General features: G+C 35.0%; 57 protein-coding genes and 1 pseudogene. 2 read left to right on the top strand and 56 right to left on the bottom strand.

The window, feature by feature from the left end; translation table 11 throughout:
• Positions 1–44: 44 nt before the first annotated feature.
• A complete protein-coding gene (locus DF185_RS04225; protein ID WP_110359501.1) occupies positions 45–851 on the top strand; it encodes a restriction endonuclease in 807 nt (268 codons plus the stop codon).
• 167 nt (positions 852–1,018) lie between these two features.
• On the opposite strand, the pseudogene DF185_RS04220 reads toward DF185_RS04225, so the two are convergent.
• From DF185_RS04220 to DF185_RS04015, 42 genes and pseudogenes are all read right to left on the bottom strand, one after another.
• Positions 1,019–1,276, bottom strand: a pseudogene (locus DF185_RS04220) (HU family DNA-binding protein); the annotation flags it as partial.
• 98 nt (positions 1,277–1,374) lie between these two features.
• Positions 1,375–4,665 carry a DEAD/DEAH box helicase gene (locus DF185_RS04215; RefSeq protein ID WP_110359499.1) on the bottom strand — a complete coding sequence of 1,097 codons (3,291 nt, stop codon included), beginning with the start codon at positions 4,663–4,665 and terminating at the stop codon, positions 1,375–1,377.
• Between the two features lie 406 nt (positions 4,666–5,071).
• Complete coding sequence (locus DF185_RS04210) at positions 5,072–5,284, bottom strand: JAB domain-containing protein (RefSeq protein ID WP_110359498.1); 213 nt, start codon at positions 5,282–5,284, stop codon at positions 5,072–5,074.
• A 44-nt stretch (positions 5,285–5,328) separates the two neighbouring features.
• Complete coding sequence (locus tag DF185_RS04205; RefSeq protein WP_110359497.1) at positions 5,329–6,774, bottom strand: PDDEXK family nuclease; 1,446 nt, start codon at positions 6,772–6,774, stop codon at positions 5,329–5,331.
• 232 nt (positions 6,775–7,006) lie between these two features.
• Positions 7,007–8,593 (bottom strand): hypothetical protein, encoded by a 1,587-nt coding sequence (locus DF185_RS04200; protein ID WP_133249951.1) that lies wholly within the window; start codon positions 8,591–8,593, stop codon positions 7,007–7,009.
• A 36-nt stretch (positions 8,594–8,629) separates the two neighbouring features.
• A complete protein-coding gene (gene drmB / locus DF185_RS04195) occupies positions 8,630–10,702 on the bottom strand; it encodes a DUF1998 domain-containing protein (RefSeq protein ID WP_110359495.1) in 2,073 nt (690 codons plus the stop codon).
• Complete coding sequence (locus DF185_RS04190) at positions 10,695–14,384, bottom strand: helicase-related protein (RefSeq protein ID WP_110359494.1); 3,690 nt, start codon at positions 14,382–14,384, stop codon at positions 10,695–10,697. Before DF185_RS04190 ends, drmB begins: the two co-directional genes overlap by 8 nt.
• A gap of 2 nt (positions 14,385–14,386) precedes the next feature.
• Positions 14,387–15,328, bottom strand: coding sequence for a hypothetical protein (locus DF185_RS04185; protein WP_110359493.1), 942 nt, complete (start codon positions 15,326–15,328; stop codon positions 14,387–14,389).
• Positions 15,313–16,197: a hypothetical protein gene (locus DF185_RS04180; protein ID WP_110359492.1), complete on the bottom strand. Its 885-nt coding sequence runs from the start codon at positions 16,195–16,197 to the stop codon at positions 15,313–15,315. The genes DF185_RS04185 and DF185_RS04180 overlap by 16 nt, the downstream gene beginning before the upstream one ends.
• A gap of 2 nt (positions 16,198–16,199) precedes the next feature.
• Complete coding sequence (locus tag DF185_RS04175) at positions 16,200–18,725, bottom strand: DISARM anti-phage system protein DrmE domain-containing protein (protein ID WP_110359491.1); 2,526 nt, start codon at positions 18,723–18,725, stop codon at positions 16,200–16,202.
• Complete coding sequence (locus DF185_RS04170) at positions 18,716–20,350, bottom strand: DNA (cytosine-5-)-methyltransferase (RefSeq protein ID WP_110359490.1); 1,635 nt, start codon at positions 20,348–20,350, stop codon at positions 18,716–18,718. Before DF185_RS04170 ends, DF185_RS04175 begins: the two co-directional genes overlap by 10 nt.
• Complete coding sequence (locus tag DF185_RS04165) at positions 20,343–20,762, bottom strand: very short patch repair endonuclease (RefSeq protein ID WP_110359489.1); 420 nt, start codon at positions 20,760–20,762, stop codon at positions 20,343–20,345. The genes DF185_RS04170 and DF185_RS04165 overlap by 8 nt, the downstream gene beginning before the upstream one ends.
• A 299-nt stretch (positions 20,763–21,061) precedes the next feature.
• Complete coding sequence (locus DF185_RS04160) at positions 21,062–21,970, bottom strand: relaxase/mobilization nuclease domain-containing protein (protein ID WP_110359488.1); 909 nt, start codon at positions 21,968–21,970, stop codon at positions 21,062–21,064.
• An 18-nt stretch (positions 21,971–21,988) separates the two neighbouring features.
• The gene (locus tag DF185_RS04155) at positions 21,989–22,366 is read right to left on the bottom strand and encodes a plasmid mobilization protein (RefSeq protein WP_110359487.1); all 378 of its coding nucleotides are present in this window, start codon (positions 22,364–22,366) and stop codon (positions 21,989–21,991) included.
• 222 nt (positions 22,367–22,588) lie between these two features.
• On the bottom strand, positions 22,589–23,254 hold the full coding sequence (locus DF185_RS04150) for a DUF3945 domain-containing protein (protein ID WP_110359486.1): 666 nt from the start codon (positions 23,252–23,254) through the stop codon (positions 22,589–22,591).
• A 24-nt stretch (positions 23,255–23,278) separates the two neighbouring features.
• Complete coding sequence (locus DF185_RS04145) at positions 23,279–25,216, bottom strand: type IV secretory system conjugative DNA transfer family protein (protein WP_110359485.1); 1,938 nt, start codon at positions 25,214–25,216, stop codon at positions 23,279–23,281.
• Between the two features lie 14 nt (positions 25,217–25,230).
• A complete protein-coding gene (locus DF185_RS04140; RefSeq protein ID WP_110359484.1) occupies positions 25,231–26,040 on the bottom strand; it encodes a DUF4138 domain-containing protein in 810 nt (269 codons plus the stop codon).
• A 5-nt stretch (positions 26,041–26,045) separates the two neighbouring features.
• A complete protein-coding gene (traM, locus tag DF185_RS04135; RefSeq protein WP_110359483.1) occupies positions 26,046–27,206 on the bottom strand; it encodes a conjugative transposon protein TraM in 1,161 nt (386 codons plus the stop codon).
• The gene (locus DF185_RS04130; protein ID WP_110359482.1) at positions 27,181–27,510 is read right to left on the bottom strand and encodes a hypothetical protein; all 330 of its coding nucleotides are present in this window, start codon (positions 27,508–27,510) and stop codon (positions 27,181–27,183) included. The genes traM and DF185_RS04130 overlap by 26 nt, the downstream gene beginning before the upstream one ends.
• A gap of 14 nt (positions 27,511–27,524) precedes the next feature.
• A complete protein-coding gene (gene traK / locus DF185_RS04125; RefSeq protein WP_110359481.1) occupies positions 27,525–28,151 on the bottom strand; it encodes a conjugative transposon protein TraK in 627 nt (208 codons plus the stop codon).
• A gap of 15 nt (positions 28,152–28,166) precedes the next feature.
• Positions 28,167–29,117 (bottom strand): TraJ family protein, encoded by a 951-nt coding sequence (locus DF185_RS04120; protein WP_110359480.1) that lies wholly within the window; start codon positions 29,115–29,117, stop codon positions 28,167–28,169.
• 9 nt (positions 29,118–29,126) lie between these two features.
• Positions 29,127–29,843, bottom strand: coding sequence for a hypothetical protein (locus DF185_RS04115; RefSeq protein WP_110359479.1), 717 nt, complete (start codon positions 29,841–29,843; stop codon positions 29,127–29,129).
• Between the two features lie 10 nt (positions 29,844–29,853).
• A complete protein-coding gene (locus DF185_RS04110) occupies positions 29,854–30,504 on the bottom strand; it encodes a hypothetical protein (protein WP_110359478.1) in 651 nt (216 codons plus the stop codon).
• A gap of 22 nt (positions 30,505–30,526) precedes the next feature.
• The gene (locus DF185_RS04105; protein ID WP_110359477.1) at positions 30,527–32,929 is read right to left on the bottom strand and encodes a TraG family conjugative transposon ATPase; all 2,403 of its coding nucleotides are present in this window, start codon (positions 32,927–32,929) and stop codon (positions 30,527–30,529) included.
• Between the two features lie 3 nt (positions 32,930–32,932).
• Positions 32,933–33,229, bottom strand: coding sequence for a DUF4133 domain-containing protein (locus DF185_RS24160; RefSeq protein WP_165835940.1), 297 nt, complete (start codon positions 33,227–33,229; stop codon positions 32,933–32,935).
• Positions 33,229–33,543, bottom strand: a complete 315-nt coding sequence (locus DF185_RS04095; RefSeq protein WP_110359476.1) for a DUF4134 domain-containing protein — start codon at positions 33,541–33,543, stop codon at positions 33,229–33,231. The genes DF185_RS24160 and DF185_RS04095 overlap by 1 nt, the downstream gene beginning before the upstream one ends.
• Positions 33,544–33,566: 23 nt before the next feature.
• The gene (locus DF185_RS04090; RefSeq protein ID WP_110359475.1) at positions 33,567–33,926 is read right to left on the bottom strand and encodes a hypothetical protein; all 360 of its coding nucleotides are present in this window, start codon (positions 33,924–33,926) and stop codon (positions 33,567–33,569) included.
• An 834-nt stretch (positions 33,927–34,760) separates the two neighbouring features.
• Positions 34,761–35,447: a P-loop NTPase family protein gene (locus DF185_RS04085; protein WP_110359474.1), complete on the bottom strand. Its 687-nt coding sequence runs from the start codon at positions 35,445–35,447 to the stop codon at positions 34,761–34,763.
• A complete protein-coding gene (locus DF185_RS04080; protein ID WP_133249950.1) occupies positions 35,410–35,862 on the bottom strand; it encodes a hypothetical protein in 453 nt (150 codons plus the stop codon). The genes DF185_RS04085 and DF185_RS04080 overlap by 38 nt, the downstream gene beginning before the upstream one ends.
• A 10-nt stretch (positions 35,863–35,872) precedes the next feature.
• Entirely contained in the window at positions 35,873–36,148 is a 276-nt protein-coding gene (locus DF185_RS04075; RefSeq protein WP_110359472.1) for a helix-turn-helix domain-containing protein, read from the bottom strand.
• A 99-nt stretch (positions 36,149–36,247) separates the two neighbouring features.
• Complete coding sequence (locus DF185_RS04070) at positions 36,248–36,517, bottom strand: hypothetical protein (protein WP_133249949.1); 270 nt, start codon at positions 36,515–36,517, stop codon at positions 36,248–36,250.
• 219 nt (positions 36,518–36,736) lie between these two features.
• The gene (locus DF185_RS04065; protein WP_110359470.1) at positions 36,737–37,609 is read right to left on the bottom strand and encodes an RteC domain-containing protein; all 873 of its coding nucleotides are present in this window, start codon (positions 37,607–37,609) and stop codon (positions 36,737–36,739) included.
• 218 nt (positions 37,610–37,827) lie between these two features.
• Complete coding sequence (locus DF185_RS04060; RefSeq protein ID WP_110359469.1) at positions 37,828–38,226, bottom strand: putative quinol monooxygenase; 399 nt, start codon at positions 38,224–38,226, stop codon at positions 37,828–37,830.
• The gene (locus DF185_RS04055) at positions 38,223–39,257 is read right to left on the bottom strand and encodes a zinc-binding alcohol dehydrogenase family protein (RefSeq protein WP_110359468.1); all 1,035 of its coding nucleotides are present in this window, start codon (positions 39,255–39,257) and stop codon (positions 38,223–38,225) included. Before DF185_RS04055 ends, DF185_RS04060 begins: the two co-directional genes overlap by 4 nt.
• Before the next feature lie 2 nt (positions 39,258–39,259).
• The gene (locus tag DF185_RS04050; RefSeq protein ID WP_110359467.1) at positions 39,260–40,369 is read right to left on the bottom strand and encodes an alkene reductase; all 1,110 of its coding nucleotides are present in this window, start codon (positions 40,367–40,369) and stop codon (positions 39,260–39,262) included.
• Entirely contained in the window at positions 40,360–41,016 is a 657-nt protein-coding gene (locus tag DF185_RS04045; RefSeq protein WP_110359466.1) for an NAD(P)H-dependent oxidoreductase, read from the bottom strand. Before DF185_RS04045 ends, DF185_RS04050 begins: the two co-directional genes overlap by 10 nt.
• Positions 41,013–41,915 carry an SMP-30/gluconolactonase/LRE family protein gene (locus tag DF185_RS04040; RefSeq protein WP_110359465.1) on the bottom strand — a complete coding sequence of 301 codons (903 nt, stop codon included), beginning with the start codon at positions 41,913–41,915 and terminating at the stop codon, positions 41,013–41,015. Before DF185_RS04040 ends, DF185_RS04045 begins: the two co-directional genes overlap by 4 nt.
• A gap of 100 nt (positions 41,916–42,015) precedes the next feature.
• Positions 42,016–43,356, bottom strand: a complete 1,341-nt coding sequence (locus tag DF185_RS04035; RefSeq protein ID WP_110359464.1) for a ferredoxin reductase family protein — start codon at positions 43,354–43,356, stop codon at positions 42,016–42,018.
• A 133-nt stretch (positions 43,357–43,489) separates the two neighbouring features.
• The gene (locus DF185_RS04030; RefSeq protein WP_110359463.1) at positions 43,490–44,233 is read right to left on the bottom strand and encodes a nitroreductase family protein; all 744 of its coding nucleotides are present in this window, start codon (positions 44,231–44,233) and stop codon (positions 43,490–43,492) included.
• Between the two features lie 173 nt (positions 44,234–44,406).
• On the bottom strand, positions 44,407–44,886 hold the full coding sequence (locus DF185_RS04025; protein WP_110359462.1) for a Dps family protein: 480 nt from the start codon (positions 44,884–44,886) through the stop codon (positions 44,407–44,409).
• Positions 44,887–44,894: 8 nt separating this feature from the next.
• On the bottom strand, positions 44,895–45,836 hold the full coding sequence (locus tag DF185_RS04020; RefSeq protein ID WP_110359461.1) for a polysaccharide deacetylase family protein: 942 nt from the start codon (positions 45,834–45,836) through the stop codon (positions 44,895–44,897).
• Complete coding sequence (locus DF185_RS04015; protein ID WP_110359460.1) at positions 45,833–46,249, bottom strand: DoxX family membrane protein; 417 nt, start codon at positions 46,247–46,249, stop codon at positions 45,833–45,835. The genes DF185_RS04020 and DF185_RS04015 overlap by 4 nt, the downstream gene beginning before the upstream one ends.
• A 114-nt stretch (positions 46,250–46,363) precedes the next feature.
• On the opposite strand from DF185_RS04015, the gene DF185_RS04010 reads away from it, so the two are divergent.
• Positions 46,364–47,230 carry an AraC family transcriptional regulator gene (locus DF185_RS04010; RefSeq protein ID WP_110359459.1) on the top strand — a complete coding sequence of 289 codons (867 nt, stop codon included), beginning with the start codon at positions 46,364–46,366 and terminating at the stop codon, positions 47,228–47,230.
• A gap of 192 nt (positions 47,231–47,422) precedes the next feature.
• Here DF185_RS04010 and DF185_RS24155 read toward each other — a convergent pair whose 3' ends face one another.
• The 14 genes from DF185_RS24155 to DF185_RS23535 form a co-directional block, all read right to left on the bottom strand.
• Entirely contained in the window at positions 47,423–47,536 is a 114-nt protein-coding gene (locus DF185_RS24155; RefSeq protein WP_110359458.1) for an LUD domain-containing protein, read from the bottom strand.
• 45 nt (positions 47,537–47,581) lie between these two features.
• The gene (locus DF185_RS04000) at positions 47,582–47,929 is read right to left on the bottom strand and encodes a sensor histidine kinase (RefSeq protein WP_110359457.1); all 348 of its coding nucleotides are present in this window, start codon (positions 47,927–47,929) and stop codon (positions 47,582–47,584) included.
• Positions 47,929–48,510 (bottom strand): DUF6261 family protein, encoded by a 582-nt coding sequence (locus DF185_RS03995; RefSeq protein ID WP_133249948.1) that lies wholly within the window; start codon positions 48,508–48,510, stop codon positions 47,929–47,931. The genes DF185_RS04000 and DF185_RS03995 overlap by 1 nt, the downstream gene beginning before the upstream one ends.
• 967 nt (positions 48,511–49,477) lie before the next feature.
• Positions 49,478–50,905 (bottom strand): GspE/PulE family protein, encoded by a 1,428-nt coding sequence (locus tag DF185_RS03990; protein WP_110359455.1) that lies wholly within the window; start codon positions 50,903–50,905, stop codon positions 49,478–49,480.
• Complete coding sequence (locus DF185_RS03985; RefSeq protein WP_110359454.1) at positions 50,896–51,390, bottom strand: hypothetical protein; 495 nt, start codon at positions 51,388–51,390, stop codon at positions 50,896–50,898. The genes DF185_RS03990 and DF185_RS03985 overlap by 10 nt, the downstream gene beginning before the upstream one ends.
• 7 nt (positions 51,391–51,397) lie before the next feature.
• Positions 51,398–51,811, bottom strand: coding sequence for a type IV pilin protein (locus DF185_RS03980; protein ID WP_110359453.1), 414 nt, complete (start codon positions 51,809–51,811; stop codon positions 51,398–51,400).
• Between the two features lie 84 nt (positions 51,812–51,895).
• Positions 51,896–53,038: a type II secretion system F family protein gene (locus tag DF185_RS03975; RefSeq protein WP_110359452.1), complete on the bottom strand. Its 1,143-nt coding sequence runs from the start codon at positions 53,036–53,038 to the stop codon at positions 51,896–51,898.
• Positions 53,028–53,516 carry a PulJ/GspJ family protein gene (locus tag DF185_RS03970; RefSeq protein ID WP_110359451.1) on the bottom strand — a complete coding sequence of 163 codons (489 nt, stop codon included), beginning with the start codon at positions 53,514–53,516 and terminating at the stop codon, positions 53,028–53,030. The genes DF185_RS03975 and DF185_RS03970 overlap by 11 nt, the downstream gene beginning before the upstream one ends.
• The gene (locus DF185_RS03965) at positions 53,500–53,871 is read right to left on the bottom strand and encodes a hypothetical protein (RefSeq protein WP_110359450.1); all 372 of its coding nucleotides are present in this window, start codon (positions 53,869–53,871) and stop codon (positions 53,500–53,502) included. Before DF185_RS03965 ends, DF185_RS03970 begins: the two co-directional genes overlap by 17 nt.
• Positions 53,859–55,124, bottom strand: a complete 1,266-nt coding sequence (locus DF185_RS03960) for a bactofilin family protein (protein WP_133249947.1) — start codon at positions 55,122–55,124, stop codon at positions 53,859–53,861. The genes DF185_RS03965 and DF185_RS03960 overlap by 13 nt, the downstream gene beginning before the upstream one ends.
• The gene (locus tag DF185_RS23540; protein ID WP_110359448.1) at positions 55,093–55,755 is read right to left on the bottom strand and encodes a toxin-antitoxin system YwqK family antitoxin; all 663 of its coding nucleotides are present in this window, start codon (positions 55,753–55,755) and stop codon (positions 55,093–55,095) included. The genes DF185_RS03960 and DF185_RS23540 overlap by 32 nt, the downstream gene beginning before the upstream one ends.
• 6 nt (positions 55,756–55,761) lie before the next feature.
• Complete coding sequence (locus DF185_RS03950) at positions 55,762–56,694, bottom strand: FliH/SctL family protein (RefSeq protein ID WP_110359447.1); 933 nt, start codon at positions 56,692–56,694, stop codon at positions 55,762–55,764.
• Positions 56,691–57,326, bottom strand: a complete 636-nt coding sequence (locus DF185_RS03945; protein WP_133249946.1) for a hypothetical protein — start codon at positions 57,324–57,326, stop codon at positions 56,691–56,693. The genes DF185_RS03950 and DF185_RS03945 overlap by 4 nt, the downstream gene beginning before the upstream one ends.
• Before the next feature lie 112 nt (positions 57,327–57,438).
• A partial coding sequence (locus DF185_RS23535; protein ID WP_207784580.1) for a hypothetical protein occupies positions 57,439–57,671 on the bottom strand: 233 nt, incomplete at its 5' end.

Here is a 57,671-nt window from a genome sequence, read left to right as displayed (position 1 = left end):
GTTATTTCCCGATTCTAATTTTTATTGAATGACTAAACGATATCATGATAGCAGATTACACTAGTTATATTACAGAAAGAGGAGCTTATGGGATGAATTCCAGAAGTGATAACAAGGAATTGTTTTTTAATGAATGGACTAAATGCAAATACTGTCACAATGAACTAGAGAATATTCATAATAGAGGCCTAGTAGATTTTAAGACAATAGAAGGAGTTAATTGGCATAAATCTGAAGGGGTTATAAGGTGTACTAAATGTGGATGGTGGCAGCATACATTTCACAGTTATTTGGAAGGAGAACAGGAAGGCTTTAAGGATTGGCAATTAGATGTAAACAGTGCCACTTTGAGAAGATTTGATGTAAGTTCAAATGAAGTTCCCATCTTATCGCTTCGAGCATACCTTACACAACAAAATGACAAAGTTTTTGAGATTCACCACAGAAAAATGGAAGAACTTGTCGCATCGGTTTTTAAGGATCATTTCTCCTGTGAAGTGAAACTCGTTGGTAAAACAAATGACGGTGGAATTGACCTCATTTTGGTAAATTCTGATACGCCGACCCTTATTCAAGTAAAAAGGCGAAAAACAAAAAACAAAACTGAATCAGTTAAAGAGATTAGGGATTTGTTAGGTGCTACAGTCTTGAAAGGTGCCAAAAATTGTGCATTTGTCACAACTGCAGATCACTTTTCACCAAAAGCGATAGATGCTGCTAAGCGTGCAATAACCAATAACATCGTTGACACGTTTGAACTCTTTGACCATAACAGATTTTTTGACATTCTTAATTCACTTGGAACGCCTAATAGATTTGAATTTGAAAGATTAATTCAATTAAATGATTAACAATCTATCGAGAAGCAAAATTAATACTCGCTTATACCAGAGTACCTAATTTACACTTCAACACACCATAATAGCCCAACAAAACATCGCCACAATTTAACTGAATAATAACCAAAAACAAACGGCCACCAAATTCGGTGACCGTTCCTATCTGAATTAAAAAAAATCTAATTTACTGCTTCATCAATAGCTTTACCCGCTTTAAACTTCACTACTTTCTTAGCGGCAATCTGAATCTCTTTCCCGGTTTGTGGGTTTCTACCGGTTCTGGCAGCTCTTTCAGAAACTGAGAATGCACCAAATCCAATCAATTGGGTACTCTCTCCTTTTGCCAAAGACTCTTTAATTGCCTCTACCATTGCATTTACTGCATTCTCACTGTCTGCCTTTGTCAACTCTGCCTTTTCAGCAATTGCTGAAACTAATTCTTGTTCTGTATTTAATTAAAACCTGAAAGTACTAAAAAACCATATATAAATGGAGGACTATACCACTTTCATGCAGAAAGCCTAGGCCAATATTTTTAATAATCCGATATAACATAGAATTCATTACCTGTTTTCTTAAGTAGTAAGTCTGTGGCGCCAAGTAATTTTAAATGTTCCTCCTCTTTAATTATAGCAGATTTAGAAATACCAGGCTGAACAACATAAATATCAAAATCGATTTGACAATATCCAGAAGTAAGCATATTCAAAATCGTTAGCATTTCATTACTTCCGCCTTTCTCATAGCGAGAATGTCTCCCTTGGCTTATCCTTTTTTCTTCTCGTCTCAACATATGATTGAGCAATTCAACCGCATAGTGCTTCCAATGGAAACTTCGTTGAGCCTGACCGCAAACCTCATACAAATCCTTCAAGCGTCCACCACTTTCAGTTTTACTTGAATACTTACAATGATACAGTTCAAAGAGCACTCTTCTGTCAGCAAAGTCAAAAGTTTTTATTGCGATTATATCGCTTGCTTCGTTTGCATCATCATCATCGAAAACAATACTGCAGTCGCTATTCGACTTTAACTTCTGGAGCATTCTGTATTGTATAGAATCAGACCTCTTCTCTTTTTTTTGTGACTCCTTTCTAATATCCACCCCATCCCAGTTTAATGGTAATATTTTGCTACTGTCGAATATGCTAATTTTACCCTTAAAAGGGAAAAAGATGTTATTATGCATTTTCGAATTATCGTGAAACCAGATGACAGGAGGGAATTCTAAAAACAAATCCACCAAATCAATTTCAATTTTTGAGCGACGAATTTTTAATGGATAACCACTAATGCGCTTATATTCAAATCCTCGTGATTTATCATCGTCTTTTAAAACTAGCTGATATGTCGTAACAACCCCCTCCAAATCAACAGAAAACGTAATAGAACTACGATCATTATCAACAACATCAATCGGATAATCGGCAAGTGGAAAATCTCGATATTCAAATTTGGTTGGATGACGATAAAACTCTTCATCCCACTTAATTGAAATTGGCTGTTTATCTACAGGCATTTCCTTCTTACGTTCCGGTTTCTGAATAAACTTAAATATATCTTCAGCATTAATCGATTCATCCAAAAGTTTATCTCCCATTTCATCACACCAACCACAAAAGTCAGGGATTGATTTCACAAGCTTCGTCCAAATGCGGCCTTTGGAAGAGCAACCAATTGTTACCTTTTCTCCATTTTCATATCCGACTCCGAATAAATTGGAGCTGGTCTTATTGTTGTCAAGTTCATCTAAACCACTAACAATCCCATTTCCTGCATACATTGTAAAGCTAATTGGACCATCCAGTACGGGTTTTAATCCCAGGTTGAAGAGTTCTAATTGAAAAATTCCATCCAGACATCTATATATGTTCGCTTCACAAAAAAGGTCATTATTGGCTCCACATATCGCATCAGCAAGCTTATTATGGGTCGAACCGTTGTTTGAACTGTTGATGAAAAGGAGTTTCTTTTCCCTATTTAGATAGATAAGATAAAGATCGTATTCACAATTAACCAAATCATCTATTTTCCCCCAATCTACAGGCTTAGTTTTCTTGGCAATTATAATTTGCAGGTCTTGTTCTTCATGCTCAACCGTAACTGTCTCGTATGTAGTTTCTGGAAAATATTTTGAGTGATTATCAGGTGTCCATTTAATTTTTGAATCATACAATTTAAAAACAACCGTACTCATAGCTGGCGTAATATTCCTGAAAGGAATTTTGTTAGGAATCTCAATCTCTGAAAAGTTTTTGAAGAAACTTTCCTCCTCAACTATGCCTTGAATAACATTTTCATTCGCATGGCGAATAATATTATCCCAATCCGAATCTTTCTGATATAGCTTACGCAAAGTACCCTTAAGCTTCGTATCAGTAATATTTGCAACTATTTTTGCATTTCCCAGCTTCAAACTAGATTCTCTGGTAAAACGACCAAAGAATTGAAATGATGTAGTAATATTTTTATGCAGATCATGCATTGCACAAATTTTCAATTGAGGAAGATCGAATCCTTCTCCCAACATATCCACGCAAATAATTATTTTATGAGATCCATTTTTAATTCTCTCAAGTATAGCTTTCCTTTCAGGCGCCGATTTTATACCACTATGAATAAATACAGGGTTTAAATCGGTGTATTTGGAATATATATCATTGTAAATCCTTTCAGCTTCATCCTTTTTATCAACACGAGCCATGAGTAGGTGGTCGTAACCTTTTTTACGATCCTCAATCAAAAGATCAACTGCTGTTTGAGCTATTTTCTCATCAGCCACCTGATGGTTAAATTCCAGTATTGGATGGAAATCAATTTTTTTAAAATAATTATCTTTTTGTGCCAGCGATAACGGGTAATTATATATTATATCACCAACTATACGTTTCTTATCATTTCGAAATGGTGTTGCAGTAAATAAAAGAACCTTTTTCCCAACTGCTTCCAAGTTCTCCTTAATATATTTCCAGGTTGTTGCCTGGCTATGATGAGCCTCGTCCACTACTAAATAATTGCACCAATCCAGAAATGCTTCTCGTATCTTTTCTTCTCCATCTAGTATTTTTTTTATTAACTGCGGAGTTGATACAATTACATTGCTACAGAGTATTTCATTTAAATCATCGAGAGATTTTAGACCAGTATTAAGAGTACACACCTTTGGATTTAAACTCTTATAAGATGCAATCTGGAATTTAGGATCTTTGAGAATACCTAAGGTTTTGAATTTTTCTGAAATCTGAGTACGCAGCGAGTCAGATGGTACTATCACGAGTAAGCCTGAGCATTGCTCCGCCAAAGTAAGACAAAGCATTGTTTCTGTTTTGCCTGTACCCGTAGGCATTACTATCAATGCTGTTTTATTAGATGTACTCCAATGTGCCTGAATCGAATGCAACGCTCCAATCTGCGGTGGTCTCAGACCAAATCTTTCCACCTCCCCGTTCTTACCCTTTAACTCTTTCCTATACCTAAATGAATCCACCCAAGAACTTTTAATTTCGGACGAATCCGGCACATTTACATACAAAATCTCCTTTGCACATTTCGCTAGCGAATTCAGACTTTTATCCTCAATCTTACTAATATCAATGTAAAAAGCAGCATCGTAATCTTTGGGATAATTCGTTTTCTGAATAGAGAGAAAATAAACCTTGCCATTGGTAGATTTAAATATATATCCACTAAAATCAGATCCATTGTATTTTTCAATCATACCACTTTCAACACCTATGAAATATGAAACTTTATTCCCATTTAATGTCTCCGTAATAGACAAATTGAACTCAACGATTACATTTTCATTTGGAAACAGACTTTGCATATGTTTAGATTTTGTGTATTTAGTTTCTTTGTAAAGAAATGAGGTGAAATTCAAAGTTAACAAAAATGATTAATTGATAACCAACACATTTCCCAATCATTTAAAACTATCGCATATCACTCAATCCATCCATATCCCATCGAAATTATTCTCATTTTTTCCACTCTCCCAACCAGGTAAAATTTTCTCCTTTCCACCCCACTTTTCCAAAAACCTAACGTTTAAGCCTCTCCGTAGAGTGAAAAAAGTAGCACTTTTTTCACCATTTTTCAAGTCTTCAATCGAAGCGCGCTTGCAGAAAAGAGACGTAGAGATACTCTGGGCCACCCCTGTGCGGGATACTGAAACAACCTAATGAAGATAAAGATTGTAAGGAACTAGCAAACAGAATGAAATGATTGGAGGCTTATGAGGAAAAAATAAGATGATCAATCATTGGTAAATCCATTAATTCACCTTCCTGTGCAAGTTTACGTGTTATCTGAATATCAGCATCACTTGCCATTAGAATTCTTGATGTATGATTGTGCATTAGAATAATATTTGATGCATTGCACTTTAATGCAAACTGAAATACCAATTTGGGATCTACCGTTACGCTTGAAGTACCACCTTCGATTACTTGCGGATTTTAAGTGCAAACTCGTCCGAATTAAGACATAATCAATTAAAATACCTTTTAATTAAAACTTTATTTCTAATAACAAACCTTTCTATTTCAAATACAGACCAATTTTCTCTTGTTGATATATTATAATTAGCTGCAAAACCATCTAGCATATCATACAAAGTTGCATCTATCACGCCTGTGGTAAACACACCATATCCTTTAGCCCCATATTGCATAATTGTATTTCCTGCATCTCCAATTTTTGATGCACTTAAAGAAGATTTAGGCTTATAAAATTTACATTGAAATATAAATAACTCAGGATCTTTTCCAGAAACACTCCTTGTCCAAATGGTAATATCTCTACCTCCGTCACGAGACCTGGACTTTCCCATTTTTCTTATGGTACTATTATCGAATTTCGGATGAACATATAATATATCATAACATAGTTGTTCAAACTTTTCATCATCAAAAGTAGACCAATCCAATTTTATCTCTTCAGATAATCCCATAATGCAACTAACATTTTCGTATGTTGGATTTAACTCATCTCTAATGGCAGTTAGTTCTTTGAAATTGAGTTTCGCATTACTTAGGTAGAATACAAAATAGAAGAATGAATCTTTAACGATTAAAACATCTCCAAATTCTGAAAGCAGGTAGGTTGTGGTTTTTGGAGCATCAAACGCCATAAATCTACCTAAAGTATTTATAGCACAATTTCTCGCTTTGCTTAATTCTGATTTCACATTATGCCAAACTGCACAATATTGATTCGTAAATAGTGTTTTTCCTTTAAATTCAAACTTTTCAGCTTTTCCAATCTTATATTTCCGTTCAATTCCTGAGTATTCACTTAGTATTTTTATAACATTATAATTTATTGGAATAATCCATGAGTCTGTTGATACAAAAAAATTAGATTTGAGCTTTTTTGATGCAGCACTTTTCCAAAAGCCAAATTTACGTTCTGGATACTTTTTAAACTCCTCTTCTAAATATTTATCTTCGTCATCTGTAAAATCAGCTGCAATTTCAAAATAACCAGCATTCACTAAATTCGCATAATAACTATCAATTAAATCTGGAAAGTAAAATTCTACATTCTCCAATTGGGATTCATATTCAACAATATTCTCTCGATATTCAAACAGTTCACTTTCATCGAATTCATTTTTTTTGCTACAACTTTTAGAATTGCGATAAATAAAGTTTGCTAATTTTTGAATTTGTTTAGGTTTAAATGAAACAATAAAACTTAAATAATATTTGTCTCGGACTGCATTTCCATAGTTAATAATCTCAGAAAATTTAGCAATGCCTTCTGAAATAAATGAAACCTCTATATAATCCATCATTATATCAAGATTACTGTTGGTTACATTAATTGAGTCAAACGGAATTTCAAGCGCAATAGACTCATTGTTTCTAAAAATCTGAATAAGCTCTTCTTTGGAATCCAAACTATCATATATCTTATCATATCTAAGTTTCATTATGCAATGCTATTATGTCAGATTATTATTCTTAGTTTTCAGTCAAAAAAGTTCCTCATTTATAATAATCTTCCTGAATTTAATATCTCGAACATTAAAACCTCTTTTCTACAGCTTTTTATTGTTTTTTCGATTTCAGTTTGAATAATCTTACAGGCAAATGTGATCTTCCAGACATATTTTTTTTCATAGTATCTGTTTCTTCTGCATACGCAGGACAAGAGCTAAACACTTATGCTTCAATATTAACACCACAACGCATCAATACCTTTTCTTTTAAATCTTTAAAATATTGATAGTCTTCTCTTGTGATATTATTTCTATGAGGTATTTTATCAAATTTTTCCCAGGCCAATGCTAAATAACCATGATATGGATGATTATCATCCCAAGCCATTGAAGGACGGACTAAAATCTCTTCCAATTTTGTTTTTATTTCTTGAGTTTGGGATTTTGCTTCCATATTACAATAAAAACGCAATCCCTTATCTATAAGTTCAATTTTACTATCATCAGGATATTGTTTAGAACCTGTCAAGTAGTAAATAATTGTTCCAATACAATCAATTATATCATGGAATCGTCCATTGGGTTCATATCCATCTAATCGTTCTGTAGTTCTATCTAATTGACAGTAATATTCCAGCCACAAAAACGTATTATCTGTGATAATTTTAATGAGATGATGAATATTTCTATCTGTATTGTCTTCAACGATTTCTAAATTTTTTAAAAAGGCATCAATAAAGTAAGCATTATAATGTAAAAAGAAATGACAACCACCATAATTCTTCTTAATTGCTTCAAGAACCATTATCTTAAAAAATTGAATTGACAAGAAAACTCTAGATTCCCAGAACAGCTCCTCATTTCGGAATGGAGTTAAAAGGTAACTGTTCAGCCCCAAGTTTCTTTCTTCCTTAATTTCGTTTATTGCAGGATCACCAAAAGATTGCCAAATACTATTTACATCAGCTACAGATAAATCTAATAAAATTGATGCTAAAATTTTATTATTATCAAAAAACCAATCAGGTTGCCCATAATCATTATTTGTACTTTCTTTTAATTCATTAACCAACCAATAATTTTTTGAATTAAGTAATTCCTTAAAATAATTTGGACACAAAGAGTCTGGAAAATTTTGTCTATTTTCTTTATTACAGTGTGAAATTAAAGGTGAAAAAAAGTATGGGTTTTTATTACTAACAAAAGTGATAAAGCCTAAATCATTAATCACATTGTATAATATACGATTTGCATAGGAATGTCTATTGGGTTTTGATTTTGGGAATAACTTTCTTCGCCAAGAATTCAACTTTGTTTTAGTTTTTTGCCACCAGTTAGGTTCGTCTATTTCCCATTCATATTGATATACACCTCCATCACTCTTTTTTCTAATTATAGCAACAATATCTTTAGAATGATATTTTTCTATCAAATCAACTAGAAATGTTAACTCTCCTTTTTCAAGAAGGCTTTTATATAGTTTAACTACTTTATCAATATTTCTAAATGGAAAAAAAGAATAGTAAATCTTGTGAAAAATATAGAATAGAACTACAATTGAAATAACATACCCCCAATTGTTGGGATTATTCAATCCTAAATTTTTAAAGTAGAAAATTTTAAGAATCCAGTCCCTAGATTTGAATGATGAGTAATATGTGAAGTAATTAATTAGAATAAAACACACTCCAAATAAAAACACATCAAACTTACTATATTTTAATAATATGTGTTTTCTATCTTTTTCATTGATAATTGCAATGATTGCAATTACCAATGTAATCAACATTATTATATCGCTTACTGTCATTTAAAATACTTTTTAGAACTAATCATTTTTTGTCAACTAGAGTGTTTCAATATTAAAAAAATCCAAGACCAATTTCCTGTCCAAAAATTTATTAATATTCTCACAACAAGTTTCCGGAACCATAACACAAGAATAACAGGCTGCCATATTTGTAGTCATAAAACCTTGTCCTTTACTTGTTATACAAAGAGGATCAGATGAACACCACTTAGCCTTGTCAATACCTTTACTTATTATTGGTGATAAACGATTAGGGTCTCCTTTTTCAACTAATCCTCCTAAAGTTCCCTCTGTGTCTGAAGATGAAGTATATATCAGTATTCCATTCATCTCATTCTGCTCGTGAGGTTTGCTACAATAAATGATCTCTGTTAATGACGACAAACTATATCCGCTATCATTCGCCAATTGCTGCATTACTATATGTGATAATGTGTGAAGAAAAACATAGCGAGCACTAATGTTTGCTTCTCCTTCATCAATATCAAAAGTTGTAAAATAGTTTGACAAATTATTTTTCATTTGCTCAAACCTCGAGCAAACGGATTTTTTATTTTCCCATTCCTTAAATGCGTTGTTATTAAACTTCAAAAAGATACCTTCTCCCTTTACCTCTGCACATGGTAATTCATTTGTTTTTGCAGGAAATTTTCTTGCATCACAAATTCGATCATACTCCAACAATCGTTTTTCAGAAAGATTACTTTTATCTGTTTCAAAAATCAAATCATCATTTACCAAAGGTTTTATTCTAGTGAAACCTCTAAAAATTTTTAATTCATTGATTTTATCAAGCAATGTAATCTTTTCCAGTTTTAGTGTATTCTTTAAATAATCACCAATTGAACTAACATGCCTTGCTTTGTACCATATTTCATCTGATTTAACTATTTCCGAATTACTAAAACATTCAAATTCCTCAAGTCTAAGTTTTTGTTTTTTATCTTCCGTAATAGTACCGTTGTTTTCATCAAAAATACATTCAACTGCCTCATGAAATACACTCTTTTCATATTGCTGTAATTTCGGAATAAAAGTATACGAATTTACAAAATGACGCTTCCAATCATGGTTTGAAAAATTACTATATGTATCTGGCTGACTAGCCGATAATTGCTTTTTTAACTCTGTTAAACTATTAACTAATACTTGATTTATATTATTCGTTCCTTCTGGCAACCTAATTCCCTTAAACACTAAAGGAAAAAACAAATTATTAGCTCCTCTTTGTAATGTTCTTGGATATTTTCTTTTAATTATTTCTTCATTATCACCACTTATTACTCCATCTCCACTACGAGAAATTTGTTCCGGAACCGGAACATCATGTATTAAATCATCAACGTAACTATCCCCCCCTCTGCCTAGCCAAGGCTTTCGCATTCTATTTTTCACATATTGCAAATATTCATCTCCTTCTGCAATAAAGGTTTTATCCTGATTAAAAATCTCACCAAGATTTTCAATCGCAACTAATTTGTTACTATTATCTTTACTAATAATACTTATACTTCCAAGAGATGTTGAAGCATTCCCAAATTTCAAATAAAGTTTATGTCCTTTCCCTCTATGTTTTCTTAAGTCTGGTTTTCTATGAACATACCAATCCCATGGAAAATCATCAATAAATCCTTCCATATTAGCAATAATAAAACGAGTTGGAACAAGCTCAATTTTTCGTTTGCTTTTTTGAAAACAATCTGAACAAATAAATGCCCTAAATGACTCATCAAATTTTTGACCATTAGCACCAGGAACCAGACCACCTGAGAATGAATTTTCCAAATCATTTACGAAATGTATTCTTCCACAACCTGGACAATATAAAGACATAGGGAACCTAACGACATAGATTTTATTATTTGAAACACTATCCAAGGGAGGTAAAACGAAGTTTTCAATTCCAAAAGCATCACTTAATCTTTTATCATTAATTATCCTTCTCACGTTAGGCTGAATATCATCTTCCAGTTCATCCTTGGGTTTACCCCAATCAAATTCTTCATAATCATGCGATAAAAACATTGCAGAAACACCTGGAAAATCCCCAATACTTCCCACTGCATATGTATGAGCTATTTGTGATTGTCTAATATTTACTTTAGCCATTGTTTTTTATTTTAACATTACATGATGGTTCAACATCTCTCATTGTGCTAACTTTAGGAATTAAATGTGGAGCCAAAGAGCTATATTCTGCTGTTATATCAAGCACTTCATGTTCTGAAATTGTCTGCATAGGTCTTTTGAAAAAATAATCAGCAAAACCAGAAAATTTTCGACTTTTAGGTGCAAGCGATTCCCACTTCGTTGTAATCTCTTCAATTATATCATTAAAATAATCTTCGCTATTACTTCCAAATCTACAAGCAATTTCATCTCGTATCTCTTCAATGAAAGATGCAATATTATCATTGTATTCAAAACTTTCGTTAGAAGATTTTCTTTGAAGAATCCATGTTAAGGCAATTAGAATTGTTGGAAGTATCTTTTCCATTGCAGGCTGAGAGTGAGGTGTTACACTTGCAGGTTCCACGTACTTATAAAAAGCCTGATGAAATGATTTGTAGTTCTCGTAATGTGATCTATCTCTGTTTTTCGTTGCACTATAAAAACTAAAGATTAAACCTGCGTCCTCACGACCAACTCTCGAACTGGCTTGAATATATTCAGAAGATGACTTAGGATGACCATTTATTAACATTAAATTTAAACGTGGAATATCAACTCCTGTTGCAATCATATTGGTTGCAGTAGCAACTTTAACTGTATTACTATTTTCCTGGAGATAGTAATTATCTAGAAGATTATCAAACGCACTTTTATTTACTGAATATTCATCAGTATACTTTAAATCAAGTTTTTTAAAGAAAGCAGTAGACATTGTTTCCTTTTTATTGATCGTTTCCAGCCAATCCAATTTACTTCTGATACCTTTCTTTCTCAGGCATGAAATTAATTTATCATCAAGTAGTTCGTTTTGTAATTTTTCTTTTTTCAAATTCTCCAATGCATTTGTAATGTCATCAGCTGACATTGCACTGGAAAGTTCTATATCCCTACCCGAATAATTCTGATGTATTTTATGAAACACCTGAGATGATAGAAACCTTCTATTTGCAGAAATATCATCATCAATAAACGTTCTAAATTTCCCCAGCTCCTTCAAAGAGTTAAAGTAAACCAACAGGGTATAATATCTATCAAGCATACTATTCGAAACATCAAAAACATTCGGTGTTTCCATTAAAACTGATGCTAATCGTATAATTGAAGTTGATGAAGTAAAACCACTTGACATGAATCCTACATATTTTCTCGGGGTTTTATCCTCTTCATTTTTTTTCATGTAAAATGAATCATCTGCGTCAATTCCTGGCGGAGGGAATTGCATAAAATACTTCCGGTTATATAGTCTTTCACATTGCATTTTTGCATTTTTCACTGTTGCTGTTGCTCCAACTATTTTCGGCTTTACACCACATAACGAACATAGCTTATCAATAGCATATTCGAAAAGACCATAAATTGTACCAAGAGAAGAACCTATTAAATGCAACTCATCCTGGATAATTAATTCGGGACCGGGATTTAGCAGCTGATTATTATTATCAATATCCAAATTAAACAATCTGGCACTATCTCTTTTCCAAGCTATTTGAGCATATTTATCAACAGTTCCAAAAAGCAAACTTGGCCGTTGCCTATATATTTCTTCATCAACTGTAAAAAATGGAAAACATCGTTCTTTTACAGAGGTAATATTATTAGGAGTTACTTTTAATTTATCTGTAAAAAAGTGACAATTCTTATTTGTACAAGAAACAAGATAATCTCCTGTTGGATACTTTTTATCTCTTAGTTTAAATGGCCTGAAATATCCCCATTCTCCAACTATATTACCATCTTTTGTTTTTTCCTTTATCAGACGATTCCCACAACAAGGGCAATTAAAAAGAAAAGGAGAATACAACACATTTAAGGAATTATCCTTTTCTACATTTTCAATGTATGTTTCTAAATTTGAGTTATATCCATAATCAACATCGCCTTGCTTATCTTTGTATTTGTTAGGAGTTAAGCTTCTTCCTACCCAAATACCAGATGAAAAACGAATTTTACCATATTCATTTTCATTTTTACTTCGAATTATCTCACATGCAGAAATTAAGATATTAGCCCGCTGAAATTGGTCAAGGTTTAGCATTCTTAAAGTATAACGCATCATAACAGAAACTCCTGCTCCTTTATCTGGGTTATCCTCTCTTAATCTTCTATAAAACAAAGTAAATGCAATTAAACCCAAATAAGCCTCTGTTTTACCACCTCCCGTTGGAAACCATATTAAATCAGTTGTATTTCTATCTGCACTTTCCGGATTTACAATTCCTTCTATCTGTGATAACACAAAGGCCAACTGAAATGGTCTCCACTTAGCAAATACTTTACATTCATTTTCACTTTCATTTCTACCTTCAGAAGGCAATTCTGAAAAATCAGGCAAATGCAAATTCTCATAATTTTCAGTACCTGGAATTACACTTTTTTTATCTCTCCTCCATGATGCAAAAGAAGCCATTACCCTCTGCATGAACATAGCTTTATTTGCATCGTAAAATGCCCTTTTGATCTTCGAATCAGAAAAAATTAAATCAATTCCTTTAAGTAAACGTTCATGTAATCTTTCACATTGTTCCAGATTTTTTTGTCCTTGCTTTTTTAAATTTTCATCAATTTTCAGCAAAGCTAACTCACCATTCTTTTGCTTAATCCATTTATGGTATTGATTTACAAATTCCAATAAAGATTCCCGAAGTTGTTGTTCTGATAAATTCGAATTATAATCAGGCCCAGCCAGTCTTTTCATTTCAAGAACTTTAGAATCCCCAGGGACTTCAAACTTCACTCCCTTCACTAATTGCTCAGGCATTATTTCTGTAGTAATTTCAGTAGCCAAATTCTCATGTTCTTTCCAATCAACAGAAACACCATGTCCCATGGCGAACACTTTGTAATTTCTAAATAATAATGCGGTATTTAATGATTCACTATCATCTGATTGTAACGAATAGTCTGTATTATCTTCAAAAAAACAAAACGATGGTTTTTCCGAAAACACTTTTAATGATGGCTGAAACACACACAAAGCATCTTTTCGCTGTTCTCCGTAACTACCTGTCAGATCATTTATTAGACTTATTGTGATTAACTTTTTTGTATTACTCTGTGTTGATCCATTTCTGACAAAAACAACTAACTTAACCTTGTAATCATCGTCATTAAAAATCCACTTCTCCTTTATTGGTTGATTATCAATTTCAAAGTATTCATCTTTCAATCTGCACGATAATTCATCTGACACATGATTTCGAAGCCAGGAAAACCCATTTCCTTTTTCTTCTTTTCTTTTATACCTTCCAAAACTATATGCCAGTTTAAATTCACTATTATCTTCAACGATGAAAGAAAATCCCATTGATGAAGGAGAAAAATTTGTTGCCAATTTTAACTCATCATCATAATCACTATCATCGTCTTCTTTTTGTAGATTCTTAAAGCTTTTATCGTTCTTTTTTTCTATAATATTCTCAGAATTATCTTCCTGTTTTTCAGAATTCATTTCATTATCAGTTCTATCCTGTTCAGAAGATTGAAGTTCCTGATTTTTTACTTGTGGATATAATATTCCTGTAGTATAAAGATTTAAAGGACGAAACGAAATTTTCTCTTCTTCACCATTATAAGGTCCTAAAATGTAACTCTTAATTTTTGCTGCTAATTCATCTCTCATAATTAACTTATTACATTGTTTGCAAATTCGCTATCTACAACAGTTCTATAGTTATCATGCATAAAGTATACAAATTGATACTGAGCTCTCATGAAAGCATTAAAAATCACCTTCTTTTGATTTATATTGGCCGATTTATAATTCTCAGGTCCAACAAAAAGAATGAATTGATTTTCGAGTCCTTTAAAAGAGTGTGCTGTAGACACAAGGATTTTATCTTCCAAAAACAAAGATTCTTCAGTTATTGAATAGAATAATTCAGGTTTACAACTTATCATCTCATCCTGTAAACAAGAATCAAAACAGAGAACAGATATATTTTTTAATCCAATCCCTTCATTTTTTTTATTTACAATAAAATTTAATATTCTATTTTTTAAATCTTCTTTATTTTGATAATATTTCAATTCTGAATTTTTTACCGGTTCTTTGAAATAGCAATCCATTTTAGTCAAACCTGTAAAGTGATAAGCTATATCCGTTAGTTTTTGAGGATTCCTACAATTTCTTGTAAGTCTAGTTATATAGTTTGGATAAATACTCTTAAAATACTCTTCGAAATCTTTAGTATTATTCAAGTAAATATCCTGATTCTCATTATCGATACATATTAAAAACTTACCCGATTCAAATCCTCCATCTAAAAAACAATTAATTGCGTCAATATGGTATTCTGAAAAATAGTCTTGTGATTCATCCATAATCACAAAATCAAATTTATCGACATCATAATCATTAAAATAGTTATATACACTTAAAGGAACTTCCTGTTGCCAAAACTGATGTTCATTTTCATAACCTCCAGTTGAATATTTTTGTATCCATTCTTCTTTTAGTTTGGCAATAGAAACATTAAATGTTTCTTTTAAAACCTGACTATAAAATAAATCAATATGGATTGCATAAACATTTGTTGTATCAAGTTGACCTAATTGTTGTTGCAAAAAATAGAAAGATTCTTATTGAAGCACAAGAATAAAACTTTTTTATTTTTAAGATCAAGTCTCTTAGCCTGTTCCAGAGCTAACCATGTTTTTCCAGTTCCTGGACCTCCTTTCACAATAGCTCCCATACGTGAATTATCCTCAAGAAGTAATAGTGTCTGCATTTGAGCATGATCGGTATATCTTTTAAAATAAGCATCATTCTTTTTCAAAAGATTTGTCCATGGCATTTCAAAAACAATATCTCTTCTAATGAAACTTTTTATTTTAAATAACTCCTGACGAGACAGTCCTGTTGGATTAATCCGTTTATATGACTCGTGATTTTTCCAATAAGCTTTTAGCTGATGAATAATATTTGAAAAACTTCTATTTTCAAAATCATTGTAATCTATAATCAATTCCGGGTCATATTCTAAATTCCCTTTTTTATACTTATTAAATGACACAGGTTTATTACAATCAGGAAAAAATACACAATATCCAAACATTAAACGTCTCACCTCTTGCTTTCCGTTAAATAATCCTGTTAATTTCTTATCTCTGTAATCAAATAAGTTATTCGCAGCTTGAGAAAATGGATCCTTTTCTTTAGTACCACCCATTACCCACCATTTATTACTTGTCGAATCAAACTTAACCTGACCTCCTTTGACTTCAATAAACAGAACTATTTCTCTATCTAAATAAATAAAGTCTGTTTCACCCATTAATTTATAATCGCCAGGCGTAGGATTTTTTACTGAGTGAAAGAAAAAACAATGTTTATTTTTTTCGAAAATATTTGATTCAACAGCATGCTGATAAACTTTATACTCAGCATTAGAATTAAATTCTCCTTTATCAATAATACTTGGAAATATATTCATTGCTATTTAATGATTAGACTAATTGTTTTTATGTCCATGAACTGATACATTTTTTTCGTTAACTCGGGAAATTCATAATTCGAAGTGTAATCTAGATCATTAAGATCTGCTATGTATAGTTTTTGCAGTTCATGTGGCAATTTCGTTTTAAGTTTTTTGGCTGTTTTTATCGCTGTTAAGTAATCATCTTTTTTATTCATCAGGATTACTTCTAATTCGCTTAAAACAGTAATTAGCTTTTCCAAATTTCTTGGTTGATATACATCTGAAGACATCCAAGTAGAAATTGCCGCCCCACCAATTGAATAACCAAGGCTCTTCAATCTATCACTAAAATCGTCCTTTGTTATATTATTTTGGTATATGTAATCTTCAATACATCTACGCCATTCCTGATCATCTTTTAAAATTGTTTCAATTTCTGGATAATCCTCTGCAACTTTCCAAATCAACTTTTCAAACTCCTCATTATCATGCTTTAATACAAAGAGAATATCACCTTCTTTTAAATCCTGAGCCTTCACATGACAATCCTTTAAAACTGCTAAATCTTCTTTGTGAATGAAAAAGTATTTACTACTACTTACTGACATTGACGATCTATCTTTAAAAAACAGAGTCACAGTATCCCTATTCACTCTTGAATCATATCTATAAATTTTATTTCCTTTATTCTCTTTTAAAATCTCCTGAACAAACACATCAAGATCAAATTCCTCTTCATCTTTAATCAAATCATTCTTTATCTGTTCCTGCTGTTGATTATTAGTTTTCCTATTGATGTTTAATACTTCAGATAATTTAGACTCGTCACTTAATTTCTCAACAAGTTTGTTTTCTTTTATACTTTGATAAATTCTTTTTTCATTTGTATTATGAAGTAGATAAATACTATTTCTAAAAAGATTTAAAGAACAGATGTAAGACAAATCTCTTGAACTATTAAATGCAAATACATATTCGTATTTTTCAAACAAAGTCAAAACATTTTTTAGGCTATTAGGATTATAGAAATCTACGTCAGACAAACCTGTTACAGATCTAAAATATTCATGATCATTATTATCGTCATTATATGAAACAACACAAACATTTGAAGTTTTAGTTATTTGCTTATCCAATAAGTAAAATAGCTTATCATTATTTAGTTTTCCTTGAAGTCTATCTATAAAAGAATAAATGAATTCAATTTTCTCCTTCCACTCCGAACTATAAAACCAATCACGTTGGATTTTCAAAATTTCATCCTTAAAACTCTTTAACTGGTCTCTGAAGTCGTTTTCGTCATAAAAAGAATTAAACCTTTTTTTAATTTGATAAAAGGGAGCTAAAACCGCACTAAATAAATCACTTATATGAACACTTCTACAAAATTCCCTTAATATATTCCCTACATGTTTAAATTCATTATCAAAATCAAAAATATCAAACCCAATCGACTTGACTTCATTCAAATACAAATCATTAAGCAACTCCTTTTTTTGATCTAGACTCAGTAAGAAAGGAGAATAATTAACGTCATCCAGATTAATATCGCGGAAAAGAGGTATGTCTTTTTCGTTAAATACCATATAGATATCTTTTATTCCTTCAGCATCTAAATGAGAAGAATAATCAGTAGAAATAGTTTGAATAATATCTTTGAAATACTTTGTATCTTTAGTAAAATCAAATATTAGCGTATTAAGCCACCCTCGCTCCCCTTTTATTTCAAAATATGAATCATAATAATCTAATGATGTAAAAGCGATAAATTCTTTAATCTTATTAATCTCCTTTCCTGCTTTACAACGTCTACTACCAAGACGCTCAAAATTTATATCTCCAAGTCTATAATCCACTCTACTAGCTGGTATAGTATCAAGAAATGGAACATTATTAATAGTAAAATCCTTAAATTCTGATGATTTTAAAAGTCGAGGATTATGTGTAAAAAAAAGAGCCCCTTGATTATAATTTTTCGACCTAAAATTATTTGAAGCCATATTTTGAATCAGCTCCAAAGGATTTTTCCCAATTTTAATATAATTCAGATATTTTTTTACTGAAGAAATAAGTGGCTCCAATTTCCGATAATAACCAGTATACCTATTCATACTGCTAATTGTATCCACAAAATCAAAATCCAGATATTTAATATTTCCTTTACCTGCTTTTACAACAAAATTGTTTGCCAAATAATCTATTCCAATAATTGAAGAAATATCTCCATCGAGATCCTTTAAATTTATTTCCTGGCTATGAAAATACTTATTGGTGAAGTTAAGCGAACCTAAAAAATCCTCTGAATATATTTTAAACAGTGCTAAAGCATAGAACAAAGGAAGGTGAACTATATCCTCATTCTTTCTTAGAAATATTGGAATTATGCGATAATTCTTATCGATTGTATTTGTGAAAAATAAATAAGGAAGTAATCTATTAGATATAAAATCTCCTTTATCAATCACTTGAGAATCTAACTCTATTTTTCTTAAGAATGCTAAGTTCTCTTCTACTTTTTGTTTTACAATGCTCTTTAAACACATGATTTAAATATTTCACATACAATTTTTGCTATTTGATTGGCTATATATGGAGGCACAGCATTCCCAACCTGATGATATTGTTGGGTACGAGTACCGCAGAAATAATAGTTATCCGGGAATGTTTGTATTCTGGCAGCTTCTCTAACAGTCAGACTTCTACACTGTTTAGGATCGTAATGGATAAAGTAATGACCATCTTTAGAAATATGACTTGTAATTGTTGTAGCAGGGATATCAGGACGTTGCGTTCTGAATCTATCTGCAAACTTTCCACCTTTGGCATTTTTATGCTCAGGCAATAACCACTCCGGATAATCTCTAAGCTTTGGAAAGTCTCCTTTTTCTTCCAGGTAAATAGAAGAAAATAAGTATCTACAAAGGTCTTCTTTCAAATGAGTTCTGGTTTCGTGATTTAAAACACCGTTTAAACGCTTATCTTGATACCAATTCTTAAACAATGGATTGTTTTTCTCATTTAACTTTGTCTTAACAAAATTTGCTCCTTGGTTATTTGATAAATTCTGGAATGCCTTAGAGTTTATATTTGGAAATTCTGATTTTAATTTTTTTGCAGATTCATAGACAGCATTAGACCAATTTTTAAGATTGTTCTCTATTTTGGCATATTTATGATTACCCTTTTCGTTTTTACCAATAATTTGCCTGCCAATTCCACTTCTCAATTTAGGTAGATTTCCAATAACCTTATCTAAACTTACCTGCTCTTCTGGATCAAGAACCTGTTTTCCATCGTATTTAATATCCTCTCTAACACCTAATAAAATGACACGATGCCTTCTTTGGGGAATACCATACCTCTCAGACTGGATCAGAAAATCTGTGTTATCCTCATACGCAGGAAACCCCATCAAATCAAACGATTCCGGTTGCTTTACAAATGAATAAACTTTATATTTTGAAGACTTTAAATCCGGAAAGACAGAATTTGGATCCTGTAAATCACTTTTAATTAAATCAAACATACGCTCACCATTAACATTGGCAGACAGTAAGCCTTTTACGTTTTCCATCACAAAAACGGCAGGATGATGTTTTGCAATAATCCTGAGATATTCTTTGTATAGGTGCACACGATGATCAGAATTGGATATTCCCTGGTTACGGGATCTTCCAACCAGGGAGTAGGCCTGGCATGGTGGGCCGCCAATTAGAAGAAAATTCTTTTCCCGATCTAAACTCTTTTTAATTCGAGTATCTATTTCGACATGCCTTTTATTAATTTGCTCCTGAGTATAGCCAATTGTATATTCTATACCATTCTTTGTCTTTGTCTCTTCAGGAAATGGTAATTCACAATGCCAGGCTTCATCTTCAGCCTGTTCCCATTGCTCTGAATATTTACCAGTGAGTTCCTTAAATAATTCATTTTTCCTTTTTGAATTATTTTCCTTTATAAAATCATAATAAAGATCGGGAACTCTATTTTCATCCAGCTTTCTGAAAAAACTTCTCAAACGCAATGTTTGATGTGCATTCTCATCCTTTTCAATGGATAATTTTATATCGAACACACGATTTCCTTTATCATCTTTTAATGACGAAAAACCTTCTCCCAATCCTCCAGGTCCAGCAAATAAATCAATTATAGGTATTTTTCTAGTCATTGTTTTTTAATAGCATTAATAAGTTTTCGAGACACTTTTCCTGGTTATCCTTTAGTTGACACTCCCATACTGTGATTACCTTCCAACCCATTTCCTGTAAACAAGAAATATTTAAACGATCTCTATTTTGCGTATTAGAGATTTTTTCTTTCCACCAATCAGTTCTGGTTTTCGGAATGACAAAGTATCTGCACCCATTGTGTCCATGCCAAAAACAACCATTTACAAAGATAACCGTATTATACTTTCGTAAGACAATGTCAGGTTTTCCCGGTAATGTCGTAACATTCAACCGATATCTAAATCCATTTGAAAACAGATGTTTACGCACCAAGATTTCAGGTAAAGTATTTTTCCCTTTTATTCTTGACATATTGAATGAACGAGTTTTTTTAGAATGGACGTCTGCCATAATATATAATCTGAAAATATTTCGAAATTACTAAATTACTATGTAAACCTAAAGTGTCAAGTTTGCCATTTTTTAGAATATGACCATAATATAAAAACAACTACAACATTATAACTTATGTCACACTCTGTTACAGGCAGCAGCAAAAACTTTATTCGAATTTATCACACATTTAACACAATTTTAAAACTACTGTCCCAAGGTTTAAATGAAATAATTGAGGGCTGTTTTATATCTGGCCAAGTTTGTTAGAAATATCGTGATTATCTTTTAGATATAAATCTAATTACAAAATTCCACTAGAGTCTTTTACTATATCTTTTCTTTCTCGTTTTGTACTTTTTACCTTTTTGATTTTTAATATCCTGATATTTCAAGTGCCAGTTCAACTCTTTGACAAAATCCATTAATAAACTATTATGACTTGATTTAAGTATAGCCTTATTAGTTTGTACTTCAAGTTTTTTTGTCTCCTGCCCCAAGAAATGTGGCTTTTCTCGAAATTTTGACAATCGTATGGGATATCTAATTGGTTCTTCCTTATCATTCGTGACCACAACAACATGCCCTTTTCCTGATTTTCGAATTTCCACATTGAATTGTTTTAAAGCTTCATCATAAAGAGCTTTTGAATTAATACACTCCAACTGATTTAGAAATTGAAAAAGATGTTCCAGGCTTTGTTTAAGATTCCGACCATGAGGTGAAAACTTAAAGGCAATATCCTCCTTGCTTTTATTCTGCTGGATTTGATATTTACAATTAAACTGATGAATAAATTTCTGAGCTTTCTGACGTTCATGGCTATCTTTAATTTTAAGACCTGTTTGGCAATCAATTCGAGTTGAAACAATATGAAAATGCACTCTCTCCAAATCCTTATGTTTATAGACAAAATAAGGCTGTTTTTTATAGCCCATATACTTCATAAACTCATCTATCTCAACACGTATCGTTTTATCATTTAATTTTTGACAGTCTTCTGTAGATGGATTTAAGGAGATATGAAGGCATTTGTTTTTAATACGAGGATTGAGCTTATCGATGTCTGTAAATTCCTTTAAACGATGGTTTTTATTGTAGAAAAAGGGATTGATGGCTTTGGTATTACGGCTGTGGAAAAAGCTGGCCACCTTCTGCTCAACTTTCTTTTCATTGTACAAAAATGCATTCTCGGTACTCTTGGTTTGATGGATAACAATAACCATATCTGGGGAATTGGATAGCTACTCTATCATGTCCATGTAGTTTTGCAATACAGAAAAACAGTTGCGAAGCTCCTGTAAAAGCCGTTGAAAGACTACTTGATCAGCCTTGCTCAATTGATAGATCTGACTGGAATTAATGGCTTTGGCAACCTGATTGAGATTCACTCCAACCTTGTTGAGGTCATAGTCCAACTTTTTGGTAATGATTACAAACTCCTCAGATACTTCTATTTTTTTAATCTCTCTTCTCTTTATCAACTTGGCCCTGCAAAAATCACTCAAGGTTCGGTAGCCTTCCTCCCTGCTTCTTTTTTCTAGTAACCTCTTTTCCAGTTTGCTCAAGCGAACAACCAGCAAGACATCCAATTTCTCATGTTCATCTGTTTTGGGTCTCATAGCTTTTATTCATTAGCCTTCGCAGAATCAAACTTTTCATCATCCGATGAAAAGTCCCTGCCGAAAGGCACAAGAGTTTTTGTATTACAAAAACACATCTTGCATTCCCCTCTTTAAAGTTTCTGCTAAATCTTATTTGTCCCTATTTTCTTTTGAAAAGGGAAGACCAACCAACACTCTGGAATAGCCTTCCCCCAACCTTAGCTCAACCACGCTATATTTCTAACCTACTTTCTGACTAGCTCCTTTTGATTTTTGCAGTTTCTCTTCCGTATTTTCCTGCTTGAAGCCCGAGAAATTAATACTTCGATTGGCAGCATCCACCTGGAGGGTAGCAGTGAACTTCTTACCATTCTTATCCGTCATACCATTTAATGTAATTTTCTTACCTGCTGCCAATTTCTGCCTTTGCTCTTCAGACAGGCCAGCTCCCTTGATCTTTTCTGGTACCCTAATGTGTTTGGTTCGAAGAGGTATCAGCTCATTGGTTTTGGAGTCAATTGATAAGTAATAGGAATCCTTTTTTCCATCCTTCCCTGTTAACTCAACTGTTTTTCCAAGGTTTCGATTTTCCAGTAAGGCTGTTCTTTCCGTTTTGGTAAACTTATGCCCCATGTATTCTTCTGGTATATGCAAACGCTGGATGGGATGTACTTTGATCTTCACATTTCCATCTTCCATTTTTTGAAGTCTGATTTTGGTTGGAATGCGGAAGTCTTCATCATTGATCCTGGCATTTACCGTATAGAGCTTGTTGGAACGAAAGCCATTTAAAAAGTCATTTAACTCCTGTTTTTCCATTCTGTCTACAAAGTCTCTTTTGATTCCTACTTTTTCCAGTTTCTCAAAAGGAATTTCGTCTTTGTTGATTCTTGTTGTTTGTTCCATAATTTCAATTTTTAAAGGATTATATTATTCTTTTTTGTTTTTGATCTTGCATTCCAGTAGTAGTTTTTGGATGTCATTGCATATTCGGTTTCTGTTGTTCTCCAGCACTTTCTCCCTGTCATCAAATTCATAGATTTGGGGGATAGTTTTGTATTTTCTTTCTTCACTTTCAATGGATTCTGTATCCACATCTATAAGGCTGTTGAAATTCTTTTGCTGTATCTGCTCTCCAAAATTGTCTGCTACCTGTCCCACCATATAGCCCTGTGGCAGAGTCGCAATTTTACCCTCCGGCACCAGGTAATCCATTTGTGTGGTAAAGGAGGTGGATTGAGAGTTTCTGTTGATGTTGATGGATTGCCTCTCCTGCAAAATCTTGCCCATGCGGTTTTGTATGAACCTTGCCGTTTCTCCCACCGATTGGCCTGCGAAGATGTTTCCAATGTTGGTCAGGATGGCATTGGCCTGTTCCTTGCCGTAATCACGGATTAACTGGTCTATGGTTTGAATACCCAGCAGTGTGGAGATCAGATTGCTTCTAGCTGTTGCAATCAGGGTATCCAAGCCACGAAAATAGATGGTTGGCAACTCATCAAAGATAAGGGAGGATTTGTGCTGACCTTTTCGATTGATCACCTTCAGCATCCTGGTGATATAAAGGGAAAGTACCGCTCCATACATTTCAATGCGAAGGGGATTGTTGGCCAGACAAAGTACTTTTGGACTACTGGGATTGTTGATGTCCAGGCTAAAATCATCTCCTGAACAGATCCAGTAAATCTCTTTGCTGATGATTTTTGAAATAGCGATTTTCAAACTTCCCAACTGTCCTTCCAACTGTTCATGCGCGCCTCTTTGATGAGCATTGATAAAGGGATTGATAATGTTAACTACATCCTTTTCCTGTGACAGCACTTCAAATAAATCATCGTAATCCAATTGAAGAAGTTCTATGGCATGTGGCAAGGTACAATACATTCCATTCTTGTAGCGCTTCAAAAACCAGATGACTGCTGCAAAGAAAGAGACCGCAGATTCTGAAAAGAATTCTCCCTGTTTTCGAATCCATTCCCTGTTCAGGTTGTAGAGTACCGTTCGAGAAGATTCAAAGGCGTCAATGGGACTTTCCAAAAACTCTGGTGCCAATGGATTGCATCGGTAAGATCTTGTGATGTCATCAAAATTGATGATGTAAAAGGCTGCCTTCTCAGGTAATCTTCCTCTTTTTTTTGCTTTCAAAAAATGATTGTAGGCCACTTTGGACAGATCCGGAAACTTAAAATCATATACACACATGGCAAAGCCTTTGTCCAGGTGCTGTTTGATAAAGGGAAGTACAACGGAAAAGGACTTCCCTGATCCAGGCGTACCAATGACCATACTTCCGCGGAAAGGGTTCACCAGGTTGATCCACCCTTGCCTTTCGCTTCCTTTGTGCTGGTATTGTGATTTGAGGTTCACGGAAAACTCATTTTTCTGTAATTCTTCCTCTTGCTTAAAACTTTCATTTTCCCTGTTGAAGCGATCCTTCATCAGGTTTACATTGATGAGTTTGGAGATATTGTCAAAACTGATGTTCAGCACTACAAATCCCCAAAAGGAGAAAATCAGGTACAAACCTGCCTGATGATTCATTAAAAAAAGACTTCCCCAGTAAAGCAGGATTCCAAAAGCCAGCTGATACAAGAGCCCGGACACTTTCAGATCCCTGTCTTTTTTGGCTTTGGTTCCAATGCAGGTAATCATGAGAAAGCCCATACATACTGCCTTGGAATAAACAGGATGAACCAACAATTGAAGATTTTGCGATTTGGCAATCACACCATCCAATTCGGGGATATATAGGCCCTGAGATCTAAAAAAATTGATCTGAATCAGGTAGAGAGAAACAAGCAGCAAGAGATAGCAGAAGAATCTAAATCCTTCATGCAGTCTTACCAGTTCCCTTGATTCTCCTGTCATGGCTTCTCCTTGTCTTATTGAGCGTACAAACTCTTTGCTTTGATGATATCCTTATTTTTTAATTCCAGGTTTAACTTTCTACCAGTATTTCCCAATGCTTTTTCACGCAATTCTATGCGTAATATCCTTTGATCGGTGATGGTGAATTTGGACAGAACAAATAACTCCCTGATTTTACTTTGGGCTGGTACGGATTGAATCTCGTAGTACTGGTAAACCGGATAGATTTCATACTCCTGTGTATTGGTGGCTTTCAATCTTTTCTTGTCAGTTATCCACCAGTGAAATTCTTCTACATCATAGTCCATATCTGTTTTATTGCGGATCTCCATCTCAAAAAACAAGGCTGTATTTTTCAGGTAGATATTGCGGACTGAAAAGTGAACTCCATCGTTTTTACATTTTCTTACAATGGTGCCTTTGCTTTTTTTGTCCAATATCATCCTAACGCAGGATTTCAAATCCTCTTCCCTTAGCAATCCTTCTACATAGAGATTGGCAGGAACTCCTTTTAAATCTTTCAGGTGAAAAGAGTTTTTTTGAATATTTCCGTAATTGAGTCTTATGCAATACATCTTCCCCTCAGAAACTACTGAGAGGGATGATTCCTGCTTAAATTCACCTGTTGCCTTTACACGCACCAAATTGGGATGCTCAACTACAATCTCTGCCAATATCAGATTAGGGTTTCCCACCTGCAGGTAGGTGATCTTTTCTTTTGAGATCAGGTGAATGACCTTGTTTTCATTGATGGACATTCTGTTTTGACCTACAAGACTCAGTGAAAGTGTCAGTATAAAATGAATGATAAATAAATATTTCATGACGATTATTTTTGATTGATTAGATATACCAATGTGTTTTGTTTGATGGTGATTTTTCGAAGTTTCACCCTTTTGATCAGTGCCTGTGCGGTACGATCAGCGGTATTGATTCCGATACCGGTAATGGGATCGCTACCCATACTCCAAAGAGGTGAAAGGTTTGTTCTGGAACCAATCTCTTTGCTTACCCTCCTGGCTGCATTGTCAGGTACATAAAGGCCGGGCAATCCATCCAAATCATGGATGAGCAAATCCACAGGTAAAAAGTTGTCCTTCATAGGAAAGCTGCTTACCTGAATGTTTAAACGTTCATCTTTGATCTTGCAAATCCCGTAAAAGAAACTGTGTTTTACTGCCTTTCTTCCATCTATCCAGGCATCATCCAGCAATCTCATTTTGATGCGGTTTCCATTGAGCACGGTTGTAGTTTCACAAACTTCTGCCCTGATCATGGAAGCTCTTGAACTTTGCCCATCAAAACCAGTATTGTACTTTCTTTCAAGGCTGAACTTCTTCTCTTTTTTCTCTTCCAGATGTTTCAGTTTTTCCCGGGCATCTTTCAAAAAGTATTTCAGGGAATCATTTTCACGGTTTAGACTGATGTTCTGATCAAAGACTTTCTCCAATTCTTGCAATCCGCTTTCATGGACTTGCAAAGCTCTTTTGAGCTCATTTTCAGAATTAGGATTGTTTTTTGTCTCATATTCCCTGACTCCTATTAAAGATGTCTGCTTTTGATTAGGGACTATTCTATGAAATGGTTTCTCATCATTCCTCTCCTGCCTAACCACTTCTTCTTTTCGTTTGATATGTGCCAGTAGTTTGCCAGAAACATCCGTTTTTGAATGGTTTTGAAGCAATGTCTGCAAACTATCGGCCTGTACATCTGTTAAATCTGTTTTGATACGTACCGAGTCCAGATCATGAATTCTCGATTCAACGGGTAGGTTCTCATTTTGGTAAGCTTCCAACTTGTCAAAAATCTCTATGCTTTTTTCTGCTTGAGGAAGCAGATAATTGGCACCGTCCGCCAGATTCTGATTATTGTTATCCTTTGTGACGGCTTGCTCTCCTCCTCCCAGGATGTAAAAGATCAGGATAACAAAGGGGATCAATACCAGGGGCAAAATCAGCAGGGCTTTATTCTTTTTCAGATAGCTTTTCATGGATATTGGTTTTTAGATGATTTTCAAAGGAGTCTATTGGCATTTCAAAGCCGTATGTGCCATTTTGGTATGGTGATTTTTCCTGTTCTATGGATAAGTCAACAGTATCTTCAGATAGCTGTACCATGGGATTCCAGATGAAGGAAGCGGCAAAGAGAACGAAGAGGAAACAAAGGATCAGCACCCATTTTCTTTTTCGAATAACAGGATCCAGTGACTGATCTTCCAAATCTGCTTTTGTTATCCATTTATCAATCCCCTCTGTGAAGATTTTTTTGTCTTGTAGATTCTTTCCGTTTTTCATGTCATTCTCCTTTCTTAAAAAGTTTTTCTTTTGATGGTCTCCAGATCCTGATTGTCTTTAATGCGCCAGTTTTCCATCAGAAAACCATGTGGATTGTTGTCCGTTCTGGAGATGTTTCTCAGTGTTCCGGATGTAATCAGGCTGCGAATGGTGATATTGGATTTTCGAACAATCTTTTGCTTTCCGTGAAATTGAAAGCGGTATGGATAGGTGGAAAAATCCAAGCTGATGGAATCGGTTTGAATGGTCATGCTGATATCCGAGGCAATCACCTGGTTGTAGAGGTTCTTTTCCTTGTAGGACTGGTATTGATCCATGGCGGAACGATCAGCCATGTGAAGGGCTTCCCTTACGTTTTTTTCAATGTAGTCCTTGTCAGGCTCCATGGTAAAGAACAGCTCATGAAACCTTTTGACATGATCCCTGGCTTCTGCATTGCGGTTCTCGGAGATATCCTCCCTTAGAGCCATCAATAGGGATTTGCCATTGTCCAGCACATAGATCTTTTGCCTGGATCGCTCCACCATATTTGCTGAAAGCTGAAAGACATATACACTCACTCCAATCATCAATACGGCACTCGCAAATAGGATGTAGACCGTAAAGCGAAACTTTCTTTGGATGTCAAATATTTTCTTCATCTCTTCTCCTTTCTTTTATTTCAACATTCCTTTGGTGATGGCCATGGTAGCCGCTGTTCTGAACATTCTGCCTCCTCCTGAGTTGGTTCCCGTTGCCTGCACAATCCATGATGCAATTTTGGGTACCATGCTCATGCCAACAATACCACAAATGGGTACTACAAGGCTTGTGACATAAAATAGTTGAGGCTGGTAGATCAACATGCTGTTGATTTGGTTAATTTCCCATTCCAGCATGTAGATGAGTACTTCCTGTACCAATGCCAGAATCAATAGGGCAATTGGCAGATACAGATTCACATTGATAAATCGGGCTATCCATTGCAGATAGTTGTCCTGAAACCCATCGAATATGGAAAGGGCAAAGACCAGTGGTCCAAATATGACCAACAGAACACAGAAGATGGTCCGCAGAAAAGCAATCAGGTAAACAATGGCTTCAAATACGGATTCCAATAGCTGACGAACCGCATCCATGATGTAAAAATTGATTTGGTTTCGAATCGCTCTTCCTGTCATGATATTGTAGGAAGTCAGTAAAATATTGATCCCCTTGTCCCAAAGGGCAGCCTCCTTTTCTTCATTCTCATAGAAAACAGGCAAATCTGCTGCCAGCATGGCATTTTGCTTCTCTTCCAGTCTTTGAGCCACGATGTGTTTCTTATCGGCATAGATAGCCTCTGAAAGGGTGGCCAGCCCTTTGGTGGGTACCATCAAAAGATTGACGAATACGCCCCAAAAACTCAGTACCAGCACAAAGGCGAATGGCCGAAGAAGAGGCAGTAAAGAGATGGGATTATCGGCGATCAACTCTTCATAGATGCGTTTGGAGATGTAGAAAAAGGCTGCAATCCCTCCTATGGCTCTTGCCATGTCCACCAGTATCCTTGCGTGATTGATTCCTGTATTTACCAATGCATCTGTAAAGGAAAAAAAATCATTTGTTGTCAATACCTGTAAGATCATGATTCCAGTTTATTGGGTTAAAAATGCGTAATGAGTATTCTGATATGTGCCAAAGTGTTGGAAGTAGTGCATTTTATTGATGCTATAATCTACCTCTCCAAAGAGTTGAATCAATCTTGTTCTGATTTCCATGAAGGCTTGAAATTTCTCTCCGTGATCTGTTTCCAAAAGATTGATCATTAGAAACCGCTCCAAGAGTTCATTTGCTTCCTTTTTCAGGATTTTCCTGATCTTAGCCCCATGTTTGATCTGTTTGAATTCATCCATCCTGTCGTAGAGTTTCAGAAAAGCTTCAGTCAGTCCATAAATGTCAGCCAGTTGATCCTTCCTACTGTCAAAAAGTTTTTGGTCAATCTGTTTTTGAAATTCATTCATGAGTTTGATCAAACCTGTTTCTTGATGCCTTCCCTTAAACTGTGATCTTTCCATCAGTTTTGAAAAAATGCGCAGTAAACCTGTTTTTATTTTTCCAGTGGTCTCCTTGGAGTCTGTTACCGGAATGGATTTTACTTTCCAGTAATAATGGGTGGGTGAAATGCGTACAAAGAGATGCGGTTTCGGAGGCAACCAGCCCCTGAAGGCAATAAAGGATTGGGGATAATTGTTGTTCATCCTTGGGTACCTTCCCTTCCATTTTTTGATGGCTATGGCCTGCGCCATTACCCCGCTTGACTGGAAAAGTAAAAACACGGATATAATGGCGATGATAAATCTAAATTTATTCATGGCTCTATGTTTATTTGTACAATGAATAATACATGGCAAAGCCTTCCAGGTTCTTACTTTGATAGCTTCTCAAATAGGAAGCATACAAAAGTTTGTTGTAGAGGTAGCAAATGGTTCCGTAGTGCTGTTTCACACTCAGGTAAACGCCGTTGATAGTATCGTATCGCTGCTTGTCATCCATCATCAGAAGATTATCTTTAAGTATGGTTTTCAAAATGGTATTCACCAGCTGTCTGCTGTCATCCAAAATGAGGTCAAAGGACTGGACGATGACTACTGCCTGTTCATTGGTGAAATTCTCATCCTGTATCAGCAAGGGCAATTTTTTGGTATAGATGTCCATCACCTTGTCCAGCATTCGTTTGGTTTCCTGTACACGCTTGTAATCTTTAATCAGTGCAGATACCTTTTCAAGGCTTTCCAGCATTTTCTGATCTATGCCAAGCATCTCACCGGTTAATCCTTTGATGTCCCCGTTCAGTGCTTTGATCAGCACATTGTACCAGTTGATTTTAGCCAGAATTCCTTTTTCCTGTTTCCAGAGAGCTTCCCTTTGAATGCCGGCTCCAACATCCGTAACAGGAGTTTGAGCAATTACTTTTTCAATTCCGCTTAATTGAAATGTTAAAAGCAGAACGATTCCTATAATTGTTGTTTTCATCTTTATATGGTTTTAATGTGATTTACATTTGGTTTAAAATTTCAATCAGGGAGTTTTCCCCGGAGAGTTTGTTAAGGATCATTTCCTTCTCTTTTTGTTCGGTGGTGTAGCAGTAATACTCTGCACGGCTTACTTCCAGTGCAAATACCCTGGAGTATGCTCCCAGGGAAATGAAAACCTCTTTGAGCTTTCTGTCTCCAGGAAGGTTTTTGTTAATGGAGAGGATCTGTTCCTTTTGAAATTCCGTTAAGCCCAAAAACTGGCTGATCTGATCAAACTTGTTTTTGAATTTGCTCATATCAAGTAGAATCCTGGTATCGGCATTATTAATGATGGCGTCGCGAATAATGGGCGATGAGATAACGTCGTCCACCTCCTGTGTCACCACCATGGCTTCTCCAAAGAACTTTCTGATGGTCTTGAAAAAGTATTTCATGTATCCAGCCATCTGAGGTGTGGCAATGGCCTTCCAGGCCTCTTCTATGCAAATTACCTTTCTTACTTTTTTGAGCCTTCTCATCTTTTGCAGGAAAACATCCATGATGATGAGCGTGGCTACGGGAAAAATAACCGGATGATCCTTGATGTTGTCCAACTCAAATACCAGGAAAGGACAGGCAAAGAACTCATCAGTTTTCATGGCTTTGTTCAAAAGGTAATCGTATTCTCCTCCTTCAAAGTACTTGCTTAGGATAAAGAAGTACTCATTGGTATTGAACTCCAAGGCTTGTTTTTCCACCAAATCAGGGATGTAATCCATACTAAAACGGTAATAGCCATTAAAGGATCGTTCCAGTCCTGGTGTATTCAGATAATCGCTCACCGAGTGGGCAATGACATCTTTTTCCATGTCGGAAAGATCTTCCTTGTAGATGGTATAGATCACCGAAAGGATGGTCTGCTTTCTTTCCACATTCAGCTCTCCTTCGATCACAAAAGGATTAAAGGATATGGGCTGTTCCGTTGTAAATTCCACCATCATGGCTCCTCCCTGCTCTTTCAGGCTTTCATTCAGGTAGCGGGTCAGCATCTCATAGCTGCGCCCCACATCCAAAAGCACGATATGACAATTCCCATTTTCTGCGTATTGCCTCAAGAGGTGATTGGTAAAAAAGGATTTTCCTGAACCTGATCCACCGATGATGAGTTTGTTTCTGTTATGAATCCAGTGCTTTTCCATTGGCTCATCAGAAAGATCGATTTGCACAGGGCATCCTTCCTGACGGTTGGAGAGCTGAATACAAAAGTCGGATTGGGAATTTCTCACCTCACCTTCAAAATTGGTCAGGCAACAAGCTTGCGGTACCTGGGTAATGAACAGCTCGGATTCCGGCAGCTGGGTGGCAAAAGGTACACAGGCAAAGAAAAGCAGTGGCAGATCAAAGCTATGTTGATAGGGAAAACAGTTCATCAAAGAAAATGCAGAGGCACATTCACTTTTGTTTTGTTTGAGTTTTCCCAGTGACTCTTCCATCAACATGACATTGAAGTGTGTCTTTACAATCTTCTCTCCGCTGCTTTGTACCGTATCCAAAAAGTTTTCTATCAGGCCTGCATTGATCTTGTTTTCTGAAGAGAAACGGGACAGGCTGTAAATCTTTTTGTAATTGCTTTCCAGCATGGATTTTACTTCCTGCTGTCCGGGCACATAGATAAACTGGTTAGTGATGTGGGAAAATGGAAGATGGAATGTCAATGGATAAACAAAGGAGGTTGGCAGTCCGTTGCCCGGATGTCCTCCTGTTGGTCTCAGGCTGGATGGCACATGTGAGTAATCGCTCAGGCTGAGGATTTCCACAAATTGATCCATCACCCTTAGCCTGTCCCTGAAATCAATCCCCCCCAAGAGTGGTTTTTCATTTTGAAAATTCAGGGTCAGAAAGGATTCTATCAAACCTGTCTTTTCTTTTGTCCCGATAGCTTCCTCTCTTTTGATCTGCTCGCAGGAAATGCCTGATTGACTGAGCAATGTGGTCAAATTGGCCAACAATTCCCTTGCTTTCTCATCTCGCTGCATTTCCAGTTCTTTGACTTGTTTTGACAGGATCAAAGAAGATCCAAGATAGTTTTTCAAAAGTCCCTTGTTCAGTAAAGAGATGTAGAGATAGGATTCATGTTTCAAATAGGCTCTTCCCTTGAAATGCTTGTTGTAAGAATCATTTAATCCTATCTGCCTGTTTGATCCAATTTCGGAATACTGATCCACAAAAAAGAAATCCTGTTTGTGCAAAAGTGTATTTTGAGGCAACAGATTGACTATTCTTTTAAAGCAATCATGCAGACCGTAGAATTGCTCAAGGCTACAGGATAAACTCTCAGGCAGTTGCAATTTCAAGCCAAAGCTCAGATCCAGGTTATTGGAGATCAGAAAATCTCCCTGGAATCCCAGTACGGACAGTGTTTGTTCTATGGATTTTACGTGCATGACTTAGATTTGACAGATTCTTCTTTTAACAAGGATGAAGTGTGGTAATTTGCGGGCATGTCGTTTTTTGGACCAGCCCTGATGTCCGTATTTTTTTTGAATTCGATTCAATCGGTATAACATTGTAAAAAAACATGGACAGCAAATGAGAAGAGCCGTAAAGACACCAGCCAAAATGTAAAGGATGACAAAGAGAATGAATGATCCGATTACAGCATACAGGGTCAGGTAAACCAGGCTTCCTGAAAATCCTTTTACATAGAGGCTGGTGTCAATTTTTTGAATGGTATAGGTATCCATCAGGCAAAAAATGCTTTGATAACTACGCCCACCAAAATGAGAAACAGACAGGCTCCAAACCATCCCATGATGGCTTTTTGGGTATCCTGGTCTCCACTCTGCCATTTGATGTAAACCCGAACTCCACCGATGAGTCCCACTACTGCTCCGATGGCAATGATCAAATTGGAGACAGGATCCACATAAGAATTGATTTCCGTTGTTGCCTGGTCAATTCCTGAAGAGCTTTGAGCCAGCGCATAACTTACAGACAGATAAGCAAGGAACATTAATGCACCAAGCCTTTGAAAAAATTTTCGATTAATTTGTTTCATGAAGTATTTGTATTAAAAGGTTATTATTCGCATTGAACCTGGCTTAAAATGGAAAAGAGTGTGGCCTCATGCCCTCCAAGGAAGTAGTCCAGTTCATATCCTTCATCCATGCCTGTTTCTTCATAGAATAAAGATTGAAGTGATATTTTCTCTCCTGTAATTCCTTCTATCAGTTTTGAGGAGAAATCTTTTTCTGACACTTTCAAAGGAGCTACTTGATGAGATGAAAAATCATCATGTTGCGCCTGTTCGAACAGATCTTTATCTGGTTTTAGCTTTTCTTTCCACCATGCGGTAAACAAAAGCGTCAAATACCAAATTAAAAGAAGGACAACTAACAGGCCTGAGAATTCCGTCCAGGCTATTTTTTCCAGTCCAAACATGAGTAGTGTTTTTTAGTTCTTAATTGTTCTGTTTTCAAGTCCCTGTATAAGGATTTGATGAATCAAAGCTCACAATTTGGATCAAGCAGATTTCACAAGTAGTTCACAACTTGGGTGTTTTTTATTGATAAGTTGAAGATGAATAACTACAAAAAAGCAGACTGGTTGAACTGACATAATCAGCTTCAATTTTGACCATTTCTCAGCTTGGAAGTCAAACCAAATGGGTTCATTAGATAGAAATATTTATTAATTTAAAAGAGAAGAAAAAAGCCTCAAAAAAAGAAAAGAAAGCCACTCTAGGGACAGGAGAAGAATTAAATACAAGGCTAGCCAATCTTCAAATTTTTAAAGTAAGCTTACAGATTACTACGGCTACTCGCTTGGCCTTGTAGTTTATCTTTCTCCTGTCTAATTTAGGCTTTATTTTCCCTTATTTTGGGTTGCTTTTGGATTAAAAAGTTGTTATAAAACCATATGAGTTTATTAAATAAATTCAGGAGCTGGGAAAAGCAAGTACATTTTCGCAGCTTGGCGAAGAAGATGTTTTTGCAGTGTGGAGGAAAAGACTCTTCCAGAGCAAAGAAAAAGCTTCTATCAATGTGATGGGAAAATACCTGGTGCATTGTGAACTTTGATGGCAACTCTGAATGTGTCTGCCCGGGAGGTAAACTTAAATGCTCTGTGAGCTTTAAAAAGCTTAAAACTTTTAAATTTTAATGAAAGGTGGGCAAAAGGCAAGTGTAGCACTGAAACGAAGTGAAAGGCTACTTTTGTGAGGGATGTAAAAAGGCTTTTCCATTAAAGAAATGCCTTTACATAGGAAGAGTAACTTTAGATTCTTTTATCCCTTGCATTTTTATCAAATGCTACCAGGTTAAACATTTCCCTTAACCTGCTGCGTACACGGTTGCCATACATGGATTCCAACTCTGAAGCAGACAAATTGGTTGTGGCATGAGTTAGTATTTTCCTTTGGATAAAAAGATCATAACGGCTCAGGAGAATTTCTGCCATCACATTACACTCATTGCCATAGTATTTCTGAGATTGTTCTACTCCCAAATCATCAAAGCAGATGATACCTGATCGAAGTCTTCCACCCATGCTGTGGACAAATCCATTGCCATAACGTTGTATTACTTTATGACCTTCTTTCTCAAATTCAAAACTGATTTCCCTGGAGGATTTAATTGGATATTGCTTTAATGGTTGAAAAAAGTAATTAACCAGTTTCATGAGGGAAGTTTTTCCACAACCAATGGGTCCAGTGAGTAAAATACCTTTGTGAAGTTTAATGCTTTTTCCCAAACATGTTTTCTCATCTTCTATGGCATAAACCAATAGTTTTAAAATCAAATCATGATCCTCCTTGAAGATTTTAAAATGGGATCCAAAGGCTCTTTTACCCTGATTTTCCAACCATTTCAAACAGGTTGGAAAATTAAAGTTGTAAACGCCATCCTTCAGATCAGCTAGCTCTTTATAGGGGTTCGGAATAATCTTTATTGGTTTTGGCATGTAGTCTGTTTTTTGAATTTTTCAAAATTTCTTTGGAGGATACCTCTTGTTTTCTCTCTTTATGTTCGTTTGTAATGTTTATTAAAAGTGTATCAGATGAAGTATCACCTGTAGTATCCTTTGCAATATCAAATCTAATACAGCAGATCGTACTTCCACTATGCATATTGGCTGCCGGTGAATATTTAACGTATCCCCATTCGTGCAATTGTTTGATACAACGTGCATAGGTATTGACTGACCCTATTCTGGAATTTCTCATCATTTCAAAGCGACATATAGGAAAGGGATTTTTGAATCGGTTGATATTCCAAAGTCTGAAGCAAGACATATACAGACTGATATGGTAAGCTGTCATCCTTTCATCCAGCTCTAAACGCTTGAAAAAACCATTCAGGTGCTTGATATAATTCATTAAAAGATATCTAATCAATCCCCATTAAGTTATTTGCAAGCATCTTCTTTACATCCTCATAATTGTAAAACATGACACCTCCAATTTTAGTAAAAGGTAACGTTCCCTTGTCTCGCAGGTTCTGCAAAGTACTTGAGGATACATCCAACATATCTCTAACATCATTGGATTTGAGCCATTTCTTGACCTGAGGAGCATGATTCTCTTTCAGGATTTTTTTAATCTCTTGAATTAATTCAATCTTAAATTCTCGTAAATCATCGGTGGTTACAATTTCAGCTGACATAAGATATAGTTTTTGATGAAACATTTTAAAGTATTCCAAAAATGCACATCTGTCTTAATTGATGTTCACAAGTATCACCCAAGTGGGGATATTTTCTGCTTAAATTAGAGCATCTAAATCAGACTGTTTTGTATCTATTGGCAAAACGTTTTGGCGATGCCTTACGCATTTTCGATGATGTAATCTAAGGGAAGTGAGATCTTTTTCAGTCAGTCTTTCCAATAAGCCAATTCGCTCTTCGAAAGTATAACAATTCCAAAATTTTATAAACGGACAATCACTAGCAGTTTCTCCTAATGGACAGCCTACCATTGGTACAATTAAATCAGCATATTTTATGCTTTTTTCATTAAAGCATATTTCAGACATGAAGTTTTGATAAAATATAAAAATAAAAAGCGTGAACCGTAGCATTATTCATACCAGAGGTATCGTCAAACACCTACACCACAAATAAGTACAGCTCACGCAAAAGTATTGCGTGACATATTTATATTCCTGTGGTGTTTAAAATTTGACGATTTTCTGGTACAAGAATAGAAGTTGTAAAACTATGTATCTAACTAATAATTATATAATCATAGGCATTTAATTATTCATTTCAAGGTCGCGATTATCTGTGCTATCCATTTTTCTTATTAAAGAATCTTTCAAATAATCAATATATTTTGTTCGTTCTATTTTTCGACTTCTGACCTCCAGGAAAATTCGATATACATCTCCTAATTCGATATCAAATATATTTTCAAAAAGCCTTGCCATTTCTTTGATTCCAAACCTACCTTCGTTGATTGACCTGGAGCTATGTAAGGCATATATCAGCTCCACCATGGCAACTTTGCTATCTGTCCATTTAAAGTTACAGGATTTAAGATGTGTTATCTCAAAACCTCTACTATCTCGAATATCCCCTTCAATATTCTTTATTTCATCACCTATATAAGTGATAAGATGCCTGTGTGCTATAAACAAAGCAATAATATAATCCTGAGCAGTTGAAAACTTACGATCCAATAAATGATGAACATGTTCCGAATCTAACCTTACATACATGCTATTTCGTAAAAAATACTTTTCATCCAGATGAGTATGATTAAGACGGTAATAATGGTATAGTTCTGTGTACTCAACATATATCTTTTCAAGATCTTTCATTATCGATACCAAATAATGAATCTGATTTTCTTGTGGAAATAAGGGCCTATGAGTTTCTATTTTTAAAAGTTTCAAATAAAAAACAAGCTTAGCATATACTCTTGGTTTGATATGTTTAAAGAAATGAATTTCACTAGCTTTATCTGTAAAGTCTTTTTCTGAGACCAACTCCTTCATTTTATGCAAAACTAAAGTACAGAGACCAATGGCTTTCTCAATGACAAAAAGTACATCCTCATTCGTATCTTTTAAAGTCATGAGTTTTTTCTCCAAATTTTGACTCATTTGCACGTATATCTCATTCATAGAATCACAAGTTTAAGTTTATTGATCTAAGAATTGTCTTCAGAGTGATAGTTAAGATAAACTAACTTAAAATTGATTTATCAACCATTTCTCCCAACGGATATTGTCTGGATCATATTTATTATTTTAAACTTAAAATCAAAATAATAACTGCCGCTGTTAGCAAAACGTTAAGCACATCGCTAATATTAACTTTCTTAATTGCTCCTTAGTTTTTCTTAATCCAGTTTTTTTAGCTTCAATACATCCAGGGATTCAAGTATTTCCTTTGAATTCTCTTTATATCCGATAAAATGGACAGTTTGCATATGTTTATTCAAAGCCTCTTGACTTTTCCAGATTTCATACATAACAAACACATTGGACTTTTCCACACTGAGATGCAAATCATACCGAATACATCCTTTTTCTTTTCTACTTTTTACAACTAATTGTTTTAACAATTCAAGCATTTGGACTTCACTTCCTTTTTTAGTAGTTATGCTAGCAACCAGTGTAATAGTTTCCATCTGTTTTGAGTTTTTTTGAGTTGTTAATTCATTTGTTTTAGCATCAATACCCCATAAAAGGTTAATGACAGCTATCATTATGAAGGTGATGAGATATTTAGCTTTCATGTACAGGAATTTATATTTATAAAATCTATCACTGTTTTTCCGATGGAACTGCCGGATTCTATTTTTCTATGTACTTCCTTCAAAGTTTCCACACAGAATTTTTTATAAACGCAATTCAATGTTGATTTGATTTTTTTACTTTCCATAAGGCCAGCAAGCTGGTTTAAGATATTTCGCTGAACACTCTGTCCTTCTGTTATATATATTGCTTTTGTAAATACATATTCCCACGAAAGTGTAACACTTTTCATTCGGATCATATTCAAGTCTAATGCCCACTTACTTTCTGCGATACAACAGATATGCCCCTCTGGTCTAATCAATTTGGACATGATTTCCCAATAGTCGTCCGTGTTCACACAGTTCAATATAAAATCAACATGTTCATGGCCGGCCTGTTGCATCTCCCCAACCAAGTTCCTGTGATCCACTACAAGATCTGCCCCCATATTCTTACACCACTTCTTTGATTCTAACCTGGATGCAGTAGTAATAAGATGTAATCCCGTCATTTGCTTTACCAACTGAATGGCAACCGAACCAACTCCGCCAGCCCCTCCAATAATCAAAATTGATTTTGAGCATGTATCCTCTTGGTCCAATTTCATTTTTTCAAACAGAGCTTCCCACGCAGTAAGTGAAGTCATTGGCATTGCAGCAGCCTCTAAAAACGGAATACTTTCCGGTAAATGACCTACAAGGTTTTCATCGACCAACTGAAATTCCGCATAACTTCCTTGTCGCGTAATATCTCCTGCATAAAACACCCTGTCGCCCAACTTAAAGTGATCCACTTTGTCACCCACAGCCACAACCGTTCCTGCAGCATCCCATCCCAATATTTTAGGCTGATCATGAGGCTGCAGTAGATTTGTATTCTGTCGAACTTTATAATCAACAGGATTTACTGATATGGCTTCAATCTTAACTAGTATATCATTAGCAGTGGGAATGGGCTGTACCAAATCCAACTCAATAAGACTGTCTGCTTCACTGATAGGCAATGATTTTTTAAATCCGATTGCTTTCATTTTCAACCTTTCATATATGGGTAATCTGTATAACCTCTGGCATCGCCACCTCCAAACAATGTATGACCGTCAGAAATTTCATTAAGTAGTGCATTCTGCTTTACCCTTTCAGGATAATCCGGATTGGTCAGAAATTTACGTCCAAAGCCAATCAAGTCAACCAAATTTGCTTTCAAAAGCATTTCTCCTTCCTCCGGAGTTTTATTACCTGTTGCAATAATGGTATTACTGAAAACCTCTCTAAGCTTTATTCTAAATTCAGTAGGAATTTCAGGAGCATCATCCCAATCAGCTTCACATAAATGGATGTAGGCAACTCCAATTTTATCCAATTCCTGACAAGCAAGCATTATGGTATCCAAAATTTTAGGATCATCCATGTCTTTAAATTTGATAAAAGGTGATAATCGAACACCCACTTTTTCTTTTCCTACTTTTTGGATTACAGCTTGAGTTACTCTTATTAGAAAACGAATACGATTGGTTGTGGTAATACCGTATTCATCTATTCTTTGGTTTGAATTGCTACGTAAGAACTGATCTATTAAATAGCCGTTAGCCCCATGAATTTCTACACCATCAAAATCCGCTTCATTGGCATTAATAGCAGCAGTGGCAAACTCTTCAATCACCTGATCAATATCTTTATAGGTCATTGCTCTTGGCTTTTCTACAGGCACAAATGTGGCATCTCCATTAGATGTCCCGTCGAAAATATAAACGCTGGTATCCATCGCAGTACGAGCTGAAGGAGCAATTGGCTGTAAACCATTTACCTTTGAACTGGATACCCTGCCAACATGCCATAGTTGCAAGAATATTTTGCCCCCATTTTTGTGTACTTCTTCCGTTATCAGCTTCCATCCTTCCACTTGCTCTTTGGTATATATGCCCGGTGTTTGGGCATAACCTTTACCTTGCAAGGACACTTGTGTAGCCTCAGTAATAATTAATCCGGCGGAACTCCTTTGTCCATAATATTCTGCCATTAAAGAATTTGGCACATCTCCTGGTTGAGTGCTGCGTGATCGTGTCATAGGAGCCATGAGAAAACGGTTTTTTAACTCAATGGCACCCATTTTATATGGGTCAAAAAGATGTTTTATTTCCATGATACAATTTCATTTAAGTTTCTACGAGTTTTAGTATTTGGTTCTCTTTGCCTGTAACCAAATGCCAACATATATGATAGCCCAAATTTTTCGGTGTCAACCCCAAACTTTTCCTCCAACAAGGCTTCTGTTTTCTCCTGGTGGAAACCTTCAATAGGGCAAGTGTCAATCCCAATCATTGCTGCTGAGGTCATCATATTGCCCAAGGCAATGTAAGCTTGCTTGGATGCCCAGTCAAATAGCTTTCTTTCATTTGTAAGATCAAAATCCGATTTCTGGAAGTTTTCGAAAAACTCCCCCTTACCTTTAATTACATCTTCGGGTAATTTCTGTACATCTTTCATGAAGTTTTGAATGTATTCACTATCCCAGGCAATGAGTGGCTTTTTCATGCTAAGACACAATAGGAAATGACTGGCTGTTTCAAGTTTTAAAGGTGCTCCCCAGGCATTTTCTTTTAGTGCATTACGTAGCTCCTTATCCTGAACTACCACAAAATGCCAGGGCTCAAAGCCAAAGGAACTTGGCGAAAGGCGTCCTGTTTCCAGAATAAATTTAAAATCTTCGTCTGTAATTTTTTTATTTACGTCAAACTCCTTACAGGCATGACGAAACCAATAAGCATTTAATATTTCCTGTTTATTCATCGGTAAATCATTTTTTTTAATTGATAACTCATTATCTTATTATCCATCATTAAAGGGATATAAATGGTTTTGGAATTTTTATCGAAATAGGTATCAGCGCTACCCTTTGGCAGATCCAAGACTGAAGTAACAGTACCTTGTTGGGTTGAATAGTATAGTAACTCCCCCTTTAGCCAGTCTGTAAGCAGGAAACCATGTAACGTCTGGCTTAAACCATCCAGATTACCTATTGGTTTACTGATAATTTCAACATTTCTGCTTTTCAGGTCGATTCGATATAAAAAACCTTGTTCTTTGGTTTCATAGGTGTTGGAATTCAGGCCATTTCCCCAAGCAGCTACATATAAATGTTTGGATGTGGCATACATGCCATTGGGCATGTACAGTTGGTCGCCCTCAATCCACTTTTCAATTTTTCTATTACCACTAGCCTGGAGCTTATAGATAGAACTAAAACCAAAAGTATTGCTCACATATACATTGCCCTTCTTATCTATGCTTACATCATTTAAAAAAGTAGCATCTGGAATTTCATGTGTGGAAACCCTTCTACTTTTAATATCGATTTCAACAATTTTGTCAATATCGGCAGCATATAGTTTCCCCTTATATATGGCCAGCCCCTTTGGGGCATTTAGTCCTTCAGAAACCCATTTTTGTTCAAGTATTTTACCTTCCAAACTAACTTTTGATATGTAACCATTACTATCTTTATCTGTTGGGGTACCATTTACATTGGATACATACAACACATTATTTTCTGCGTCGAGTACTACACTTTCGGGATTACTAAACCCAGCTAATTCCCATTGTTTTACCAACTGAAAGGGTAACTTGTTTTGCGCTTGCACAATTGATACTATTAGTACCAATAGAAGTGTATAAAATTGCTTTTTCATTCTTTTGATTTTTTGCTAATAATTCAATTAGAATATATTTATTCGCATTTACATTCGTTGACAATTAAACAAAGTTCCATTTGCCATCTTCTCAAATAAATTAGCGCATCTCAAATAATTCTTGATGAAATTTTGAATTAAGTCCATTTCTTTGAAGGTATTTCTTTATTGATTTCCCCATTTTTGAGGGTCCACAAAACCAAACACTTGCAGATTTCCAATCCGAAACAGAATTTCGGATATGGTTTCCTGAAATTAGAGCAGATTTAGAGGTTTCAAATAAGTGTAAATTGATGTTGGCTTCTGCTGAGAGTTGCTGTAACTTTTTCTTAAAATTAGAATCTAATTTTATTGCTGAGTAGAAAAAATCAATTCTTTGCATATTATTCTGTTGTGCCAAACGCTCCATTCGTGCTAGAAAAGGAGTAATGCCAACACCTCCGGCTATCCATATTTGACTTTCTTTGTTGTCCTTAAAAGTAAAATCGCCATAAGCACCTTCGAGTACTATCGAATCACCGATTTTTAATTTATTGGCCAAAGTATTGGTATAATCACCAAGAGCCTTAATTGTAAAACTGATATTTTTGGTCTTTTTATCCCAAGCCGAACTTATTGTAAAAGGATGATGAAGCTCTTTTTTTTCAAATTTCAGAAATGCAAATTGCCCTTCATTATGTCCTTTCCAGTTATCGCTTTTCACTATTAATTCAAATATATTCATATCGGGATATGTATTGATAGACTGAATAGAACCTTTAAACTTTCGTTTCCTGCCCACTTGCCCCAGAAGAACAATAAACGAAGAAATTGCTCCTACTATCATTATAATTGCCATAATTATACCAATTGGTTGTGTCCAATAATTGATATACATAAGTGCAAACGAATGAAAAACCAACACCAAATAAATTACCGCCATTGCAATGTGAGTTTTTGCAAAAATGTGATAGGGTATTTTCTTTAACAGGGCCATAGTGAGAAACAAAACTGTTACATAAAATGCGTACTCACTTACTTGAAGAGCCGGAGATTCAAGAGATTCCAAAAACACTTCAAATGCGGTAGGTGTAAGGTCTAAATTTTCAGTGGCGCCTGAAATAGCATCTAAAATTATTAACTTATCTAATTGTGACCACCATTCCGGCAATTTTGACACTAACCAGTGCAAAACGGAAAACGAAAATGCAACAATGCCAAGCCATTTATGAAGACGGTAGATTTTATCAAGTCCGCCCAATCGTTTTTCAATCCACACGGGACGAGTTGCCAATATCATTGCAAAAGTCATAGCAGAAAATGCAATGATTCCGGTATATTGAGCCAAACTCTTCGTAAACAAGTTGGAATCAAACGGAATATACAGCAGCGTATTTGTAAAAAACCAAATTAAGGTGATAAAACCAAATGATAAGAGAAGTGCTAGTTTTATTTTGCTCATACTAGATTTCCAATTTTATTAGAGCTACCTATTATTATTCTTTGAGAATTTATATTAGGCAAACTCTGAACAAAAAGGTAAAGACAATTCATTAACTGCCTTTACATACAAATAAAAATATCTTTTAATTCAATTAAAGCTCAGTGATGACATCTTCTTTTGCCATACGTGCTTTAGGTAATTTACGGTTGTAATCTTTCCCATCTTTGTGATAACCGATTGCCAAAGCAAAAGTACATTCGTAATCATCACCTAACTCCTTGGCAAATTCTTTTTGAATTTCATCAGCATTAACCCCTTCCATTGGTGTAGAATCGATATTCAGGCGTGCTAATGCGTGTAACACGTTACCCAAGGCAATGTACGTTTGAGCTTTTGTCCAATGTCCATTGTTTCCATTTTCATCAGCCACCATCTTCGCAAATCCGAATGATGCTTCCAGTCGTTTATCATATCCTTTTTGATTCAAGCGTCCGGCGGCCATACTAGCGTCTAATCGTTTTTTGTAATCCTCTTTGCTAAAATGCACTTTATTGGCAAAAAGGATTATTTCCGACGCATCTGTAGCGTGAGGTTTATTGAATTTATATTTTTTAAAAGTACTTGCAAAACGTTGTTTTGCTTCATCACTTCTAATAACAATAAATTTCCATGGCTGCGAGTTAATAGAAGAAGGCGATAAGCGTAATACTTCTTCTATTGTTGTCAAATTTTCTAGTGAAACACGTTTTGTTTTATCATAGACTTTTGCCGTATAACGAGTGTTCATATCTTTGATGATTTGATTACCAACAGATACTTTTGATCTTTCTTCTTTTTGTGTACAGGCCCCTAAAATTCCTGCTACAACCGCTAAAATTAAAATCCTATTTTTCATTTTTTCAACGAAATTATTTAAAGTCCAAAATTAGGATAAGCTATATCCTTATGTAGTTATTATTCTGATGATTAAATAGTATATTTAATGAATAATCTTCAAGTATTAAGTACTCATTTCTTGAACCAAAGACCTTTTTTTAGTCTTTGGTTCTCATGGGACAATACAAAGATTTATAATACATGGGCTCTAAGAAACCAAGCTAATTTTTCATGTTCTTCAACCAACATGGTAATAAAATCTGCATTACCGGCATCATCATATTGATCATTAAAGGGATTGATTAATCCCCGCATGTAACGAATGATTGTTTCGTGATCATCTAACAGTACTTGTATAAATGCAGATGAATTATTAGGTCCGGAAAGATTCTCGTCCAATTCTGATAGTTTCAAAAAGCTACTCATCTTAGAAGGAGGATAATGTCCAAGCATTCTTACTCGTTCCGCTATATCATCAATGTATTCATTGATTTTATTGTATTGATCTTCGAACAACTTGTGTTTATCGGCAAAGTCAATACCCCCTACATTCCAGTGTGCATTGCGCGTTTTGGTTACCAATACATATTCATCGGCCAATAACTTGCTTAGCCCTTCGGCTACCTTTTCGCGGTTGGCATCTGTAATGCCAATGTTTATTTCCTTATCCATAGCTTTTTTTATTTATTATACTTGATTTCGGAATTGTCAACCGGGGTATCAGGATCATTTAAAACCATTTTGGCAATCTCATCTTTACGCATAAAAACGACACCTCCGTGTTTTTTTGCATACTGAATAAATTCATCTACAACCTTTACAACGGCAGGAGAACCTCCAATGCGGTCATGCAGACTTACACTCATCATTCTTCGCTTTGTACCTGCTTCTTTGTACAATTGGTCAAATTCAGCCTTTAGCTGATAAAGAAACTGGTCGGGACTCCAATTCTTTCCAGCAATGTTTACAATGTCGTTATTTCGTAGAGTATACGGCATCACTACGAATTTTTCATTTCGTACCATGGTAATGAAAGGCTCATCACGACTGACATCATCAATGTGATATAAAAAATCCAACTCCTGCAATACTTTCAATGTATTTACACTACGACGTAACCAATTGCAATTGTAGCCTACAGCTCTTTGTCCGGTTAAATTCTCTACAAAGTCAACCCCGTCTTTTACAAACTTGAGTTCATCTTTATAGGATAAGTTCCACTGATCGTCCCAAGCAATACCATGAGCTGCAATTTCATGCCCTCTGTTGGCAATGGCTTTAGCAACTTCAGGATACTTGCGGGCCGCTTCACCCACAACATGTGATGTAACTTTTATACCATGCTTGTCCCACAAATCAAGCATGCGGTAAACTCCTTCAGTAGCACCATACCGAAACCAGCTTTCGGCTGGTAAGTCAGGTGTTCCTTTTGGCAGGGGATTTCCAGAAAAAGGGCTTTCTGCTCCTTCGGGTTGTCCTCCTGTTTCAAACTGCATAGAGAAGGAAATAACCAAACGAGCGTCGTTAGGCCAATGTGTTTCTGATTTGTTTTGCGCTAATAAATTTCCAAATAAAGCAAAGCTTAATACGGTAATGATCAAAGTGATTTTTCTAATATTCATAACTTATTATTTTTAAATATTTTATTATCTATTGAAATTTGATTGTAGTCAATGTAAACCATAAGGAAAAAGAAATACAAGGCATATATCATCTGGAAGCTTACCCATTCCCAGTTCTCTTTCAGGCATGAACCAAAAACTAGAATCAGAATTATAATTGCCCCCCCTGCAATAGCTTTACGAGTAAACAATCCTGCAGTAATTAAAATACCAATACTGAGTTCCAGAAATGGCAAAACACTTGCCCACACACCCACTAAAGATGCAGGAAGTAGTGTATCCTGAAAGGAATTCAGCATCCATATTTTAAAATCGAATAATTTTGGAAGGCGAACCAAGCCATGCCCCAATAAATTGATACCCATTGTTACTCTAGCCAACAAAAAGGCCAACTCTTTGTCTTTGTTTGTCATGTTATCTTCTTACTATTAATTATTTCGTATTGTAAAAAATGATACCAACAAAGTTAATTTCATACCACGCATTCCCTCCTGTATAAATTCATTATAAAATTGTATATTTGGACTATGACTAGATTTAAACAACACATACCTTTTGTAGTCCTGGAATTTGAAGGTGACATATGGGATTATCCACCACACAATCATGATCACTTTGAGATCATTCTAATAAAGAAAGGAATAGGAAGACACATTATTAATGAAGTGCCTTTTCAATACAAAGCCGATGATATTTTCTTAATTGCACCGAATGATTTTCATTACTTCGAAGTAGATGAAAGAACCTCATTCTGTTACTTAAAGTTCACTGATCTAATCTTTAAGAAAGATGGAAATATACAAGAAAAGGCTAAATGGATGCAAAGGATCGAATCTGTTTTGTTTAATCCTAATCTAATACCAGGTGATGTTAGATATAATGAAGACGATAAAAAAAGAATACTTCATATTGCTGAAATAATACTAGACGAACACCATAATCCTCGCAATTATAGTACTGAAATAATATCAGATGCCGTAAGTATGATTCTTAGTATAATTGCAAGAAATATTTGTAATCTTTACTGTGAAAAGCAGGTTAAAGCTGAAGCTAATAAGGGTAAAATAAATGAAATACTAACTTACATCCGTCATCACGTATATGATCCTGAAAAAACCAGGATTGAAGTAATTGCTGAACAATTCCACATGTCGAAAAATTACATCAGCATATTCTTTAAAAAACATGCTGGAGAGTCTTTACAACAATATATTTTAAACTATCGAATGACACTTGCCGAAAACAGAATTCGCTTAAGCGATTTTACCATTTCTGAAATTGCTTTTCAATTGGGGTTCACCGATGAGAGTCATTTAATTAGGCATTTCAAAAAAAGGTATGGGGTGAATCCAGGAGAGTATAGAAAAACTCTTGCTGGCCTGCATGATGGATAAAACACGAACGATTTAGGCACGGTCTTTTAATAACCTAAGTCTTCATCTATTAGAATAATTTTTAATTCGCTTTGCAGGAAACGACTTCTCCATTATGGTCCAAACATTACACATACGATGTGGAGCTTGGCAGTCTATACATACCCCTGTTTTTTTGACATGAAGTCTTAACTCAGCATGTCTTTTAGCAGTTCATGGTACCGATACATTCTTAATTCGTTCAATTGCTTCTTTGATGTCTCTTACAATTTTATTTTTCCCAACAAAAACAATAACATTTTCTGGGCTATTAGTAAGCGCAAACACCTAGCCGAATAAAGAAGTGTGAATTAAATTTTACCAATTCTATTTTTAACCGATATTAATTGTTTTACCAACATTCTTTTTAAAGTAGCCGTATACTTCAGTTCCTTCTTTCAGGGCACTCTGAACTTTCATTTTTCCTTCAATACAATGTAACAACTCCTGGCAAAGGAATAATCCAAGCCCCGTGGAAATTTCGCCATTTGTTCCGTTTGTAAATTGGTTAATTCCTACCTGCTTATTAAGAGCGTCCACCTGTTCCAAAGACATGCCAATACCATAATCCTTAACCCTAAGCACAACATGTTCTTCGGTGTTAGTCCAGCTAATGATTACTTTACCACCTTCATTACTATACTTAATGGCATTACTAACAACATTACGCAAAAATACCATTAAAATATTTTTATCAGATACAATTTTGATATCCTCCCCTTCAAATAACAGTGAGATCTTTTTTTGTTTGCTAAGAGACTGAAACCAATAGTCAACGATTCATAAGCAGCATTATTAGTAAGCATTTCGGCATACCAATCTTTACCACCAGCAGCTTCAATAAGAGCTTGATTCGCTTCCGAATTTAACTCTTTGCTTAAGCTAGCCATTTTTGCAGATTGATTCTTTCTACCTCCGGCATGCAAAGACCATCCATGCCCTCTAATAATTCTACAAATGGTACCGCCTGCATTTGCAACCGTTTCATTGTTTCGATGCATACATGCTTCCATAAAATTTCGAAAAGCTAAATATGATTCATCTCTACGAAAATCCTTTGCGTGCAGCAGAGATGTAAAATCACTTGACTTGCTCCTATTGGAAGCCTCCAGAGCCCTTGTCAGCATTGCTTCAAATTTTGCTATTGCAGCATCTAACTGTAATCCTTCTTTATTTAATGATTTCAGATATTTTGAAATTTTGTTGGCATATCCCAATAATTCGTCGATAAGCAACAAACTAAAAGTCATTTTTAAAAACATATCTCAAAAATTTAAGGGTTAACCAAGCAACATTCCTTAACAGAATAATAAAATTAGCAGATTATTTTTTGAAGACAATAATATTACTATGATTTTTTAATATTTATTTTAAAATCATTAAACAATGATATTCAGACACAATACCCCAAAGTGACATCACCCGTTAAATTCCCAAAATTATAAATTATCTATTTTACTTTTACAGATATCATTCAGCATTCCAAAGAGAATCCTAACAAATTAGCGATCGAGACGAAGATGAAAAATGCATGCTAAATTGTCAAGCATATTTTTTTGAGAATTTATGCCTTCGATTAAACCACGCTTGAGTATTTTTCTTGCGCCAGCCTATCAAAATTTTGAAAATTGAGCCTCTGGCGCAATTCAGGGGGTCAACTTTTTGCAAATTGATAAGCTGTGGCGAGTAAGCAGGTCAATTTTTCTCTCGGCGATGTGCTGACTTCAGCCAGATGGTCAAAAAATTGCTCGCCGATCCCCTGTCTCAATTTAGGAGCTCAATTTTTGATTTTTTGACCATCTGGGGCGAGCCAAAACATCAATTTTTTGCACGGCAATAGGCTGGCTGAAGAAAAATATGGCCACAGGCCAATAAATACAAGCATTTATAGAAAATAGGCTGTTAAGTAGATAATATTCATTTCAATATTTTCCTAGGTCCTTCGAAATGTACTTTCCATCCTCTTTCCAGTTGGCAGAATTGTTCTGAATGTATTGTTCTATTCAGTGGTAGGCATCAAAATCACGTATGATGTGATCGTGAAAACGGGTTTGTCATGCGAATTTGGGGTTTGTTTTGCGAGCCATTACCGTTGCCGATGGAGATGATGGCATGGGAATGATTGGGCATTATCACAAATTCATCCAATTCCAAATTCATATCAGGTCATGTTAGTGATCTATAAAATCTAAACCTCTATTTAATTAACCGCTTAAAATATCTTTATTATTAGATGAAAAAAGAATACACTTCATCTATTGAGGTTTGTTGTGAAGCAAATAGCTGCCAGGCGGCATCTTTTAAATATTTAAGTTGATTGTGTTTGGCTAATTTTTCAATATCCAATTCATTATTTTTTATCAATTGAGCAACATTACTTTCTATTGGGATCAATTCATAAATGGCCTTTCGCCCTGAGTAACCAGTATAGTAACAATGTTCACACCCCACTGGACTCGCGTGAGTTGCCAAATTTTGAGGAGGGGTAAATCCTGCTGGATAAATTGAATGATTCACTTCTGTTTCCTGCTTGCATTTCGGACATAAAAGTCGCACCAAGCGTTGTGCCATTGAAAGATTAATTGTACTTGCCAAAAGGTATGGTGGCACTCCCATATCTACCAGTCGGGAAATGGTTCCCCAAGCTGAATTGGTATGGATTGTAGAGAACACCAAATGGCCTGTTAAAGCTGCACGAATTGCCATTTGAGCAGTTTCCTTATCACGAATCTCACCCAACATGATGATGTCCGGATCTTGTCGTAAAAAAGTTCTTAAAGCACTTGAGAAAGTAAGACCAATATCTTCTTTTAATTGAACCTGGTTGATCCCTTCCAAGGTATATTCAATAGGATCTTCGATAGTAAGGATATTGGTTTCCTCTTTGTTTAACAGTTGCAGGGTTGCATAAAGTGTTGTTGTTTTACCAGAACCGGTTGGTCCGCTAATTAAAACAATGCCATTGGGACGCTTAATTGCCTTTAAATACACCTCTAGCTGCTCTTTTGAGAATCCTAAGTAATCCAATGATATTTTGCCAGCATCTTTACTCAATATTCTCAATACGATTTTTTCTCCATTCATTGTAGGCAAGGAAGAAACCCTGATGTCGAACTCCCCTACACTTTCTTTAAACAATATACGTCCATCTTGTGGCAATCTTTTCTCTGCAATATCCAGATTGGCTTGAATCTTTATTTTGTTGACCAATGCCGGATATTCATCGCTTGAAATTTTATAGCGCTCTACCAACTTTCCATCTACACGAAATCGGATTCTAGCCATTTCTTCATACACCTCTATGTGTATATCACTGGCTCCAATTCCGTATGCTTCTCCAATTACCTTAGGTAGAAAATCCTCATAAGCACCCGAGAATTTCTGACTACTGCCACTGCCCTTTGATTTGTTTTGAGGATAGTATCGCACCAAGGCATTTTTTAACTCCTCTTCGCTTACTTCGGTAAATTGAATATTGCAGCCGTATAAGATCTCCAACTCATCTTGTAGTTCGGATTGATCTTCTCTCTTTGAAGAGTAAAAAATTTTTTTTCCCTTATTAGAATTTGCTGGTACAATTTGATAATGCCAGGCTTGCTCGCTTGTAATGCTTTGCACCAACTCGGTAGGTATCTGAAGTTGCTGTTTTATATCCATTGATAGATCCAATATTCGTTAAAAAGGTTGAATTCGAAGCTGTATTGCAAGCTAAGTAGCAAAAACAGACAACATGCCTGAATTCCAGCCAAAGGAATTGTTTTATGCCTATAAAGTAAAGAGATGATTAAAGACAGAAATAAGCTTCCTATAGAAAAAGCAATAAAATTAAGGATAGCAAAATTTACGCTTGCTACCACAAAAAATAACAAATCGCCCAGTCCAATTAATTGCCATAATCCTTTTCTGCCCTTAAACCGAATTTTTGCATATAAAAACAGTATCAGAAACAGAATTACAATTAATATGGCATTACTTCCTGTATTCAGCAACAATTTATCAGCACTTACCTGTTGAATAGAATTCAAAATAGATAGAAAAAAAGCAAGAGGAAAAAGAATCCAATGCACTTGTCTTTCTTTGAAATCTTGATAAGTGATCACACTTAAGCTTAACAACAAGACAATTGTTAGTAAATAGCTCATTACTTTCTTAATCCTTTACAAGCTCAATCAATTTTTTATTCTGATCGATTTCCCAAACATTAAATACCCCATCACCATCAAAATCAACAACCGCTGTAGCTTTTGCTTTAAATTCTGTTGCATTGGCCTCCACAATCTCAATTAAATAATTTGCTGTTCCATTGTCTGTTACCAACTTTTCTTGTTCAAAACCTATTTCTTCTATACTCGAAGAATATTTTGAGTACATGTAAAAATGAGTCTTCTCTAATGAATGCAAGTGTCCTAAATTCGTTTGAGCTTCTACACTTTTAGCTTTGGAAATCAAAGGCATTAAATTAGGCAATGCGATTAGTACCAAAATACCAATAATCACCAATACCACCAATAGTTCATTCAAGGTAAATGCAGGCAATTTCTTTTTCAGTAATGTATTTTTCATATCTACATTAAGTGTTAATGTTTAATTGTTCAAATATAAATATTATGAGTTCTTTATGAACATTAATGATAATTTATTTTTTTTCTAAGCAAACGAATTACTCATCTGGAACATTGGTAAATACATTGCTACCAGAATTACAGCAACCAATAAACCAACAAAGATGATTAATATGGGTTCCAATAATCCATTTAAAATACCAACCTGATGTTGCAATTCTTCAGAATATTGTTTGCTTAAGTTTTCGTATATCACATCCAATTGATTGATTTCCTCTCCCACCTTTGTTAATGACCTTATTTTAGCATCGAAAAAACTGAATCTTTCCATACCATCATACAAGGTTTTACCATGTAAAATTTCATCTTCAAAATGTAGTAAAGCTTGCTCAAAAGGGTAAAATGAAATCATCTTGCCCATTAAGCGAATGGCTCTGAGCAAAGGAATTCTTGCTCCCATTAGCAAGGACATGGTTTGACAAAACCTTGCCATATAAGCCTTAATTAGCATGGTGCCTACTACGGGTATTTTAATGGCAATTTGAGAGACATGCTTTCGAAACCATAATTTTTTCCTTGCTGATAGAATAAAAGCTATTATACCAATTATAATGAGAAGACCAATCCAAAAATTCTCTTTAAAGGCTTCAGAGGCATTCATTACCCATTGAGTCAATAGAGGCAATTCCCCATTAAATCGGCTAAAAATATCCACAAACATAGGTACTATAAAGTTCATCATGAACACCACAACCAAGAGTGCTGTTACGATAACGATTACCGGATAGGTAAATGTATTTATCAGTTGCCTTCTTTGTTTGATTCGATTTGCAAAAAATAATGCCAAATCGTGAAGAACTTCTTTCAATCGACCTGTTTCTTCTCCAATGCCCACCGAAAAACATTCATGAGCAGTAAACTTTTCAGAGTTCCTCATGGCAACCGACAGGTTGTCTCCTCCAATAAGTTTCTCGTACAATTGATTGAAAATCTCTTTTTCCTTCTTTTTTCTTTGCTCCTGGTAAATGATTTTCAATGCCGAACGCATATCGATACCCGATGATAAGAGCATTGACATACTGGAGTAAAAATCTTCCTTCTGTTTGTCTTTTAATTTATTTCCAGAGAATGAAATTTCCTTATTTAAAAAATCCAGTGGATTTGATTCCTTTTTTTTCTTTTTGCTCTTCTGTCCGTGAACTGATAATTCCTTTAAATCAATGCTCATTTTCGTTTTCTTTGGCGTTAAACAAAACGGCCTTTCCGTATTCTTTTCTGAATTGAAATGGAGCCAACTCTCCCTTGGTTATAATTTCAAAATACAATTCACTAACGTATGGCACTTCCTTACATTTTGTAATTCGCATATTAATAGGTTTTATTTTAAACCGCTCAATGCCATTTTTGGCTTGCAAAATCAGAAATTCCTCTTCAAATCTGCACAATCCAAAAACCACACTATCCTTAAATAAAATTCCCTCATCTTTCATGCTTATCTCATGTGCTTTAAAAAACCATGTATCCAAAGCCGATTCTACCAATAAAATTTCTTCCAACCTTTGCGATTCTTTCTCCTGAATGGCTCTGTACTGTTGAAAATGTTGAAAACCCAACATCACAACTCCCAGAACCAATAAACTAAGAATCATCACCATAATGACCTCCACCAAGGTAAATGCTGAAATTTTTTTATTCAGTTTCTTCATGCTCAGGTTTCATATTTATAACATGTTGTTTCTCTATTAACCGCCTACCTTCTGTAGTCATGGCCTTAAAATATGCGTTTAAAACCCCTTTTCTTCCGTTTATTTCCGATAGGTTTTCATACAATAAAAATCCGTTTACAGGAATGGTATCACTATGAATCATCGGATTGTTCTGAAAGTAATACAAGCGATCTTTTATAACAAACATGGCACGTGTACGATGTGTAGCATTGTAGTTTTTTCCAGTTTTTACCACAATTGCCATAGCCATTGCCAACACAAGCATGCCAATTAACAAAGCCATAATGACTTCGATAATGGTGCTGCCTTCTATTTTTTTCTTTAAAAGAGACATTCCAAATACTGCTTTCTTTTGGGATTTTCGAACCACGAAACGCCCACATAATTAACATTCAGATCTGATATATCCAATCGGTTGTTCAGCAAATGATTTTCGTACAATGCCGAAGGTGTTCTTAATATAAACCGATTGGTATACAAACTTCCCGCAACATCACCTTCCAATTCTACCGTTCCATTACAATAGACAAATCCTTCAATTTTTGATTCTTGTCCAATTTTTATTGTAGGAAAATCGTTTGTGTTCATTCCATCTACTACAATTTCGCCAGCATAGCGAACATTTCCCTTCAGCGTCAACTCTTTTTTTGCATTTGAGCCATTCATGTAGATTACCGAAGGAAACAAAAAATGTGAATTGTTGCCTACATACACCGTATCGGTTGCAAATGCTTGTACTCTGCCTTTAAAATTATTGGCAAATGAAATTTTAGGTGCCGCAATTATGCATTGATCCAACTTTACACTTCCTCCTAATTGTACCTCCTGCTTTGATACCAAACGAATATTTCCTTTCAGAATAATATTGCTCAAAGTCATAGGTTCTGGTGACCAAAGGCATAAGGTTTTATTTCTAAAAGAGTTGGATATACTGTCTATTCTCACATTTTCCCACAGCAATATACTGTCTCGCTGAAAATCGATCTTAAAGGCTGCTTGAAACAATTGGTTTAAATCGCTTCTTAATGCTGGAAGGTTCTGACCCGATCGGAGAATTTCTCCTTGTACTGCACTTTCCCGGTAATAGCCCACTCCATCTACATAGGATTTTCTTACGCCTAAGGCAGGCAATTGTACAGGTCCGCCTAGCCAAGTTTCCCCACAAACTGAAAGATACCGGTTCTTGTCGGTAAGAAAGAGTGATGGCCTATCATCCTCCCATATGTTATCGCCCAACAAAAAACACTCTTCTCTTTTATGATTCTGCCATGCAGTTTTTATTAGTAACTTCTTGTATACTCCCCAACTCTTTACATCTACTTTTACCACAGAGGAAGGAGTATCAAACAGATTAATTTCGATTAAGCCTTCATTTTCTATCAATTCCGGATTGTTCTTCATCAAGATTTTTGCTGACTCCAAATGATCCATTAAATTTTCCTGAATCAAAACCTGGTTCAACATCTGGTTGGAATAATGCGCCCGAAGCATAAACATCCCCACCAAAAAGAAGATCAGCAGAGAAATCAATACCACATATTGCAGTGCACCAGCCTTATATTTTTTGTTGATTAGCTTCCTGTTCACCTGATTTTTCTTCTTTGTCTTTTTTTACTTTTCTTTTCTTCGCTTTCTTTTTCTCTTTTTCCTTCTTTTTTTTCTTTTCAACTTCATTTTTATTTACTGCAATGGATTTATTTTTCACCAACCTTCCATTTTTATAAAATTGATAATGAATTGAATCTTTAGCTTGTGTTATTCTTCTGCCATGCAAGCGATTGTTCCTGTAATTTTCCTTTACAATTTGAAGTTCGCCAATGTATTGATGATTGGGTCCATTTTTCAATCCGTTTTTCCAATAAGTTGTCTGAATAAGCTTGCCATTTTTATCCCACAGCTTCCAGAATCCCTCTTTTCTGCCATACAGGTATAGTCCTTCTTCAATCAAGTACTTTTCAGAATCGAAAACTTGATATGTTCCGTGTAGTAAATCACCCGAATAACCTCCTCTGTTTTTTCGAATTTGATCATTTGAATACCAATAATAATCCGTATTCATATCGAGTTGCAGATTTGCTTTATCAATTAAAAGTCTGCAACGTATTTCATTACCATTCTGGTTGATTACAACAAGCCTGGTTATTCCATCGGTATCATGTGTTTGTGCATAAACATTATAGCACAATACCATCAGAAAAAGAAGTAATAGTTTACGCATGGTTTTCTACTTTTTAAGTTTTATAATTTCAGCTTTTAATTGCTGTATTTCGTTAGATTGCCTTTGCAATTGTTTATTTTGATCTATCAAATACAAGGTCAACTCTTCGATTTTTTGCAACAGCTTGGCATTCATTTCAGCTATATTCAAGCCAGTCTTTTCCATCTGCTTTGCCGATGGAATTTCAGGCAAATGCTTTTTGTTCTTTACAAATTGTTCTACTTCTGAAAGAGGCTTTAATTGGTAGTCTTCTTCGAAAACGAAATCGGCAGTTTTACCGTTGGCTTCAACTTTTATTTCTTCAGCACGCAATGTACCATTAATATCAAGTGCATAAAATGGATCGGAATTGAGAATGCCAATTTTTGAATTTTTAATCGTAAACACATCATCTACAATAGTTCCTTTTTTATCTCCCCAATAAGTACCAATAGAAAGACTATATCTATACTCCCCATGGTTTTTAACTTTAAAAACTGAAGAAAGATCTTCTGCAGAACTCCCTAAAACAATGCAATTTGTACTTTTTCCGGTAGCAGCATTTGAATATATCTGTAAACCTCCCGTAGGGTTATCAACTCCAATACCAATACTTCTATTCTTGAAAGTCATCATATTAGGAACTTCGTTTGATCTATCAGTTCCCCAATAGGTACCTATAGATAAACTATATCTATACCCCCCATGATTTTTAACTTTAAAAACTGAAGAAAGATCTGCAGAATTACTACCAAATGATAAACAATTAGTAGTAACACCTGTTCTAGGATTAGAGTATATCTGCAACCTAGATGACGGACTTGATGTCCCAATCCCAACTTTCCCATCCTTGTAATGAAAGTCATCTGCTGTTCCAGTAGTAGTCTTAACTTGTCCGTTTTGAGAGAAAACACAGGTACAACAAAATGTCAACCCTATGGAAATAATTGTTTTTATCATTTTTGTTTACTTAGTAACTGTTCTATTAGTTTCCGTTGTCTATCCAATTGTTTTTGTTGCTCAATTGTGTAAAGCGTCAACTCTTCGATTTTTTGTAATAACTTGGCATTCATTTCACTCACTGCGATTCCATTTTCCAAAACCTCTTTCTCAGAAGGTATGTCAGGCAAATGTTTGTTTTCTTCTATAAAACTTTCTACCTCCTTAAGATCTTTTAATCGGTAGTCTTTTTCGAAAACAAAGTCTGACCAAGCAGATGCTTCCACTTTAATTTCTCGCGCACCAATAGTACCATTAACAGCTAATTTATGTGTGCTTGTTGCAGTAGTGCATATTCCTACATTGCCGAAACGATCAATTGTTAATAAATCTTTTGTTCCTGAATCTTGTGTACTTCTAAAAATAAATGCTCCACCATCATTTGAATCCTTGGATTCAAAAACCATGTGATTCACAGTATTCAAATAATCATTATACATTGCTGAATAGTTAGAAGAATTTCCAACTTGCAATTGTCTTGTAGGATTGGTTAATCCTATTCCTACATTGCCAACTTGTGGAAAGATGTTGGTCTGGCTAAATGAAACCATTGTAGTTAGTATACTTACAAAAAGTAAGCTTATTTTTTTCATGATATAAATTAGTTTTGATTTTGTTATAATCACTAATTTTCCCTTCTCATTACATGATTATAAAGCAAGTAGGAAAAAAGTTAAAGCTCTTTGCATTCAAGAATACATACAGTTATTTGTCTTTTAAAAGTTTTATCTCATCTACCAATTGCTCATTTTTTTGAAATAAAGCTTCTATCTTTTTATTCTGCTCAATCACATAAAGCGTTAACTCCTCAATCTTCTGTAATAACTTGGCATTCATTTCACCCACTGCGATTCCATTTTCCAAAACCTCTTTCTCAGAAGGTATGTCAGGCAAATGTTTGTTTTCTTCTATAAAGCTTTCTACCTCTTTTAGGTCTT

The organism is Marinifilum breve, assembly GCF_003202155.1.
Lineage (GTDB): Bacteria > Bacteroidota > Bacteroidia > Bacteroidales > Marinifilaceae > Marinifilum > Marinifilum breve.
The sequence above is the reverse complement of the archived record's forward strand: the minus strand, read 5'-3'. Positions and strand labels throughout refer to the sequence as shown.

What these genes read in the sequence shown, in the direction of transcription:
- DF185_RS04225 (WP_110359501.1), top strand. Translation starts at nt 45, where the DNA reads ATGATAGCAGATTACACTAGTTATATTACAGAAAGAGGAGCTTATGGG.
- DF185_RS04215 (WP_110359499.1), bottom strand. Translation starts at nt 4,665, where the DNA reads ATGCAAAGTCTGTTTCCAAATGAAAATGTAATCGTTGAGTTCAATTTG.
- DF185_RS04205 (WP_110359497.1), bottom strand. Translation starts at nt 6,774, where the DNA reads ATGAAACTTAGATATGATAAGATATATGATAGTTTGGATTCCAAAGAA.
- DF185_RS04200 (WP_133249951.1), bottom strand. Translation starts at nt 8,593, where the DNA reads ATGACAGTAAGCGATATAATAATGTTGATTACATTGGTAATTGCAATC.
- drmB (WP_110359495.1), bottom strand. Translation starts at nt 10,702, where the DNA reads ATGGCTAAAGTAAATATTAGACAATCACAAATAGCTCATACATATGCA.
- DF185_RS04190 (WP_110359494.1), bottom strand. Translation starts at nt 14,384, where the DNA reads ATGAGAGATGAATTAGCAGCAAAAATTAAGAGTTACATTTTAGGACCT.
- DF185_RS04180 (WP_110359492.1), bottom strand. Translation starts at nt 16,197, where the DNA reads ATGAATATATTTCCAAGTATTATTGATAAAGGAGAATTTAATTCTAAT.
- DF185_RS04175 (WP_110359491.1), bottom strand. Translation starts at nt 18,725, where the DNA reads ATGTGTTTAAAGAGCATTGTAAAACAAAAAGTAGAAGAGAACTTAGCA.
- DF185_RS04170 (WP_110359490.1), bottom strand. Translation starts at nt 20,350, where the DNA reads ATGACTAGAAAAATACCTATAATTGATTTATTTGCTGGACCTGGAGGA.
- DF185_RS04165 (WP_110359489.1), bottom strand. Translation starts at nt 20,762, where the DNA reads ATGGCAGACGTCCATTCTAAAAAAACTCGTTCATTCAATATGTCAAGA.
- DF185_RS04160 (WP_110359488.1), bottom strand. Translation starts at nt 21,970, where the DNA reads ATGGTTATTGTTATCCATCAAACCAAGAGTACCGAGAATGCATTTTTG.
- DF185_RS04155 (WP_110359487.1), bottom strand. Translation starts at nt 22,366, where the DNA reads ATGAGACCCAAAACAGATGAACATGAGAAATTGGATGTCTTGCTGGTT.
- DF185_RS04150 (WP_110359486.1), bottom strand. Translation starts at nt 23,254, where the DNA reads ATGGAACAAACAACAAGAATCAACAAAGACGAAATTCCTTTTGAGAAA.
- DF185_RS04145 (WP_110359485.1), bottom strand. Translation starts at nt 25,216, where the DNA reads ATGACAGGAGAATCAAGGGAACTGGTAAGACTGCATGAAGGATTTAGA.
- DF185_RS04140 (WP_110359484.1), bottom strand. Translation starts at nt 26,040, where the DNA reads ATGAAATATTTATTTATCATTCATTTTATACTGACACTTTCACTGAGT.
- traM (WP_110359483.1), bottom strand. Translation starts at nt 27,206, where the DNA reads ATGAAAAGCTATCTGAAAAAGAATAAAGCCCTGCTGATTTTGCCCCTG.
- DF185_RS04130 (WP_110359482.1), bottom strand. Translation starts at nt 27,510, where the DNA reads ATGAAAAACGGAAAGAATCTACAAGACAAAAAAATCTTCACAGAGGGG.
- traK (WP_110359481.1), bottom strand. Translation starts at nt 28,151, where the DNA reads ATGAAGAAAATATTTGACATCCAAAGAAAGTTTCGCTTTACGGTCTAC.
- DF185_RS04120 (WP_110359480.1), bottom strand. Translation starts at nt 29,117, where the DNA reads ATGATCTTACAGGTATTGACAACAAATGATTTTTTTTCCTTTACAGAT.
- DF185_RS04115 (WP_110359479.1), bottom strand. Translation starts at nt 29,843, where the DNA reads ATGAATAAATTTAGATTTATCATCGCCATTATATCCGTGTTTTTACTT.
- DF185_RS04110 (WP_110359478.1), bottom strand. Translation starts at nt 30,504, where the DNA reads ATGAAAACAACAATTATAGGAATCGTTCTGCTTTTAACATTTCAATTA.
- DF185_RS04105 (WP_110359477.1), bottom strand. Translation starts at nt 32,929, where the DNA reads ATGCACGTAAAATCCATAGAACAAACACTGTCCGTACTGGGATTCCAG.
- DF185_RS24160 (WP_165835940.1), bottom strand. Translation starts at nt 33,229, where the DNA reads ATGGATACCTATACCATTCAAAAAATTGACACCAGCCTCTATGTAAAA.
- DF185_RS04095 (WP_110359476.1), bottom strand. Translation starts at nt 33,543, where the DNA reads ATGAAACAAATTAATCGAAAATTTTTTCAAAGGCTTGGTGCATTAATG.
- DF185_RS04090 (WP_110359475.1), bottom strand. Translation starts at nt 33,926, where the DNA reads ATGTTTGGACTGGAAAAAATAGCCTGGACGGAATTCTCAGGCCTGTTA.
- DF185_RS04085 (WP_110359474.1), bottom strand. Translation starts at nt 35,447, where the DNA reads ATGCCAAAACCAATAAAGATTATTCCGAACCCCTATAAAGAGCTAGCT.
- DF185_RS04080 (WP_133249950.1), bottom strand. Translation starts at nt 35,862, where the DNA reads ATGAATTATATCAAGCACCTGAATGGTTTTTTCAAGCGTTTAGAGCTG.
- DF185_RS04075 (WP_110359472.1), bottom strand. Translation starts at nt 36,148, where the DNA reads ATGTCAGCTGAAATTGTAACCACCGATGATTTACGAGAATTTAAGATT.
- DF185_RS04070 (WP_133249949.1), bottom strand. Translation starts at nt 36,517, where the DNA reads ATGTCTGAAATATGCTTTAATGAAAAAAGCATAAAATATGCTGATTTA.
- DF185_RS04065 (WP_110359470.1), bottom strand. Translation starts at nt 37,609, where the DNA reads ATGAATGAGATATACGTGCAAATGAGTCAAAATTTGGAGAAAAAACTC.
- DF185_RS04060 (WP_110359469.1), bottom strand. Translation starts at nt 38,226, where the DNA reads ATGAAAGCTAAATATCTCATCACCTTCATAATGATAGCTGTCATTAAC.
- DF185_RS04055 (WP_110359468.1), bottom strand. Translation starts at nt 39,257, where the DNA reads ATGAAAGCAATCGGATTTAAAAAATCATTGCCTATCAGTGAAGCAGAC.
- DF185_RS04050 (WP_110359467.1), bottom strand. Translation starts at nt 40,369, where the DNA reads ATGGAAATAAAACATCTTTTTGACCCATATAAAATGGGTGCCATTGAG.
- DF185_RS04045 (WP_110359466.1), bottom strand. Translation starts at nt 41,016, where the DNA reads ATGAATAAACAGGAAATATTAAATGCTTATTGGTTTCGTCATGCCTGT.
- DF185_RS04040 (WP_110359465.1), bottom strand. Translation starts at nt 41,915, where the DNA reads ATGAAAAAGCAATTTTATACACTTCTATTGGTACTAATAGTATCAATT.
- DF185_RS04035 (WP_110359464.1), bottom strand. Translation starts at nt 43,356, where the DNA reads ATGAGCAAAATAAAACTAGCACTTCTCTTATCATTTGGTTTTATCACC.
- DF185_RS04030 (WP_110359463.1), bottom strand. Translation starts at nt 44,233, where the DNA reads ATGAAAAATAGGATTTTAATTTTAGCGGTTGTAGCAGGAATTTTAGGG.
- DF185_RS04025 (WP_110359462.1), bottom strand. Translation starts at nt 44,886, where the DNA reads ATGGATAAGGAAATAAACATTGGCATTACAGATGCCAACCGCGAAAAG.
- DF185_RS04020 (WP_110359461.1), bottom strand. Translation starts at nt 45,836, where the DNA reads ATGAATATTAGAAAAATCACTTTGATCATTACCGTATTAAGCTTTGCT.
- DF185_RS04015 (WP_110359460.1), bottom strand. Translation starts at nt 46,249, where the DNA reads ATGACAAACAAAGACAAAGAGTTGGCCTTTTTGTTGGCTAGAGTAACA.
- DF185_RS04010 (WP_110359459.1), top strand. Translation starts at nt 46,364, where the DNA reads ATGACTAGATTTAAACAACACATACCTTTTGTAGTCCTGGAATTTGAA.
- DF185_RS04000 (WP_110359457.1), bottom strand. Translation starts at nt 47,929, where the DNA reads ATGGTATTTTTGCGTAATGTTGTTAGTAATGCCATTAAGTATAGTAAT.
- DF185_RS03995 (WP_133249948.1), bottom strand. Translation starts at nt 48,510, where the DNA reads ATGTTTTTAAAAATGACTTTTAGTTTGTTGCTTATCGACGAATTATTG.
- DF185_RS03990 (WP_110359455.1), bottom strand. Translation starts at nt 50,905, where the DNA reads ATGGATATAAAACAGCAACTTCAGATACCTACCGAGTTGGTGCAAAGC.
- DF185_RS03985 (WP_110359454.1), bottom strand. Translation starts at nt 51,390, where the DNA reads ATGAGCTATTTACTAACAATTGTCTTGTTGTTAAGCTTAAGTGTGATC.
- DF185_RS03980 (WP_110359453.1), bottom strand. Translation starts at nt 51,811, where the DNA reads ATGAAAAATACATTACTGAAAAAGAAATTGCCTGCATTTACCTTGAAT.
- DF185_RS03975 (WP_110359452.1), bottom strand. Translation starts at nt 53,038, where the DNA reads ATGAGCATTGATTTAAAGGAATTATCAGTTCACGGACAGAAGAGCAAA.
- DF185_RS03970 (WP_110359451.1), bottom strand. Translation starts at nt 53,516, where the DNA reads ATGAAGAAACTGAATAAAAAAATTTCAGCATTTACCTTGGTGGAGGTC.
- DF185_RS03965 (WP_110359450.1), bottom strand. Translation starts at nt 53,871, where the DNA reads ATGTCTCTTTTAAAGAAAAAAATAGAAGGCAGCACCATTATCGAAGTC.
- DF185_RS23540 (WP_110359448.1), bottom strand. Translation starts at nt 55,755, where the DNA reads ATGCGTAAACTATTACTTCTTTTTCTGATGGTATTGTGCTATAATGTT.
- DF185_RS03950 (WP_110359447.1), bottom strand. Translation starts at nt 56,694, where the DNA reads ATGATAAAAACAATTATTTCCATAGGGTTGACATTTTGTTGTACCTGT.
- DF185_RS03945 (WP_133249946.1), bottom strand. Translation starts at nt 57,326, where the DNA reads ATGAAAAAAATAAGCTTACTTTTTGTAAGTATACTAACTACAATGGTT.